The 57,671-nt window shown below is 66.9% G+C and carries 29 protein-coding genes (2 of these 29 running past the window's edge); 12 read left to right on the top strand and 17 right to left on the bottom strand.

The features are described from left to right. From R4P95_RS29505 to R4P95_RS29480, 6 genes are all read right to left on the bottom strand, one after another. Positions 1 to 569 carry the 5' portion of a sulfite exporter TauE/SafE family protein gene (locus R4P95_RS29505; RefSeq protein WP_317747207.1) on the bottom strand. Its footprint begins 163 nt before the window's first position, so only the first 569 of its 732 coding nucleotides appear in the window; it begins with the start codon at positions 567 to 569; its stop codon lies beyond the left edge, outside the window. Positions 570 to 609: 40 nt separating this feature from the next. Beyond that, complete coding sequence (locus tag R4P95_RS29500; RefSeq protein WP_317747208.1) at positions 610 to 1,638, bottom strand: phosphotransacetylase; 1,029 nt, start codon at positions 1,636 to 1,638, stop codon at positions 610 to 612. A 132-nt stretch (positions 1,639 to 1,770) separates the two neighbouring features. Then, positions 1,771 to 2,676 carry an alpha/beta hydrolase gene (locus R4P95_RS29495; RefSeq protein WP_213576319.1) on the bottom strand — a complete coding sequence of 302 codons (906 nt, stop codon included), beginning with the start codon at positions 2,674 to 2,676 and terminating at the stop codon, positions 1,771 to 1,773. Positions 2,677 to 2,721: 45 nt separating this feature from the next. Continuing rightward, positions 2,722 to 4,338 carry an NAD(P)/FAD-dependent oxidoreductase gene (locus R4P95_RS29490; RefSeq protein WP_317747313.1) on the bottom strand — a complete coding sequence of 539 codons (1,617 nt, stop codon included), beginning with the start codon at positions 4,336 to 4,338 and terminating at the stop codon, positions 2,722 to 2,724. Positions 4,339 to 4,455: 117 nt separating this feature from the next. Then, positions 4,456 to 5,928 carry an aldehyde dehydrogenase family protein gene (locus R4P95_RS29485; RefSeq protein WP_317747314.1) on the bottom strand — a complete coding sequence of 491 codons (1,473 nt, stop codon included), beginning with the start codon at positions 5,926 to 5,928 and terminating at the stop codon, positions 4,456 to 4,458. Between the two features lie 856 nt (positions 5,929 to 6,784). After that, complete coding sequence (locus R4P95_RS29480; RefSeq protein WP_317747316.1) at positions 6,785 to 7,069, bottom strand: YciI family protein; 285 nt, start codon at positions 7,067 to 7,069, stop codon at positions 6,785 to 6,787. Between the two features lie 278 nt (positions 7,070 to 7,347). Here R4P95_RS29480 and R4P95_RS29475 point away from each other — a divergent pair, with 278 nt between their 5' ends. Together R4P95_RS29475 and R4P95_RS29470 are read left to right on the top strand one after the other, a co-directional pair. Continuing rightward, positions 7,348 to 7,695: a hypothetical protein gene (locus R4P95_RS29475; RefSeq protein ID WP_317747317.1), complete on the top strand. Its 348-nt coding sequence runs from the start codon at positions 7,348 to 7,350 to the stop codon at positions 7,693 to 7,695. Then, a complete protein-coding gene (locus tag R4P95_RS29470; RefSeq protein ID WP_317747318.1) occupies positions 7,688 to 8,338 on the top strand; it encodes a Dabb family protein in 651 nt (216 codons plus the stop codon). The genes R4P95_RS29475 and R4P95_RS29470 overlap by 8 nt, the downstream gene beginning before the upstream one ends. Before the next feature lie 68 nt (positions 8,339 to 8,406). Here the strand turns inward: R4P95_RS29470 and R4P95_RS29465 are convergent, their stop codons facing one another. From R4P95_RS29465 to R4P95_RS29455, 3 genes are all read right to left on the bottom strand, one after another. Next, complete coding sequence (locus R4P95_RS29465) at positions 8,407 to 9,345, bottom strand: alpha/beta hydrolase (protein ID WP_317747319.1); 939 nt, start codon at positions 9,343 to 9,345, stop codon at positions 8,407 to 8,409. Positions 9,346 to 9,492: 147 nt separating this feature from the next. After that, on the bottom strand, positions 9,493 to 10,179 hold the full coding sequence (locus R4P95_RS29460) for a DNA alkylation repair protein (RefSeq protein WP_317747320.1): 687 nt from the start codon (positions 10,177 to 10,179) through the stop codon (positions 9,493 to 9,495). Between the two features lie 121 nt (positions 10,180 to 10,300). Then, complete coding sequence (locus R4P95_RS29455; protein ID WP_317747321.1) at positions 10,301 to 36,985, bottom strand: non-ribosomal peptide synthase/polyketide synthase; 26,685 nt, start codon at positions 36,983 to 36,985, stop codon at positions 10,301 to 10,303. 247 nt (positions 36,986 to 37,232) lie between these two features. On the opposite strand from R4P95_RS29455, the gene R4P95_RS29450 reads away from it, so the two are divergent. From R4P95_RS29450 to R4P95_RS29440, 3 genes are all read left to right on the top strand, one after another. After that, positions 37,233 to 37,931 (top strand): TetR family transcriptional regulator, encoded by a 699-nt coding sequence (locus R4P95_RS29450; RefSeq protein WP_213576311.1) that lies wholly within the window; start codon positions 37,233 to 37,235, stop codon positions 37,929 to 37,931. A 162-nt stretch (positions 37,932 to 38,093) separates the two neighbouring features. Beyond that, on the top strand, positions 38,094 to 39,254 hold the full coding sequence (locus R4P95_RS29445; protein WP_109333462.1) for an acyl-CoA dehydrogenase: 1,161 nt from the start codon (positions 38,094 to 38,096) through the stop codon (positions 39,252 to 39,254). A gap of 75 nt (positions 39,255 to 39,329) precedes the next feature. Further along, a complete protein-coding gene (locus R4P95_RS29440; protein WP_109333464.1) occupies positions 39,330 to 40,178 on the top strand; it encodes a 3-hydroxybutyryl-CoA dehydrogenase in 849 nt (282 codons plus the stop codon). Here the strand turns inward: R4P95_RS29440 and ubiG are convergent. Next, positions 40,175 to 40,999, bottom strand: a complete 825-nt coding sequence (ubiG, locus tag R4P95_RS29435; RefSeq protein ID WP_317747322.1) for a bifunctional 2-polyprenyl-6-hydroxyphenol methylase/3-demethylubiquinol 3-O-methyltransferase UbiG — start codon at positions 40,997 to 40,999, stop codon at positions 40,175 to 40,177. The two genes, R4P95_RS29440 and ubiG, sit on opposite strands and share 4 nt — an antisense overlap. Here ubiG and R4P95_RS29430 point away from each other — a divergent pair. From R4P95_RS29430 to R4P95_RS29415, 4 genes are all read left to right on the top strand, one after another. Next, positions 40,992 to 42,365 carry a hypothetical protein gene (locus tag R4P95_RS29430; protein ID WP_317747323.1) on the top strand — a complete coding sequence of 458 codons (1,374 nt, stop codon included), beginning with the start codon at positions 40,992 to 40,994 and terminating at the stop codon, positions 42,363 to 42,365. The two genes, ubiG and R4P95_RS29430, sit on opposite strands and share 8 nt — an antisense overlap. 14 nt (positions 42,366 to 42,379) lie before the next feature. Beyond that, complete coding sequence (locus tag R4P95_RS29425) at positions 42,380 to 43,639, top strand: serine hydrolase domain-containing protein (protein ID WP_317747324.1); 1,260 nt, start codon at positions 42,380 to 42,382, stop codon at positions 43,637 to 43,639. A 1-nt stretch (position 43,640) separates the two neighbouring features. Continuing rightward, positions 43,641 to 45,110: an MFS transporter gene (locus tag R4P95_RS29420; RefSeq protein WP_317747325.1), complete on the top strand. Its 1,470-nt coding sequence runs from the start codon at positions 43,641 to 43,643 to the stop codon at positions 45,108 to 45,110. A 65-nt stretch (positions 45,111 to 45,175) separates the two neighbouring features. Next, the gene (locus R4P95_RS29415; protein WP_317747326.1) at positions 45,176 to 45,619 is read left to right on the top strand and encodes an RNA-binding S4 domain-containing protein; all 444 of its coding nucleotides are present in this window, start codon (positions 45,176 to 45,178) and stop codon (positions 45,617 to 45,619) included. Here R4P95_RS29415 and R4P95_RS29410 read toward each other — a convergent pair. The 4 genes from R4P95_RS29410 to R4P95_RS29395 all read right to left on the bottom strand — a co-directional run bounded on the left by R4P95_RS29410 (position 45,590) and on the right by R4P95_RS29395 (position 50,494). Continuing rightward, positions 45,590 to 46,504, bottom strand: a complete 915-nt coding sequence (locus tag R4P95_RS29410; protein ID WP_213576305.1) for a diacylglycerol kinase — start codon at positions 46,502 to 46,504, stop codon at positions 45,590 to 45,592. The two genes, R4P95_RS29415 and R4P95_RS29410, sit on opposite strands and share 30 nt — an antisense overlap. Next, positions 46,501 to 48,081 carry an FAD-binding oxidoreductase gene (locus R4P95_RS29405; protein WP_317747361.1) on the bottom strand — a complete coding sequence of 527 codons (1,581 nt, stop codon included), beginning with the start codon at positions 48,079 to 48,081 and terminating at the stop codon, positions 46,501 to 46,503. Before R4P95_RS29405 ends, R4P95_RS29410 begins: the two co-directional genes overlap by 4 nt. Positions 48,082 to 48,170: 89 nt before the next feature. Continuing rightward, positions 48,171 to 49,439, bottom strand: coding sequence for an MFS transporter (locus tag R4P95_RS29400; RefSeq protein WP_317747327.1), 1,269 nt, complete (start codon positions 49,437 to 49,439; stop codon positions 48,171 to 48,173). A 44-nt stretch (positions 49,440 to 49,483) separates the two neighbouring features. Further along, positions 49,484 to 50,494, bottom strand: a complete 1,011-nt coding sequence (locus R4P95_RS29395) for an aldo/keto reductase (protein WP_397517772.1) — start codon at positions 50,492 to 50,494, stop codon at positions 49,484 to 49,486. Positions 50,495 to 50,619: 125 nt separating this feature from the next. Between R4P95_RS29395 and ilvD the strand changes: the two genes are divergently transcribed. After that, positions 50,620 to 52,314, top strand: coding sequence for a dihydroxy-acid dehydratase (gene ilvD, locus R4P95_RS29390; protein WP_317747329.1), 1,695 nt, complete (start codon positions 50,620 to 50,622; stop codon positions 52,312 to 52,314). A gap of 68 nt (positions 52,315 to 52,382) precedes the next feature. Here the strand turns inward: ilvD and R4P95_RS29385 are convergent, their stop codons facing one another. Together R4P95_RS29385 and R4P95_RS29380 are read right to left on the bottom strand one after the other, a co-directional pair. After that, positions 52,383 to 53,036 carry a S1 family peptidase gene (locus R4P95_RS29385; protein ID WP_213576302.1) on the bottom strand — a complete coding sequence of 218 codons (654 nt, stop codon included), beginning with the start codon at positions 53,034 to 53,036 and terminating at the stop codon, positions 52,383 to 52,385. Between the two features lie 170 nt (positions 53,037 to 53,206). Beyond that, positions 53,207 to 53,917, bottom strand: a complete 711-nt coding sequence (locus tag R4P95_RS29380) for a DUF6319 family protein (protein ID WP_213576301.1) — start codon at positions 53,915 to 53,917, stop codon at positions 53,207 to 53,209. Positions 53,918 to 54,068: 151 nt separating this feature from the next. Here R4P95_RS29380 and R4P95_RS29375 point away from each other — a divergent pair, with 151 nt between their 5' ends. Next, a complete protein-coding gene (locus tag R4P95_RS29375; RefSeq protein ID WP_213576300.1) occupies positions 54,069 to 55,118 on the top strand; it encodes an adenylate/guanylate cyclase domain-containing protein in 1,050 nt (349 codons plus the stop codon). 211 nt (positions 55,119 to 55,329) lie between these two features. Here R4P95_RS29375 and R4P95_RS29370 read toward each other — a convergent pair whose 3' ends face one another. Further along, positions 55,330 to 56,016, bottom strand: coding sequence for a TetR/AcrR family transcriptional regulator (locus R4P95_RS29370; protein WP_317747330.1), 687 nt, complete (start codon positions 56,014 to 56,016; stop codon positions 55,330 to 55,332). Between the two features lie 168 nt (positions 56,017 to 56,184). On the opposite strand from R4P95_RS29370, the gene R4P95_RS29365 reads away from it, so the two are divergent. Continuing rightward, positions 56,185 to 57,671: the 5' portion of an MFS transporter gene (locus R4P95_RS29365; RefSeq protein WP_213577654.1), read on the top strand. 34 nt of this gene lie beyond the right edge of the window; the window shows 1,487 of its 1,521 coding nt (coding positions 1-1,487); the start codon lies at positions 56,185 to 56,187; its stop codon lies beyond the right edge, outside the window.

The raw sequence follows: 57,671 nt of genomic DNA, 5'->3' as shown, positions 1-57,671 counted from the left end.
GTTACCTCGTCGCGAAACCAGAGAACTGCCAACGCCATGACATTGGCGACGATGAAGTAGCCCGCGAGGTCGGCGATGAAGCACAGTGGCGGCAGCCGCGCCCGCATGAGCAGCAGCACGGGGGGTGGTCCGTTGAGAGATGTTGTGGTTCCGAGGTATCCGCCGACGGCCCCGGTGAGCGCCAGCGCCGGGGTCGACGGCGTCCGTGGTGTCTCCGTCCGCACTGGAAGAGCCATGGCGACCCCGCACATCATGACCAGCGCTCCCGCAGCCGGTTTCAAGAACTGCTCCGGCAGCATGCTCAGCGTGACGGCACCCAACCAGGCCCCTGGCAGGCTGCCGGCTCCCAGCAACGCCACTCTGCCCCAATTGATCTGGCTCCGTAGCTGATATGCCGCGCTGAGGCGGGTGACCAGTCCCGCGACGAGGTTCACGAACACCACCTCGGCGACGTCGAATCCGGCCATCAACATGACCGGGGTCGCGATGAGGGCCGTTCCGAATCCGGTGGCGCCACCGATGACCGAGGCAATACCGATACAGAGGGCACCCAGTATCAGCATCGCCATGGTGAATCCCTTCGTTCGGAGGCCTCGGTGACGAGGTCGATCAGGTGGCCAGCGATTGGATCGCACTCACCAGAGACATCAACTCGATGTCGCTGCTGCTGCATCCGCGGGACAGATCGTTCCACGGCGCCGACAGTCCCTGCAGAATCGGTCCCAGCGCTGTTGCGCCACCGAGCCGCTGCGCGATCTTGTATCCGATGTTCCCGGCGTCGAGATTCGGAAATACCAGTACATTCGCGCGGCCCGCGACCCTCGAATCCGGAGCCTTCGACGCCGCGATTTCGGCGACGAGGGCGGCATCGAACTGAAGATCTCCGTCGACGTGCAGGTCCGGGTCGCGCAACCGCACCCGCTGCACCGCCTCGCGGACCTTCTCCACCCGCGGGTGGCTGGCACTGCCCTGCGTGCTGAACGAGAGCATTGCCGCGACGGGTGGCTGCTCGGTGAGCTGGAAGTGGGTGGCGCTTGCGGCCAGGGCTATATCCACCAGTTCGTCGACGGTGGGGTCGGGCACGACGGCGCAGTCGGAGAACGTCAGCTGCCTGCCGTCCGGTAGCAGCATCAGGAACGAACTCGACAGGATACTCGAGCCCGGTGCGAGACCGACGATGCGCAATCCGGCTCGCAGCACGTCGGACGTCGGCCTGCTCGCACCCGCGACGCAGGCATCGACCACTCCCGCGCGTAACGCCGCCGCGGCGAGGCACACCGGGTCGGACAGCGCCGACTCGATCCGATCGGGGTATTTGGCGAATCCCGATTCGACGGCGTCGCGGAGCGCGGGGTCGGCGGCCGCCTCGGCGAGGTCGATGACGAGTTCCTCGGCGAGGGGGATACCCGCAGCCTCGGCGATACGCCGGATAACATCCCGCCGCCCGAACAACCTGGGGGAGACGACGCACTTGTGGTGCAGGTGGTGGGCGCCGCGGATTGCGCGTTCGTCTTCTCCGTCCGCGAGACCGACGACGCGATTCGCCCCTCGCAGGGTGGCGATCCAGTGGTCGATCAGCGACGAATCCTGTACTTGTGCAGTGTCAATGAGTGGTACAGCGGTGACGCTCGGGGCCATGGCCTCGCTCTCCCATCACTACGAAGGGGGTGGCGGGGGGGGGGCGCGCCCCCCCCCCCCCCCCGCCGCGAACACCTTCACCCCTTGTCGCCGAGAACCTTCGCCTTCACACGCATGCTGCGTATTTGAGGTTCAGGCGAGGCCCAACTTGGGACGCAGCCACTGGGCGATCCGGCTCAGCGCTTGGTCCGCCTCGGGTGCCCGACCCGCATTGAAGTGGAATACGTGCTGTTGCTCATCGACCACGTCGAGCACCACCTCGCCGCTCACCTTCTCGATCAATTCGGCCAACCGACGTGAGTCATCCAGTAGCGTCTCATAGCCTCCGACCGATACATATACCGGAGGGAAGTCGGTGTAGTCGCTGAGCAGTGGGTTCGCCCGCGGGTCCGTTGCATCTGCGGGTTCGGAGAGAAACATTCCCCGCATCGTTTCCAGAACCGCCCTCTTCGCCAAAACGTCGACCGCGTCGTTCGATTCGACCGTCATCCCCTTGATCTCCATATCGAGCCATGGTGAAAGCGCGACGACGGCGGCAGGAGTGGGAAGGTCCAGACCCGCGAGCTCGAACGTTGTCGAGATCGCGAGATTGGCGCCCGCCGAGTCGCCGACGGTCGCCGTGTACTCCGCCTTGTAACCCTGCGTGCGGAGCCACTTGTGGACGGCCATGCAATCTTCGAGTTGGGCTGGGTGCTTGTGCTCCGGCGCGAGCCGGAAGTCCACGATCAGGGCGCGAACACCCGCCAATTTAGCCAGGTGTGCTGCAAGCTTGCGGTGTGAGAAGCGTGAACCCGTCGCGAAGCCGCCACCGTGGGTAAAGACGATCACGCGGTCTTCTGCGGCCCCCAGAGGCTTGGCCCACATTGCCGGCACACCGTTGGCTGTCACTTCCTCATAGGTGACGTCGGTAGGCTCGATGGTCGGAAGATGCCACTCTTCGAACATATCTCGCTGACTGGCGAGGTCCATTCCTTCGGACCGGGTAAGCCACGACGCGTACAGGTCGTTGAGGAACAGGGATTCTTTGCTCACGGACATGTGTTGCTCACTTTCATCACTACTCGAGGGAGGGAGATTGACTGTTCAGGAAAGCGCGAAGCCCTTGTATCCCGCACACACGGTCTCGTCCCACTTGGCCAGGTAGAGGGGAAGACCACCGGGGTAGTTCAGCAACTGCCGCGGCTTACCCGGGACGTTGGCACCCATGTACCAGGAGTCGGCTCTGTCGTAGAGCGCCTCGGCCGTCAGCTCGGCGACGTGATCGGACCAGGCAGCATCCGCATCCGCCTCGGATTCGATACGGCTCAATCCGTTGTCCCGCATGTAGTCGATGGTGTTGATGACGAGGTCACCTTGGATCTCGGCGCAGCTGGGCCCGTTGCAGAAGCCCGACGGGCTGAGTGGTCCGTAGAGGAACAGCAGGTTGGGGAATCCTGCCGTCGCGACCCCGAGGTTTGCCTGCACGCCGTTCGACCACTTGTCCCGGAGCAACGTACCGTCGGTGCCGCGAATGTCGATGGCGGTCAGGCCACCGGTGACGGCATCGAAGCCGGTTGCATAAACGATGATGTCGAACTCGTGCTCTTCCGAAGCGGTCTTCAGCCCGGTGGGCGTGATCGTCTCGATCGGGTCCTCGTGCAGATCGACGAGACGCACGTTGTCCTGGTTGAAGATGTCGTAGTAGGTCTGCTCGAGCGAGGGGCGCTTCACGCCGAAGGGGTACGCCTTCTTCATCGGCGCCAGCTTCTCGGCGATCACCGGGTCCTTGATCCGGGCACGCGTCCGGTCACGCCAGAACTCGTAGGCCGTGTCATTTGCGGCATCGTCGACGAAGACGTCTTGGTACGTTCCGAGCCAGAACTCGAAACCGTGCTCCCACAGTCGCTCATAGGTGGCGGTTCGCTCTTCGTCGCTCACCTCGAGGGCTGACTTGGGAATGAAGTCGAAGTCGAAGCCGGAGAATGACGCCGGACGACGACTGAATCGGTCCGCCAGATCGGACCTGATTTTCGAGTTGTCCTCGTCGGAGAGCCGACGCTGACGCATCGGGAGCGCCTGAACGGGGGTGCGCTGGAAGATGGTCAGCTGTGCGGCTTCCTGCGACGCCTCCTGAGCGACCTGCACGCCGCTGGCGCCGGTACCGATGATGGCGACTCGCTTTCCTGCGAAATCGATTCCGCCTTCGGGCCACAGACCGGTGTGGTGGTTGATCCCTGCGAAGCTGTCCATTCCCGGGAGATTCGGGAAGATCGGCTTTGCTGCGAATCCGGTGCACAGAACGAAGTACTGGCAGACGAAAAGGTTTCCGTTTTCCGCGGTCACGGTCCACTTGTTCGCGGTCTCGTCGAACTCGGCGGACGCGACCCGGGTGTTGTAGTAGATGTCCTTGCTCAGGTCGAGCTTCGCATCGACGTACTTGAAGTAGCGGCGCAGTTCGTCACCTCCGGGGTAGAGCTCGGAGAACCCGAAGTCATCCCATAGGTCGGGGCGCGTGAACTGGTAGATGGGACCTTCGCTGTCTACTCGGGCACCCGGGTAGCGATTCCAGTGCCAGATTCCGCCCAGGTCCTCACCCGCCTCGACTACTTTCACCGAGTACCCTCGACTCCGCAGATTCTCGAGCTGGTACAACCCGGCGAATCCTGCTCCTACGACGAGAACGTCAAGTACTTCGGTCACGGCTGGTGCGGTAGTGCTCATTGTTGTCTCCTCTTGTTACCGAGTGTTGCTTGGGGTTTGATGCTGGGTTTTGCTGATTGGGCTGTGTGTCGCAGACTGTGTTGAGCTGGCTTATGGGAATCCCGTCCGGCGTGGCTTCTAGGTCCAGCGGACATACGCGGTCTTGGTGGTTGTGAAGAAGGTACGTGCAGCCTTCCCCTGTTCTCTGCTCATGCTGCTCGAGCTCTTGAGCCCACCGAACGGCACATGTGGCTCGACACTGCTGGTCTCGCGATTGATGTGCACCAACCCCGATTGTGTGCGCCGGATGAAGGTCATCGCGGTCGCGATGTCTCTGGTGAACACTCCGGAGGACAGGCCGTAGTCCGTGTCGTTCGCGGCCTTCAGCGCATCGTCGAAACCATCGACTTCCTGCACGGTCACGACCGGTCCGAAGATCTCCTCCCGGACGAGCCTGCTCTTCTCCGACACTCCCGTCAGGATGGTGGGTGCGATATAGCAAGTGTCGGAATCAAACTCCCGCCTCGTGAGAAACTGGACGTTCTCGTCGCGGGCGAGTTGCAGGTAGCCGGCCACCGTGTCACGTTGCTCCACCGAGGCCAGTGGGCCGATATCGGTGGCCGCGTCGTACGGATTACCGACGACGAGCGCGTCAGCGTGCTTCACCAGCAGTTCTCGTAGTCTGGGAGCGACGGCGCGGTCGACGTAAACCCGGCTCGTCGCGGTGCAGCGCTGTCCCGTGTGGAGCATCGCGCTCTTCACGATCTGTAGCGCTGCATCCTCGACATCGGCGTCGGCGAGAACAATGGACGGGTTCTTGCCACCCAGCTCCAGCTGGACCTTGATGTTGCGATCGGCGACGGCCTGACGGAGTCGCGACCCGACTGCACCGGAACCGGTGAAGGTCAAGGCTGCGAGTCGGGGGTTCCCGGTGAGTGCCGCCGAGAGCTTTCTACCACTGCCTGTCACCAGATTCACGACCCCCGCGGGCAACCCGGCTTCTGCGAGAATCCTCGTCAGGAACACTGCGGATCCGCAGGCCGGTTCGGCGGGCTTCCACACAACTGCGTTCCCGAAACCTATTGCCGCCGCGATCTTCCACGCCGGAAGCGCGAAAGGGAAGTTCCACGGTGTGACTACACAGACGACGCCGAGCGGCTGCTCTACCGTCATCAGCATCGTGCGTGAGTCGGCACTGGGGTATGTCTCTCCACTGGGTTGCAGTATCTCACCGGCGTAGTAGCGGAGGATGGCGACACTGCGCAGAACCTCGGCGCGTGCGTCACGGATCGCCTTCCCCATGTCTGCGGTGATAGTGAGGGCAGCTTCGTGAACGCGACTTTCCAAAAGATCAGCGGCAGAACGGAGATAGTTCGACCGCTCAATTGCTGTCGTCTCGCACCACGCTGGTTGAGCACCGCCTGCGGCCGCGTACGCAGCCTCGACATTACTGGGAGTCGCTGAAGCGTAGATTCCCGTCACACGGCGGAGATCGGAAGGATCTACACGCTCGAAAGTGTCGGTGGCGGTGCTCCATCGACCTGCGATATACAGCGTTGTCCCGTCAGCGATCGATGACGGCGACGTTGGGCTGTCCAAGTTCACGGACATCTTTGTTCCCCGATCTGTGTAGGCGCAGAGGTGGTTTAAGTCGCCCCTCGGCGCGGAGGTGTTGTGTCTCATCACCCGCACGCGCAAAGCGGCGGGTGTGCCGGTATGAGATCTTCTCGGCAATCTTGTAGTGCGTACTGTCACCGCGGGCGGGTCGATATCGGACTTTCCGGTCTCAGTGCAGTCGAGCGGCGGTAGTCGAAGTGATTGGGGAACCACTCTTTTGCGGCGATACCCAGTGGCTGCCAAAAGCCCTCGGACGCCTCACAAAACGATTCAGCAATGACCACTCGAGTGACTTGGAACACGCTGTAGGACAAGCATGACACCCGGCCTCCTAAAACACAATAGAGGAATATTTTACGTATATAGGCAATCTTCGAATGCATGTGGCGGGAAGATGCGCGACAAAGCCCGGCCGATCGAGTAGCTCGAGCAATCGCTGAGTTCCCCAGTGATTTCGGTGAATGGCCGAATCGCGCTCCGGACAGATGCGAGCCAATTCGACTTGCCTTCAAGGACTTCGAAACCCAGCACTCGAGAGCAGGTATGACCGTCACTCCCGATCGCCCGACGCCATTGTTCAGCGAGAAGGGCGCGTGAGTTGGCAGCCGCGACTGTGGCTGGAACTAATACAATTTCACAGGAAGAGAAGACATTATTCCCTTATCACCACCGGCAAGGTTGCCGGGCCACGCAAATCGCTAGGAAGGCACGTGGCGGAGGTGAGGTTCAGAATGAGAGAACCGCAGCAAGTTCGTCTGAACCAACACCGCCGACCAAGTACTTACCGCGGCAAACCACCAAGTAGCTTCAACAGCGAGCCACTAGGGACTGAGGTGTGCCGCATTCGCCGTTAGACGCCGACGAGAGGGCCTATGACTGGATTCCATTGGTAGATGCGCTCTCCTACGACGACGCCCTGCGTGACGTAAGGATCCTCCGCAAGCAGAGAACGCAAGGCGTCTTCGCTGTCCGCTTTGAATACCAGTAAGGCTCCGGCGCCGTCGACCCAGGCGCCGGCCTCCTGCAGCACGCCTCGGGCAGCGGCATCCTTGACGAAAATCAGATGTTCGGCATGCGCAGCCTCTTTGACCGACGCATCGGTGGTATACGACCAGATCACAGCGAACAAGGCCATGGTTGCTCCTCAAACGGGGGAATGAAACGGCTCCGAATATGCGCATGAACTGCACACTCGAAAAGGGTAGAAGTACGGATGAGGTGACTCGTGTCCTATTTCGCGACACTGACTGCTCCATGAGTGGAGGTATGAAACGGAATCGGATCTGACCAGCGTGTCGCAACCGTCCGTCGAGGTCCTCGATGACGTCCGCGCCCGTCTCACCGGAGCCGCACCTCTCCCGCCAAGAGGGAGATCCTCTGCTCCAGCGGCTCGAGTGCCGTTACGTTCAGACCATGGTAGGCGAGAAGGTATACGTGGTCGATCGTGTGGTCACAAAACCCGGACGTGCCCGGGAGTTCGTCGACGCGTACGTCACCGAGTACGTACCGGGGGGACGGACACGCGGAATGACCCTGGATCGAATTCTCGTCAGCCCCCCGATCTGGTGGGCGGACGAGCCCAACACCATCACGATCACGTGGGTGGTCGACGGGGTCGACGCCTGGTGGGACATGACCCGGCGGGGCCGCCCCGACCCGGAGCTCGGCCGGTGGTGGTCGCGGATGGACCCGATGATCCTCGACCGAACCCGTTCCATGGCGGCAGCGGCCGAGAACGTCGACGGTGTGTGCGATGTATAACGTCACGAGGGTCGTCCACTTCACCGAGGCAGCCGATGCCACTGCGCGGGACGAGTACGCGAACAATGCGCGTCAGGCCATCCTTGCCGCCGGCGTGAAACGGTTACTCATCGCCCCGACTTTGCCCGGGGTCATCAACGGCGGCGACCTGATCGTGCACCTGCAGCTCGCCGACACCGCCGCCTGGCGGAAACGCGCGGACGACATCGACTCCGCACTTTCGCAGCCGATTGCCGACCGAGTCGACGGGGTCGAGTACGCCCCCGGACTCGGCGGTCGGGTGCCCGGACAGCATTCGAGCCGCCTGTACCGCGCACTGCTGCTCCGTGTGGAGTCGGGTACACCGGACTCCGTCGTCCAACGGTTCGAGCGGGAACTACTCCGCATGCCCGACCATATTTCATCGATCACGGCGTGGCAGCTCAGCAGAGTCGACGCGGCCCTCGGTCCGCAGCGGTGGACTCACGTGTTCGAGCAGGAGTTCACCGACCATGGTGCCGTGATGGGGCAATACCTGAATCATCCGATCCACTGGAGCGTCGTGGACCGGTGGTTCGACCCCGAGTGCACCGACATCATCGTCCGAGACCGGGTGTGCCATACCTTCTGTGAACTCGACGACCTCGTCATCCCTCACCGGTAGCTCCCCGAAAAGTGCTGTGGTGCGGCCGGACCGGTAACCGGCCGACCGCACCACAGGTAGCGCGGGTGCTATGCGTTGCCGAGTACGTCGCGCATCATTTCCCAGATCTGTTCGCGTGCCGGCGCGGTGAGCGAGAGCGAAGGGAAGGTCAGGAATCCGTGGAACAGTCCGTCGAACCGGTGGTGCCGGACTCGGACACCGTCCGCGGTGAGGCGCGCCGCGTACGCACCACCCGATGAGCACGGCGGATCGAGTTCGGCGGTAATCACGACCGCCGGAGGCAGACCGGCCAGTGTCTCGGCCCGGGTGGGAACGAGACGCACATCCTCGGTCCCGTTCGGCGCATACTGCTGCCAGTACCACTTCATCGCCTCGGTGGTGTTGTAGTACCCGGTCCCGTAGAGGCGGTACGACTCGGTGTCGAAGTCGTCGTCGATCACCGGATACAGCAGCACCTGCGCGGCGACGGCCGGGCCGCCCCGGTCGCGGGCCGCAATCGCGACCGTCGCGGCGAGGTTACCTCCGGCGCTGTCGCCCGCCAGTGCGATCCGGGTGGGGTCGCCGCCGTACTCGGCGGCGTTCTTCGAGGTCCACTCCAGGGCAGCGTAGACGTCGTCGTGCGCGGCAGGGCCGGCATGCTCGGGGGCCAACCGGTAGTCGACCGACACCACAACCACGCCGGCACCTTGCGCCATGGAGCGGCACAATTCGTCGTGACTGTCGAGGTCACAGAACACGAATCCGCCACCGTGGGCGAACACCACCACAGGCAGTTCCGGATCGTCGCAATGCGGCCGGAAAATTCGTAGCGCGAGGTTGCCGTCGGCAGTCTCGATCGTGAGATCGGTGACCTCACGCATGTCCGGTAGGTGCTGCAAGGGTGCGCGCCGATCGCGGATCAACTCACGCAGTTCCGTGGGCGGCACGGCCGTGATGTCCGGAAACCCTGCATCGAGGGTGGCGAGCATCGCTGCAACTTCGGGATGCAGGGTGGGTCGAACTGCCATGGTGTGGTCTCCTGGTCGGTCGGCGCGTTCCTGCGGTCACGGTAGGCGCGCCGCCGGATCGGCCGGAACCAGGATTCCCGATCAGCGGTCGCCCATCAGCCAACCGGTTCTGCTTCGCGAATCTTCATGTCGTCATTGCTCGTCGGCTTACTTGTTCTGTTGTCGGTTCACCATCTCGGTGATCCAGACCGGCGCGAAGGGTGAGGTGCAGTTCGGGGGCGTCGGGTAATCCTCGAGCACGCGCAGCCGCTCGCCGATGTCGATGGCGCGCGCTCGTTGCTCCGCGTGCTCAATTCCGATTTGCGCCAAGCAGGAATTCATCGCCCACTGCAGGCGATCCGGGGCATCCTTCATCTGCGCTTCGATGATGTCGAGCAGTCCTGTGAGGTCGAGGCCCTCGGGTTTCTTCGCCACGCGATCGGTGGTCAGCGCCCAGCCGGCACTCGCGACCACCGGATCCGGATCGGCGAACCAGGCCAGGCGTAGCTCCTCGGCGTGCGGGTTCTTCTTCACGACGTAGTTGACGAGCCAGTCGTGCACCTTGGGTGTGCGCGCCTGACGCAGCATGGCATCCAATTCGTCATGTTCGAACGCCTTCGGGCGGCAGATCAGGATCGCCAGCAGTCTCGCCGCGCTGTCATCGGTGTCCCAGAGCTCGCGGGCGAGTTCCTGCTGGGTCTTCAGCCGCTTGGCAAGTGCGCGCAGTTTGCCGAGGTTCACGCCGTGGTCGTCACCGTGCTTGACGTTCACCTCGCGTGCCCTCGGGTCCTCGAGCTCTGCCAGCTCGGCCAACACCTCGGCCACCGTTGTGGGGTTCGCCGTCGTCTGAGCCATGTCTCTTTCCTGTCCGTCGCGTGGGAAACAGGTTACGACGAGGGGTCGACATGTTGCTGACCTGCAGTATCGACGGCTGTGGTGTTGCCGAGGTTGGTGGCGGCCCAGGTGGCGAGCAGGGTCATGGCGGCGGCCGACGATCTTCGAGGTATCGCGTCAGCACGGGTCCGATGACGGCGAGGGACTGCGGCTCGATCATGTCGTTGTGGCCGCAGTCCACCGGGTGCTCGTCGATGTTCCCGGTGACGAGGGGTTGCCATTCCTGCGCCGACCGCGGTCGCGTGGTGGTGTCGTCGGCGGCGGTCGCCGGAAAGATGAGCAGGCTGCCGTCGTACACCTGCGGCACGAAGCGGTGGACCAGGTTCCGGGAGTTCTCGTACCCGGCGTTGATCCGCTCGAGATGCTCGGCTCGCACCCCGGAGTCGGTTCCCCAGGATTCGTTGAGCAGCCGGGCCGCTTCTTCGTAGGTGAGGTCGCCCTCGATGTCGACGACGAGACCGAGTCCGCGTAGGAGATCGCGCATGTCGAGCTTCCCGAACAGTGGGTCCTCACCGTTGTCGGGGTAGCTGTCCATCACGGCCAGCACCCCGACCTCGTCACCGGCGTGTTGTAGTTCGACGGCCATGGCGTGGGCGATCACGCCGCCGAGCGACCAGCCGAGCAGGTCGTACGGGCCCTCGGGCTGGACTGCCTTCATTTCCTCGACGTAGCGGTGCGCAAGTTGCTCGAGAGACGAGTATTCGCCGTCACCGCTGATCGTGGGCAATTGCAGTCCGTAGACGGGGCGGTCGGCGGGCAGGTGACGGACGAGGCCGGCGTACCCCCAGGAGAGTCCGATGCCGGGGTGCACGCAGAACAGCGGGCGTCCTGTGCCCTCGCTGCGCAGCGGAATCAGTACCGCCAGCACATCCTCCACTCCTCCCGCGGCAGTCGGCAGGGCGAGTCGGCGGGCAATCCCGGACGGTGTCGGGTCGAGGAACATCCACTGCAACGGGATCTTTCGGTCCAGTCTTTGCTGAAGTTCCCCGGCCACCTTGGTGGCGAGCAGTGAGTTGCCGCTCCGCTCGAAGAAGTTGTCGTCCGCACCTATTCCGTCGACGCCGAGGATCTCGGCGAAGACGTCGACGACCAACGCCTCGAGATCGTTCGCGGGCAGCCGGAAGCGGTGCCCGGAGAGGAACTCCGGCGCCGGAAGGGCGGCACGGTCCAACTTTCCCACCGGGGTCAGCGGAATTTGATCGAGCACGACAATGGCGGCGGGCACCATGTGGGCGGGTAGCCGCTCACCGACGAAGCGGATCAGTTCGGCGGTGTCGACGTTCCCGCCGCCCGCCGGGCGCACATAGGACACGAGCAGTGACTCGCCACTCGGCCCGGACCGGCCGATCGTCACGGCATACCCGACCGCGGGGTGATCGGTGAGAGCGGCGTCGATCTCTCCGGGCTCGATGCGGAAACCGCGGATCTTCACCTGGAAGTCACTGCGGCTCACATACTCGAGCGTTCCGTCCCGCCGCCACCGCACCACGTCCCCGGTGCGATACATCCGCTCCCCCGGAGCACCCCACGGGGCGGCCACGAAACGCGACGCCGTCAACGCAGGCCGACGATGATAGCCCGCGGCCAATGCCCGACCCGACACGTAGAGCTCGCCCACCACACCCACCGGAACCGGCCGCATCCGGGAGTCGAGGACCACCTCCGACACACCCCGGGTGGGAGCTCCGAGGGTGATCGGCTCACCCGGCACCAGAGCGGCACTGATGTTCGACATGATCGTGGTTTCGGTGGGCCCGTAGGCATTGAACATCCGGCGGCCCGGTGCCCAGCGGGCGACGAGTTCCGGTGGGCACGCTTCCCCGGCGACGACCAGCGTGCGCAAGGATTCGAAGCCGACGGGGCCCATCGACGCCAGCGCCGTGGGAGTGACGAACCCGTGGGACACTCGTTCGCTGCCGAGAAGTTCGGCCAGTTCTGTGCCGCCGTAGATCGTGGGCGGCGCGATCACCAGGGTGGCACCCGCACAGAATGCCATGACCAATTCGAATACCGACGCATCGAAGCTCGGCGAGGCGAAGTGCAGTACCCGGGAGTGATCGGTGACGGCGAGCACGTCGCGTTCCTCGGCCGCCAGATTCGCCAGGCCACGGTGGGTGACCGTCACACCCTTCGGTGTTCCGGTGGAGCCCGACGTGTAGATCAAGTAGGCGGAATGCCATTCGTGCAGCGGCGCAGTGCGATCAGCATCGGTGACCGGGTCGGGCGACTGTACGGCTATCCGGTTCTCTTCATCCGGATCGTCGAGCACGAGCCAGGTCACCAGGTCGGGCAGGCGACCTCGATGTGCGCGGACCGTGATGCCGGACACCGCGGCGGAGTCTGCGAGCATGTGCTCGATCCGCTCGAGGGGATACCCCGGATCGACGGGCAGGAACGCCGCGCCGGTCCGGGCGACGGACCACACCGACAGCACCGACTCGACCGACCGCGACACGCTCAGGGCCACCGAAGTTCCCGGTCCGACACCCAGCTCGATCAGTCTGCGCGCCAGGCGGTTCGAGGCCTCGTCGAGTTCGCGGTACGACATCGACCGACCCTCATAACGGATCGCTGCCGCGGCCGGGTCGTGCTCGGCTGCCGCAGTCAGCAGGTCCGGCAGCAACAGAGCGGGCGCATCGAGCGGTCCCCGGGCCGGCGTCAGTTCCGCGACCTCGTCGGCGCGAAGTATCTCGATGTCGCCGACGGGGATTCCCGGCTCCGCCGTAACGGCGGTGAGGATACGCACGAACCGCTCCGCGAAGCCCTGTACCGTGCTTGCGTCGAACAGGTCGGTGGCGAAGTCGATGGCACCGTCCATCCCCTCCGCCGCGCCGTCCGCGTCGAATTTCTCGGCGAGAATTACCTCGAGGTCGACCTTCACGACGTCGAGGGCAGGGTCGAGGCCCTCCACCCGCAGTCCCGGCAACGCCAGCGCGGGGCGCTCGTTGTTCTGGAACTCCAGGGAAACCTGGAAGATCGGTGAATGAGCGGTAGAGCGCACCGGTCCCACCGCGTCCACCACGCGCTCGAAGGGAACGTCGGCATGCGCGAACGCAGCGAGGTCCGCGTCCCGCACCTGCGCGAGGAGACCCGAGAAGGGTTGCCCCGGTTCGACGGTACTGCGCAGGGCGAGCGTGCCGACGAACATCCCCACCAGATCGTCGAGTGCCGCTTCCCCACGTCCGGCGATGGGGGTGCCGATCACGACGTCCCCGGTACCGCCGAGGCGGCCGAGTAGCACGGCCAGCGCGGCGTGGACGATCATGAACTCCGTCGAGTGATGCAGCCGCGCCGCTGCCCGGATGCGCTCATGCAGTTGGGCATCCACCACGAACCGCACCCGGTCGCCGATGAACGACTGCTGAGCGGGCCGGTGATGATCGGTCGGAAGTTCGAGAAGTTCGGGGACCCCGGACAGGTTCGACTCCCAGAAGGCGAGTTGCCGCGACAGCAACGACTCGGGATCGTCCTCGGAGCCCAGCAGTCGCCGCTGCCACAGCGTGTAATCGGCGTACTGGACCGGGAGCGGCGTCCAGGCCGGTGGCACGCCCCGGACGCGGGATTCGTAGGCGATCATCACGTCGCGCACCAGCGGCGCCATCGAGAATCCGTCCGCCGAGATGTGGTGGACCACCACGGCGAGTGTGGAAGTGGCGCCGCCGAGAGTGAACAGGGCGATGCGCAGCGGCGGGAAGGTGGTGACGTCGAAGCCGGTCGACACGAGCCGCGTCAGTTCCTGTCCCAGCGCGGCCTCGTCGGTGAGGGCGATCGGGGTGAGATCGGGAACCGCCGGTTCGAGTATTTCCTGCACGGGTTCACCGTCCCTGAGCGGGAAGCGGGTGCGCAGCGATTCGTGTCTGGTCACGACGTCGGTGAGTGCGGAAGTCAGTGCGTCGACGTCGAGTTCGCCGGTGAGCCGCACCAGCATCGGAATGTTGTATGCCGGCGACGACGTATCGAACTGGTTGATGAACCACATGCGCTGCTGGGCGTAGGACAGCGGGATGCGGTCGGGGCGCGGCCCCGCGGTGAGGGCGGGGCGACCCGACGGGCCGGCGCCCGCGTGTTCGATGCGCGCGGCCAACGCGGCGACCGTCGGCGCCTCGAACAGCACCCGGACTCCGACATCGGCGCCAAGGGCACCGCGGAGACGGGCCACGGCGCGGGTGGCGCTGAGGGAGTTGCCGCCGAGGTCGAAGAAGTTGTCGTCCGCACCTACCCGGTCGATGCCCAGGACCTCGGCGAACGTGTCGGCCACCGTTTCCTCGACCGGATTCGCGGGTGCGCGGTATTCGCTTGCGGCAAGTCCGAAATCGGGTATCGGCAGGGCCCTGCGGTCGAGCTTGCCGACCGCGGTGAGCGGAATCTTCTCCAGCACCGTGATCGACGACGGCACCATGTGGCCGGGCAGACGTTCGGCGAGGTGCCGGCCGATCTCGGCAGTGTCGAGTTGGCGGCCGGGTATCGGCACCACGTACGACGCGAGGAGCGTGTCGCCCGCGGGACCGCGATGCGCGACGGTGACCGCGAACCGGACGTTCGGCTCGTCCGCGAGGGTGGCGTCGATCTCGCCGAGCTCGATGCGGAATCCACGAACCTTCACCTGGAAGTCGCGACGGCCCACGTACTCGATGGTCCGGTCGGCCGTCCAGCGCACGATATCGCCGGTGCGATACATGCGTTCGCCGGATCCTGCGGGGTCGGCCACGAAACGTTCGGCGGTGAGCCCGGGACGGCGGTGGTAACCGCGAGCCAGACCCGCCCCGGCCACGTACAGCTCTCCCGGGACACCCACGGGCACCGGCTGCAAGCGGGCGTCCAGTACCAGCTCGGTGACCCCGCGGATCGGTCCGCCGATCGTGATGCGCTCACCGGCGACCAGGGGCTCGCTGATGTTCGACATGATCGTGGTCTCGGTGGGCCCGTAACCGTTGTACAGCCGGCGGCCGGGCGCCCACCGGGACACGAGGTCGGGTGGGCAGGCTTCCCCGCCGACGGTGACGTCGGTGAAGTGGTCCAGTCCAGCCGGATCGAGGGACGCGAGCGCCGAGGTGGTGACGAATGCGTGGGTGACACGTCTACGTGTGATGAGGTCGGCGAGTTCGTCACCGCCGAATGTGGTGGGTGGCGCGATTACCATCGTCGCTCCGGCTCCGAACGCCAGCAGGTATTCGAACGCGGCCCCGTCGAAACTCGGTGTCGAGAAGTGCAGTGTCCGGGATCCCGGGCCGGCCGCGTACCGGGCGAGTTGTTCGCGCGCGAAGTTGTCGAGGCCGCGATGTGACACCACGACACCCTTGGGCAGGCCGGTGGAACCCGATGTGTAGACGAGGTAGGCGGCGGTGTCGAGGGTGACGGGAGCCGCGCGTTCGGTGTCGGTCACCGGCACCGCGGACGCGGCAGCGCACTCGTCGACGAACGACGGTTCGTCGAGAACGAGCCAGGTGGTGTCGCCGGGCAGCCGGGGCCGATGTTCCGCGGTCGTCAGGCCTAGGGCGCATCCGGAATCGGTGAGCATGTGCGCGATGCGCTCGTCGGGATAATTCGGGTCGACCGGGACGAAGACGGCCCCGGCCTTGGCCACCGCCCATAGGCACAGCATCGACTCGACCGAGCGCGGAATGCCGACGGCCACAGATATTTCGGGGCCGGTGCCGCGGGAGAGGAGGACGCGCGCGAGGCGGTTCGACAGTTCGTCGAGCTCCCGGTAGGACACGTCACGCTCGCCGGACGAGAGCGCCACCGCATCGGGATCCTGCGCTGCCGCGTCCGCGAATAGTTGTGCGAGCGTTCGGGCGGAGACGCCCGACGCGCCGCGCACCGGCACCAACGTGTCGCGCTCGTGATCGGTGAGCAGCGACAGTCCCGCGAGCGGTACGTCGGGTCCGCCGCAGGCTTCGAGCACCCGCACCACCCGGTCCGCGATGCTCTCGACCGCGCGCGCGTCGAAGAGGTCGGGCAGGTATTCGAACTTCAGGTGCAGCCTGGCCTCGGCCGAGGCGACGAGACTCAATGGGTAGTGGGCGGCGTCGGCAGCCTCCACGCCGATTACCCGCAGGCCCGCGATATCGGTGTCTTCCGACATCCCGGCGCGGTCCACCGGATACGACTCGAACACCGTCAGCGTGTCGAACCCCACGCCCGCCCCCGCGACTTCCTGTATCTGCGCGAGACCGGTGTAGTGGTGATCGAGCATGGCCGCCTGTTCGGCCTGCACCCGCTCGAGCAGCGCGCCCAACGTGTCGTCGGGGCGCAACGTCACCCGCACCGGGACGGTGTTGATGAACAGGCCGATCATCGTCTCGATGCCGGACAGCTCCGGCGGCCGCCCGGACACGGTCGCGCCGAACACGACGTCGTCCCGTCCGGTGAGCATCCCGAGCACGATTGCCCAGGCGGTCTGCACGATGCTGTTGAGGGTCAACCCCCGCGAACGCGCGAACTCGCGCAACCGGTCGGTCCGGTCCTCGTCGAGGTCGAACACCCACTCCCGCGACACGGTGGACAGGCGCCGGGCCCGGTCCCCGGGGACGAGCAACGTCGGTTCCTCCACGCCGGCAAGGGCATTTGCCCACGCCCGGGCCGATGCGTCGGGGTCACGTCCGGTCATCCACGCCAGGTAGTCGCGATAGTCGCGCACCCGCGGCAACGGTGACAGGTCGGCGTCCGTGGCATACAGCGTGAGCAGTTCCCGGATCAGCAACGGCATCGACCAGCCGTCGAGGAGGATGTGATGGTTCGTCGACACCAGCCGGTATCGACCGCCCGGCATGGTCACGAGCAGGAACCGGATCAGCGGGGCCGTCGCCATGTCGAACGGGGTGGTCCGGTCGGCCGCGAGCAGCCGCTCGAGTTCGACGACGGCCCCCTCGTCACCGAACGTACTCAGATCGATCTCCCGCCACGGCACCGTCACTCCGCGTTCCACGACCTGGACGGCCCGCCCTTCGGTGTCGTGGACGAAGGCGGTGCGCACATTGGGGTGCCGCTCGAGGAGTGCGGCGGCCGCCCGGTGCAGCCGGGACGCGTCCACGTGGCCGCCGAGTTCGAGGCTCAGTTGGACGAGGTAGGCATCCACCGACTCGTCGGCGAGTTCCGCATGGAACAACATGCCCGCCTGCAACGGCGACAGCGGCCACACGTCGACCATCGACGGGTAACGCCGCTCCAGGTCGTCGATCGCACCCTGATCGAGAGGGACCAGGTTCAAATCGGACGGGGTGAAACCGCCGCCACCGGACTTCACCTGCGTGGTCAGGGCGGCGAGGGCCGACACCCACAGCTGCGCCAGCTCACCGACATCCGCGGTGGTGAGCACCCCGAGCGGGAACGCCCACGTGGCGGCCAGTTCGGGGCCCGCGCCGGAGTCGGTGGTTCTGGCGTTCACGTCGACGGCAGCAGGCACGGGCAGACCCGTGTGTGCGGCCTCGGCCAGTCCGGCCTCGGAAATCGGCATCCAATCGCCGTCCTCGGAGGCGGCGGCACCGAGCCTGCCGAGGTAGTTGAAGCTCAGCTGCGGTGAAGGCAGAGCCGACAGCGGGAGCGCCGTCTCGGGATTGAGATACCGCAGAAGGCCGAAACCGATGCCGTGGTCGGGGATGGCGTGCAGTTGCTCCTTCACGGTCTTGAGGGCGACCGCCGCCGCCGGGCCCCCAGCGAAGGCGTCGTCCACGTCCACCCCGGTGAGGTCGAGCCGGACGGGGAAGATGCTGGTGAACCAGCCCACCGTCCGGGCGAGATCCGCCCCCGGTACCACCTGCTCCTCACGTCCGTGTCCTTCGAGAGTGACGAGGGCGCCCTCGGATTCGATTCCGCGTGCCCGCCGCCATCGCACCAGCGCCAGGGTCAGGGCCGTCAGCAAGCCGTCCCCCACGCTGCCGTGGAAAGCCTGCGGGACGGTGGTCAGCAGCGCCTCGGTCACGTCCACCGGCACCCGGACCTCGACCTCGGCGGTCCGGATGTCGGATGCGGTGAGGGTTCGGGAGCCGAGGAGGGGGTCCGGTGCGCCGAGCATCCCTCGCCACAACGCGAGTTCCTCGGTGCGGCTGGGTTCCAGCGCTGCGTCGGCAAGTCCGTGCGCCCACCGGCGCATCGACGTTCCGACGGGGGGCAGGGCCGGCGACACCCCCGACTGGACCTGGGCGCACGCCGTGGCGAGGTCGGGGATCAGGATCCGCCACGACACCCCGTCGACGACGACGTGATGGGCGACGATCAACAGCCGTCCGGCGGTCCGGGGGGTGGCCGCGCTCTCGAACAACACCACCTGAACCATCACGCCCGACTCCGGGTCGAGCCGGTCGGTGGCCGCGTCGAGTTCCCGCGCAGCGATGTCACCGAACGTCTCGTGTCCTCGGTCGGTGTCCGGGACGTCGAGGGGCACCGTGCGCACGACCGCGGTGGCCCGCATCCAGCCGGTCGGCTGCACCGCCATCGACCAACCGTGCTCCGCCCGTTCGCTTCGGGACAGCCGAGCCCGCAGTATGTCGTGACGGTCGAGGACCGCCTGCAGGGCCGCCGTCAGCGTGGCTGCGTCCAGGTCGGCGGGGGTGGTGAACAGTGCGGCCTGCGAGTACCGGCGGAAGTCTCCTCCCCTGCCCAGCATCCACTGCACGATCGGCGTGAGGGGAACCTCGCCGACACCTCCCCCGGGCAACTCGTCGAGGGTGACCGCCTGCTCTCCCGCCGTGGCGATCTCGGCGAGGGCGGCCACGGTTTTGCGCTCGAACACGTCCCGCGGGGTGATGCCCACCCCGGACGCCTTCGCCCGGGTGACGAGCTGGATCGACATGATGGAGTCGCCGCCGACGGCGAAGAACGAGTCGTCGACGCCGACCGACTCGAGGCCCAGCACCTCGGCGAACAGATCTGCGAGTATGCGTTCCGTCTCGGTTGCCGGAACACGCCCGATCGACACCTGCCGCCCGAAGTCGGGATCGGGCAGCGCACGCCGGTCGAGCTTTCCGTTCACCGTGAGCGGCAGGCTCTCGAGCACCACCACGGCGGCAGGAACCATGTGCGCGGCCAGCCTGCGGCCCAGCGTTTCGATGATCCACGATGTGTCCAGCGACCGGCCTGCCTCGGGTACGACGTATCCCACCAATCGTTCACGGCGCGACAACACGACCGACTGCGCCACCCCTTCGCAGGCGAGGAGCGCGGATTCCACCTCACCGAGCTCGATCCGGAAGCCCTTCACCTGAACCTGGAAGTCGTTGCGGCCGAGGTACTCCAGCTGCCCGTCCGCATTCCACCGACCCAGGTCGCCCGACCGGTACATCCGGGAACCCGGCACGTACGGATCTGCGACGAACCGGGTGGAGGTGAGGGCGAACCGGCCGAGGTATCCACGCGAGACCTGCGCGCCCGACACGTAGAGCTCCCCCACCACTCCCGGCGCCACAGGGTGGAGTCGCCCGTCGAGCACGTACACGCGCAGTCCCGGAAGTGCCCGCCCGATGACGGACGCCGAGGCCCCGGCGGCCAGCGCCTCGGTCATCGGCAGGTGACTGACATGCACCGTCGTCTCCGTGATGCCGTACATGTTGACCAACGTCGGCGCCGAGTCCTCGTGCCGGCTGTACCAGCGGATCAGTTGCGCCAGGTCGAGGGCTTCACCGCCGAAGATGACGTAACGCAATGCCAACTCGGTGCTGCCGGCCACCCGGTCCTCCTCCGCCAGTTGGTAGAAGGCGGTAGGTGTCTGGTTCAGCACGGTCACCCGCTCATCGCGGAGTAATCGCAGGAACGTGTCGGGTGTCCTCGTGGTGAAGTAGTCGACCACCACGAGCCGTCCGCCGTGGAGGAGTGCCCCCCACAGCTCCCAGACGGAGAAATCGAACGCAGCAGAGTGGAACATGGTCCACACGTCGGAGGCGTCGAACTCGAAGAGCGCCCGAGTGTGTGCAAAGAGGGTGCCGACGTTGCGGTGTGATACCTGAACGCCTTTCGGTTGCCCCGTCGACCCCGACGTGTAGATGACGTACGCGACGGTATCCGGGTGCAGGGGTCCGGTCCGTTCCGCGTCGGACACCGGCTGGGCCGACACACCACCCAGTTCGGCCACAACGTCGGGGCTGTCCACAGCGATGGTCGGAAAGCCCTGCGCGCGTACCGATTCAGCTTCTGCCTCGGTGGTCAGCACGCACACCGGCCGTGCGTCGGCGAACAGGAAAGCCAGCCGCTCGGCCGGGTACGTGACGTCAACCGGAACATATCCTGCGCCCGACTTCACCACCGCAAGCAACGCCACCACGAGATCGAGGGATCGTGCTGCGGCCACCGCTACCAGCGATTCGGGGCCTGCGCCTCGGGCGATCAGGAGCCGTGCGAGGCGGTTCGACCTCGCGTCGAGTTCTCGGTACGTGAGCGAAGCGCCCTCGTACACGACGGCTGTCGCTGCGAGGTTCCGTTCCGCGGCACGGGCGAAGAGCTCCGGCAGCGTCGCCACCGGCTCGGACGCGGCAGGGGCGGCGACCGGCAGGAGGCGGTCGCGTTCGCCGGGGTCGAGGATGTCGATGTCCCCGACGGGCGTGTACGCGTCGGAGGTCACCGATTCGAGTAGACGCACGAAGCGCTCCCCGAGACGGAGGACGGATGCGCGATCGAGCACGTCGGTGGCGTATCGGAGACCCGCGCCGATTCCGGCGGGGGCGCCGTCCTCGTCGACGTGTTCGGCGAGGCTCAGTTCGAGGTCGAACTTCGCGACGCCGAGATCGACCTCGAGCGAGTCGACGACGAGGCCGGGCAGCTCGAGGCGGGTGCCAGTGGCGTTGCGGAACTCGATGAGTACCTGGAACAGCGGGGCGTGAGCGGTCGACCGCTCGGGGGCGAGCTGATCGACCAACCGCTCGAACGGGATGTCGGCGTGCTCGAATGCACCGAGGTCCACCGACCGCACCGCGGTCAGCACCTCGGAGAAAGATGCCCCGCCGTCCACCGGAGTCCGGAGAACCAGGGTGTTGACGAACATGCCCACGACGTCGTCGAGTACCGCCTGCCCCCGGCCGGCGACCGGTGTGCCGATCGGAACGTCGTCCGTTCCCGACAACCTCGACAGCAACACGGCAAGGGCCGCATGAACCACCATGAACAGCGTCGAATTATGCTCGGAGGCCATCTCGTTCAGCGCTGTGTGCAGCTGCGCGGGCACGGTGAACTCCACGACGTCGCCGCGGTACGAGCGCTGGGCCGGGCGCGGCCGGTCCAGCGGGATCTGCAGCACCTCCGGTATCCCGGACAGAGTGCGGATCCAGTACCCGAGTTGTCTCGACACGACGGAATCGGGGTCCTCCTCGGTGCCGAGAACGCTCCGTTGCCACGCGCTGAAGTCGGCGTACTGCACCGGCAGCGGAGTCCACGCGGGTGTCTCCCCCATGGTTCTGGCGGTGTACGCGAGCATGATGTCGCGGGCCAGCGGCATCATCGAGAACCCGTCGGCCGCGATGTGATGGACCACGATGGCGAGGACGTGTGACTCGGCGTCGATCTCGAAAAGAGTTGCCCGGAAGGGCACGTCGACGGTCACGTCGAAGCCGGTGGCGGCCAGGGCGGCGATCGCGTCCCGCAGATCACGGTCACCGGACACTGTCACCGGATGCAGGGATGGGGTTGCCCGCCCCGGATCGACGATGACCTGGTGCGGCCCGTCGATCGAACCGGGAAACACGGTGCGCAGGGATTCGTGCCGCTCCACGACGTCGCCGACCGACGCGAGCAGGGCAGCACGGTCGAGTACACCGGTCAGTCGCAGTGCGATCGGAATGTTGTACGCGGGCGAAGACGTGTCGAACTGGTTGATGAACCACATGCGCTGTTGCGCCAGCGACAACGGTATCCGCTCGGGACGCGGCCGGGCAGTGAGAGCCTCCGAGGGAACACTCGCGGTGGCCGCCGACTCGATCCGCACGGCGAGGTCTCCCACTACCGGTGCGTCGAACAGGGCGGCCACCCCGATCCCGGCGTCGAGTGCTGCGTTGATGCGTGCGACCGCGCGAGTGGCGCTGAGTGAATCGCCACCCAGTTCGAAGAAGCTGTCGTCGACCCCGACCCGCGCGATTCCGAGGACCTCCGAGAAGACCCGTGCGACAGCTTCTTCGACCGGTGTGGCAGGCGCCCGGAAACCCGTGGACGTCGACGCGAAGTCGGGTGCCGGCAACGCTTTCCGGTCTAGTTTGCCGACGGGTGTCAGAGGGATCTCGTCGAGTACGACGACGGCGGCGGGAACCATGTACTTGGGCAGGATGCGGCCCGCGAACGCGAGTACCTCCGGCGCCACCACTTCCTCGCCGTCGTGCGGCAGGACATACGACACCAGCGCCATGTCGCCGAGCGGGCCGGGCCTGCCCACGGTGGCGGCGAAGTCCAGATTCGGGTGGGTGGTGAGGACGGAGTCGATCTCTCCGAGCTCGACCCGCTGTCCGCGAATCTTGACCTGGAAGTCGCTGCGCCCGAGATACTCCAGGGTGTGGTCATGGCGCCACCGCACGACATCACCGGTACGGTACATCCGGCCGGAACCGTGGGGATTGGCAACGAACCGTTCGGCGGTGAGCGACGGACGACGGTGGTACCCGCGGGCCAGGGCCGGTCCCGAAATGTACAGTTCGCCCGGCACCCCGGCCGGCACCGGCTGCAGCCGCGGGTCGAGAACGGACAGGGTGATGCCGCGCACCGGGCTGCCGATCGTGACCGGCTCACCCGGGATCATCGGCCGGCTCAACGTGGTGAGAATTGTGGCCTCGGTGGGTCCGTACCCGTTGAACATGGCCCGGCCCACACCCCAGTTGGCCACCAGTTCGTCACCGACCGCATCGCCGGCCACCACGAGCACCTCGAGATGCTCGATGCCGTCGCGGTCCACTGTGGCGAGTACCGCCGGAGTGATGCAGGCGTGGGTGACGCGTTCGCGCCGCAGCAGCGCCGCGAGTTCCGCACCGCCGTAGATTCCGGGTGGCGCGATGACCAGCGTCGCCCCGGCGGCGCACGACTGGATCAGCTCGAGGATGGCCACATCGAAACTGGGAGAACAGATGTGGAGGCAGCGCGCCTCACGGGAGATGACGTAGTGCGCGCTCTGCTCGGCGAGAAGATTCGCCAGTCCGCGGTGGGTGACGACGACACCTTTCGGTCGGCCGGTCGAGCCGGACGTATAGATCGCGTACGCGGCGTGGTCGACGAGCAGCAGCGAACGGCGATCGACATCGGTGACGCGAGCGCAGGACGCGGCGGCCAGAGTGTCGTCGACACCCGGGTCGTCGAGCACCAGCCACGGCACCGAATCGGGTAGGCGGTGCCGGTACGCGGAGGTCGTCACCCCGAGCGCCGCACCGGAGTCGGCGAGCATGTGCTCGATGCGGTCGGCGGGATAGTTCGGGTCCACCGGCACGAACGCAGCACCAGCCTTGGTGACCGACCACACCGACAGCACCGACTCCGGTGAGCGCGGAAGGCCGAGTGCCACGAACGTTTCCGGTCCGGCGCCCCGCCCGATCAGCACGCGAGCCAGGGCGTTGGATCGCTCGTCGAGTTCGCGGTAACTCGTCTCCCGTCCCTCGAAGAGGAGAGCGGCGGCGCCGGGACGCTCTCCGGCCGACTGGGTGAGCAACTCGGGCAGCGTGCGTGGTGCACCGGACGGTGCGCCGGACACGGCGGTGTATTCCTGCAGTTCCGCCTCCGACAGCAGGGTGAGCCGGGCGAGCGGAATGTCGATGTCCGACAGCATGATCTGCAGGACCCGGGCGACCCGGGCCGCCACCGACTCGGCGAACTCGCTGTCGATCACGGCCGGCTGGTATCGCAGTCGCAGGTGCAGTCCCGTGTCCACGTGCGCGATCAGGGTGAGGGGATAGTGGGTGGCGTCGATCCCCTCGACCCCCGCGAGCCGCATGCCGTCGATGTCCGTGTTCTCCGACAGCCCCATCCGGTCCACCGGGTACGACTCGAACACGGTCAACGTGTCGAAGACGGCACCGTCTCCTGCGGCGCGCTGGATTTCTGTCAGGCCCACGTAGTGGTGGTCGAGGAGGGCGGACTGTTCGGCCTGGAACCGTTCGAGGATTTCGGCGAGTGTCTCCTCGCGGCGCAGGCGCAGCCGGACGGGCACGGTGTTGATGAACAGGCCGACCATCGACTCGATCCCGGCGATCGCGGGCGGACGTCCGGACACCGTGGCTCCGAACGTGACGTCCTCGCGGGTGCTCAGCGTCGCGAGTACCAGCCCCCAGGCGACCTGCACAAGCGTGTTGGTCGTGAGACCGCGCGCGCGGGCGAGTGCCTCGAGCACCCGGGTCTTCTCGTCTCCCACGTCCAGGCGCACGTCCTCCGGGTCGGCGAAGCTCGGCTCGCCGCGCGCGGCGGGTGCCACGATGGTCGGCTCGTCCGCGCCGGCGAGTGCGGACACCCAGGCGCCGGTGGACCGTTCGGAATCCTGTGTCGCAATCCAATGCAGGTAGTCACGGTAGGAGGTGACCGCCGGGAGCGCGGTGGTGTCGCCCGCGGTGGCGTACAGGACGAGCAGGTCCTTGATCACCAAGGGCGTCGACCAGCCGTCGAGAAGGATGTGGTGGTGCGTGAGCACCAGTCGGTAACGCCCGGGTGCGGTGTGCAGCAGCGTGAATCGCAGCAGCGGAGCCGCGGCCATGTCGAACGGGAGTGCGCGGTCCATGGCCATCGCCGCCGCAACTTCGGCGGTGATCCGGGAGTTCGGCTGCCCGGACAGGTCGATGTGTGACCACGGCGCCGTGACGGATGCGAGGACTACCTGCACCGGTCCCGTGCTGGTCTCGGCGAATGCCACTCGCAGGTTGGAATGCCGGTCGAGCAGGCCTTGCGCGGCACGGCGTAGGCGGGCGGCGTCGACGACGCCGTGCAGGTCGAGCACCAACTGGACCATGTAGGCGTCGACGTGTTCCTCGGACAACTGGGCATGGAACAGCAGGCCCGCCTGCAACGGCGACAGCGGCCAGATGTCCGCGAGTGCGGGATAGGTGTTCTCCAGGCGGTCGATGTCCGCCTGCCCGACGGACACCAGATCGAGATCGGAGGGCGTCAGGCCGCCGGCGTCGGGCCGGTTCGCGTGTTCGGCCAGCAGGGTGAGGGTGCGAATCCAGAGGTCGGCGAGCTCTTCCACGTCCGTACTGCGGAGCACACCGGTCGGGAACGTCCACGTTGCCGTGAGGACGGGGTCGCCGTCCCGGACGGTCGTCGCGGCGTTGACATCCACGACCCACGCCACCGGCATGTCGGGGTTCTGTGTTCCCCCGAGATCGGAGCTGCCCTCGACGGGAAGCCAGGGCACGTCACCCGCGCTGGTCGCCACCCGGCCGAGGTAGTTGAAGCTCACCTGCGGCGGCGGGAACCGGCGGAGCATCTCCCCGGTCTCCGGGTACAGGTACCGGAGCAGCCCGAACCCGATCCCGTGGTCGGGAATCGCGAGGAGTTGTTCCTTGACCGTCTTGATCGCGGTTCCGGCAGCGGCACCGCCCGCGAGGACGGCATCGACATCGATACCGGTGAGGTCGAGACGTGCGGGAAACAGGCTGGTGAACCAGCCGACGGTCCGGGACAGGTCGGCACCGGGGACGACATGGTCCTCACGACCGTGGCCTTCGAGATTGATCAGGGCATCGGTCGTGTCGACACCGCGCTGCCGACGCCAACGGATCATGGCCAGCGCCAGCGCGGTGAGAAGGCCGTCACCGACGGTGCCGTGGAACGCCGCGGGAAGAGTGGTGAGCAGGGCGCCCGTCACCCTCGGCGGAACCTCGACGGTGATACTGCCCTGTGCAGTGTCGACGTCGATCGCCGGATCCAGCGGCCGGGAGCCGAGGAGTGGGTCGGCGCCGTCGAGCATCGCTCGCCACAGCTCGACTTCGTCGCGTCGTCGTTCCGCGGCGTCCACCAGTCCGTGCGCCCATCTCCGCATCGACGTGCCGATGCCCGGCAACGCCGCGGTGAAGCCTTCGGCGATGCGTGCGTGCGCCGCAGCCAGATCGGTGATCAGGATGCGCCACGACACCCCGTCGACCACCAGGTGATGGGCGACCAGCAGCAGACGTCCGAGTCCGTCGGGGCCGTCGAACCACAGCACCTGCACCATGCTGGCGGTGGCCGGATCCAGCCGGTCCGCCGCCGCGTCGAGTTCGGCGGCCGCGATCGCGGCGAACTTCTCGCCGTCGAGTGAGGTGACGGGTACCCGGTGGATCACCGCTTCCGGGGACACGGCCCCCGAAGGCAGCACCGTCATCCCCCACTGGCCGCCCAGGCCTTCCTGCCCGTCGTCCCGGGTGAGTCGTGCACGCAGCATGTCGTGCCGATTCAGCACCGCGCCGACGGCACCGACGAGATCCTCGTGGGTGAGCCCGGGGGGCGCCGTCACCAGCACCGCCTGGGAGAAGCGGTTCAGTTTGCCCCCGCTGCGGTCGAGCATCCACGCGACGACTGGGGTCGGCGGTACCGCGCCGACACCGCCACCGGGAAGTTCCTCGAGGACAACGGAATCTGGCCGCTCGCGGTGGGCCGCCTCAGCAAGGCCCGCCACGGTGCGGCGCTCGAAGACATCACGCGGCGAGAGGATCAGACCCGCCGCCTTCGCCCGCGCCACCAACTGGATGGACATGATGCTGTCGCCGCCCAGCGCGAAGAACGAGTCCTCCACCCCCACCGACTCCAGTCCCAGCACGTCCCGGAACAACGCGGCAAGCAGTTCCTCCGTCCCCGTGCCGGGCGCCCGGCCGCCGGTGACGACAGCACCGAAATCCGGTTCCGGCAATGCCTTCCGGTCGAGCTTTCCGTGAACGGTCAGCGGCAGCGCCTCGATCACCACGATCGCGGCAGGCACCATGTACGACGCCAGGCGCGCACCGGCGAAGTCGAGGAGAGCCCCCGTGTCGAGGACGGCCCCGGGCACCGGAACCACGTACCCGACCAGGCGATCGGCCGACCCTGCACTGTGCCGCACGTCCGCGACGGCGGCCGCCACATCCTCGTGTGCGAGCAACGCCGAGGCCACCTCGCCCAGTTCGATCCGGAAGCCGCGGATCTTCACCTGGAAGTCGGTGCGCCCCAGATACTCCAGTTGCCCGTCCTTCATCCACCGCACGAGGTCACCGGTCCGGTACATTCTGCTGCCGGCCGGCCCGAACGGGTTGGCGACGAAACGTTCGGCGGTGAGGGCGTAGCGGCGGTGATACCCGCGCGCGAGCGCCGGACCGGCAAGATACAACTCGCCCGCGATTCCCACCGGCACCGGCTGCAACCGCGCGTCGAGGACGGCCTCACCGAAGCCGAGAGTGGGTGCCCCGATGGTCACCGGCTCACCCGGCACCATCGGGGAACTGATACTCGACACCACCGTCGACTCGGTCGGCCCGTACGCGTCGAACATGTTCCGGCCCGGCGCCCAGCGTGCCACCAGCTCGGGTGGGCAGGCCTCGCCGCCCGTGACCACACAGACCAGGTCGTCGAGCCCGGCAGGATCGACAGAGGCCAGCGCCGCAGGCGTCACGAAACAGTGGGTGACCCGCTCGCGACGCAGCAGGTCCGACAATTCCTCGCCGCCGAATACGGACGGCGACGCGATCACCATCGTGGCGCCCGGCCCCACCGCGAGCATCAGCTCGAGGATCGAGGCGTCGAAGCTCGGGGAGGCGAAGTGCAGCGCTCGTGCCGTCGACGTCGTGGCGAACGTGCGCTGTTGCGCAGCAGCGAAATTCGCCAGACCGCGGTGTGTGGTCACTACTCCCTTCGGTCTGCCGGTCGAACCCGATGTGTAGATCAGATACGCTGGGTGATCGACCTGCAGGGCCGACGTCCGGTCGGTATCCGACACCACCGTCGCCGGGAGAAGCGCCAGCTCCGCCTTCATCCCGGGATCGTCGAGCGCCAGCCACGGAAGCGCACCCGGAAGAGACGGCCGGAGCTCGGCCGTCGTGAGGCCCGCCACGGCGCCGGAGTCGTCGAGCATGTACTCGATGCGCTCTGCAGGATGGTTCGGGTCGACCGGCACGAAGGCGGCGCCGGACTTCGCCACCGCCCACACCGCCGCTACCGACTCGATCGACCTCGACAATGCAAGCGCAACCACATGTTCCGGACCCACCCCGCGTGCGATCAAGAGCCGCGCGAGCCGGTTCGACCGGTCGTCGAGGTCACGGTAGGTCACGCGCTGCCCCTCGAAGGACAGCGCCTCGGCGGCCGGGTCCACGGCGGCGGCGTCGATCAACAGTTCGGGCAACGTGCGCGCGGGCACGCCGGGGCCACCGGTCACCGAGGTCAGGGCGGCCCGCTCCGGTGGGGCGAGCACGTCGACGTCGCCGACCCGGACGTCGGGATCGGCCGCGACTGCGGTCAGGATCCGGACCAGACGCTCCGCGAAGCCGGCCACGGTGCCTTCGTCGAAGATGTCGGTGGCGTACCCGAGCGCGGCGGTGATACCGGCGGGAGCGCCGTCACTGTCGGTGTTCTCGCGCATGCTTACCTGCAGGTCGAAGTTGATCGTGTCGAAGGGGAGGTCCAGCGCTTCGACGTGCAATCCCGGCAGTTCCAGTACGGGCCGCTCGGTGTTCTGGAATTCGAGCATCACCTGGAACAGCGGCGAATACTCCGTCGACCGCGAGGGTCGCAGGCTTTCGACAACCCGCTCGAACGGGACGTCCGCATGGGTGAACGCACCCAGGTCGGTCTCGCGTACCCCGGTGAGGAGTTCGGCGAACGTGCGGGCTGCATCGACGCGGGTGCGGAGCACGAGGGTATTCACGAACATTCCCACCACGTCGTCGAGCGCGGCCTCGCCTCGTCCCGCGATCGGGGTGCCGACGGCGATGTCGTCCGAGGCGCTCAGTCGCGACAGCAACACCGCCAAGGCCGCGTGCAGGGCCATGAAGACGGTGGAGCCGTGGGTGCGCGCGACCTGCACGATGTCCTGGTGGAGTTCGGGAGGAATTCTGAACTCGACCCGGCCGCCCTGCAGAGAACGGGCAGGCGGACGCGGCCGGTCCGTGGGAAGTTCCAGCACGTCCGGAAGGTCGGCGAGCGTGGTGGTCCAGTAGCCGAGTTGACGTGCGAGCGGCGACGACGGATCGTTCTCGGGACCGAGCCAGTCCCGCTGCCACAGGGTGTAATCGGCGTACTGAACCGGCAGGGGGCGCCAATCCGGCGCAGTCTCATGGTGTCTGGCGGTGTACGCGGCCAGAACGTCGCGGGCCAGCGGCACCATGGAGAAGCCGTCGGCGGCGATATGGTGTACCACGACGGCGAGCACGTGTTCGGCAACGCCCCGCTCGAACAGCCGGGCTCGTAGCGGGGTTTCCACGGTCACATCGAACCCCGTCGACAGTAACCGGTCGACCTGCTCACGGAGGTTGTCCAGGCCGGTGGTGGGCTCCGGATGAAGAATCGGCACCGCCTCGGCGGCGGGCAGTATCACCTGCCGCGGCCCCCGATCGGTCAGAGGAAAGACGGTGCGGAGCGACTCGTGCCGCTCGACGACGTCGGTGATCGCCGCCTGCAGGGCAGGTACATCGAGCGTGCCGGCGAGCCGCAGGGCGATAGCAACGTTGTAGGCCGCAGACGCGGTGTCGAATTGGTTGATGAACCACATCCGCTGCTGCGCAAGCGACACAGGGACCTCGCGCGCCGGATCCCTCGGGGCCAGCGTCGGCCGCGCCCGGTCCACCGCGATCCCCGCCTCGGCACGGGCGGCGAGCCCGGCCACTGTGGGAGCGTCGAACACGTCGCGCACGCCGAGACGGTCCCCGACTGCGGCATTGATGCGCGCCACCAGCCGGGTGGCGGTCAGCGAGTTCCCGCCCAGGTCGAAGAAGTTGTCGTGCGCGCCCACCCGCGCGATGCCGAGAAGGTCGGCGAACACCGCGGCGACGATCTCCTCCACCGGGTTGCGGGGAGCGACGAACCCGACCGTCGCCGTGCCGAAGTCCGGTTCCGGCAGCGCTTTACGATCCAGCTTGCCGTTCACGGTCAGAGGCAGCGCGTCGAGAACCACCACTGCCGACGGCACCATGTACGTGGGTACCGACGCCCCGACCGCATCGAGTACCGCTGCCGGGTCGACGGCGGCGCCCGCCTCGGGAACGACGTACCCCACCAACCGATCGCCGTCACGGTCGTCGATGCGGACCACCACCACCGCTTGCGCCACCCCGGCACACGCGGCGAGGGCCGCCTCCACTTCGCCGAGTTCGACCCGGAAGCCGCGAAGCTGTACCTGGAAGTCGCTGCGGCCCACGTACTCGAGCCGACCGTGGGGGCCCCACCGCACGATGTCGCCGGAACGATACATGCGCGCACCCACCCGGTCGCGGGCGAAGGGGTCGGCAACGAAACGGTGTGCCGTCAGCTCGGATCGGCCCACGTACCCGCGGGACACCTGTTCGCCGGACACGTACAACTCGCCGACCACACCGGGCGGCACCGGATGGAGCCGGCCGTCGAGGACATACACCCGCAACCCCGGAAGCCCGCCGCCGATTACCGACCCGGACGCGGCGGACACCAGCGCGCGATCGAGCGCGAGGAAGCTGACGTGCACCGTGGTCTCGGTGATGCCGTACATGTTGACGAGTACCGGTGCACGGTCGTCGTGCCGGGAGTACCACCGGCCGAGTTGACCGATGTCGAGCGCTTCACCACCGAAGATCACGTATCGCAACGACAGAGCCGACCCGTCGGCGTCCTCGACCACGCTCGCCGCACGATCCGCCTCCATCAGCTGGTAAAAGGCAGTCGGCGTCTGGTTCAACACCGTCACCCGCTCCCGCTGCAGCAGTTCGAGGAAGGTATCGGGCGACCGTGCGGTGAAGTAGTCGACCACGACCAGCCGGCCACCGTGGACTAGTGCCCCCCACAGTTCCCACACGGAGAAGTCGAAGGCGTACGAATGGAAGAGGGTCCACACATCGGACGAGTCGAACCCGAACAGGTCCCGGGTGTTGGCGAGCAACGCGACCACACAGCGGTGCGATACCTGAACACCTTTCGGGCGTCCGGTCGATCCCGACGTGAAGATGACGTAGGCGACGGCGTCTGCCCGCAGCGGACGCAACCGGTCCGAGTCGGTGACGGGCAAGCCCGAGAAGCTGTTCAGGGCGCGGTGCGTCGCCGGATCGTCGATCACCACCAGCGCAGTGCCGTCCGGCGCCAGGGCCCCGAACTCCGCACTCACCACAGCACACACCGGGTGCGCATCCTCGAACATCGCGGCCACCCGCTCGGCAGGATAGCTGACGTCGACCGGGACGTAGCCGCCGCCGGCCCCGAGCACCGCCAGCAACGCAACAAGCAGGTTCGGTGTCCTGTCCACCATCACCGCGACCAGCGATTCGGTACCGACACCACGCGCAATCAGCAATCGGGCCAACCGATTTGCGCGTTCCTCGAGTTCGGCGTAGGTAATCCTGTCTTCGCCACACACCACCGCGACGGCATCCGGGGTCCGCGCCGCCGCGCGTGCGAACAATTCCACGAGGGTGAGCGAGCCGGCGCGGACGCCCTCGTGATTCCACTGGTCCAGCACGAGGCCGCGCTCGACCGCGCCCATGACATCGATGTCCCCGACCGTCGTGGCCGGATCCGTCACGACCGCCCGCAGTACGCGGAGGAGCCGTTCCCCGAATCTGAGCACCGACGCGCGGTCGAAGACATCGGTGGCGTACAGAAAGCCCGCCGACATGCCTGCCGCAGAACCCTTGTCGTCGTACTGCTCCGCCAGAGAGAGTTGCAGGTCGAATTTGGCGACACCCGGGTCGACGTCCACCGCTTCGACGGTCAGGCCGGGCAGCTCGAGGTGCGCTCGCACCGTGTTCTGGAACTCCAGCAAAACCTGGAACAGCGGTGAATACGACGTCGAACGCACCGGAGCTAGCTCGTCGACGACGCTCTCGAAGGGCACATCGGTATGCCCGAACGCAGCGAGGTCCGTGTCACGGGCCTGGGCGAGCACGTCGATGAAGGAGGCGTCCGGCCGGACCCGGGTCCGGAGCACCAGCGTGTTGACGAACATCCCCACCAGGTCGTCCAGCGCCGCCTCACCGCGCCCCGCGATCGGTGTGCCCACGGCCACGTCGCCCGATCCCGACATGCGTGACAGCAACACGGCGAAGGCCGCGTGCATCACCATGAACAGCGTCGCATTGTGCTCGCGCGCAAGCAGAAGCAGTTGCCGGTGCAGACCGGCGTCGATGGGGAACGACGCGCATCGACCCTGAAGTGACCGTGCGGCGGGCCGGTTCCGGTCGAGCGGCAGATCGGTGACCTCGGGCAGTTCCGCCAATGTATCCCGCCAATACCCGAGTTGCCGGGACATGAGACTGCCGGAATCCTCGGGGCTACCGAGAAGCGCACGCTGCCACACGCTGTAGTCGGCGTACTGCACCGGCAACGGTTCCCAGTTGGGCCGGGCACCCGCCCTCCGGGCGGAATACGCCACCATGAGATCGCGGGCCAGCGGTGCGAGCGACGCGCCGTCGGCCGAGATGTGGTGCACCACCATGACGAGCACGTGTTCGTCCGGGCCGATCCACAGCAGCGCGGCGCGCAGCGGCACGGCCCGGCTGACGTCGAACCCCACGGCGAGAAGCGTTTCGATCCGCTCGTTCAGTGATTCGTCGCCGTCGACCCGCGGGGTGAGGTCGGGAACAACCTGTGCTGCGTCGACGATCTCCTGATACGGGCCGTCCGCCGACGCGGGGTACTTGGTGCGCAGCGCTTCGTGCCGCTCGATCACGTCACCGACCGCGTCCCTCAAGGTGTCCGAGTCGAGCGGACCGAGGAGCCGCACCGCCATCGGAATGTTGTAAGCCACCGAACCCGTGTCGAACTGATTGAGGAACCACATCCGCTGCTGCGCCAGTGACAGCGGAATCCGGTCGGGCCGCTCACCCCGAACGAGAGGCCGGCGATCCGCGAGTTCCATTCCCGCACGCCGGATATGCGCGGCCAGCAGTTCGGCGGTGGGTGCATCGAACAGGGCACGCACGCCCACGTCCGATCCCAAAGCGGCATTGATTCGCGCGATCACCCGCGTCGCAACCAGCGAGTTGCCGCCGAGGTCGAAGAAACTGTCGTCGACGCTGATCCGCTCGACACCGAGAATCTCCGTGAAGACCTCGACGATCGACTCCTCCACCGGATCGGCAGGCGCCCGGAACTCCGCGGCGGCGGACAAGAACTTCGGTTCCGGCAATGCTGCCCGGTCCACCTTCCCGACCGGGTTCAACGGGATGTCGTCCAGTACCATGATGACCGCGGGCACCATGTACGCCGGCAACCGATTCCGCACCTGCCGCAACAGTTCGGCGGTCTGGATCGGCCTGCCGGCCGCCGGCACGACGTAGGACACCAGCACGGTGTCCCCGGACGGGCCCGGCCGCCCGATCGTGACCGCGAACCGCACGTCCTGATGCGCCTGCAGTAAGGCATCGATCTCGCCGAGCTCGATCCGGAATCCTCGAACCTTCACCTGGAAGTCGCTGCGCCGCAGATATTCCAGCGTGTAGTCGGGTCGCCATCGCACTACGTCGCCGGTGCGGTACATCCGCCCGGGGCCGTACGGGTCGGCGACGAACCGCACAGCGGTGAGCGCGGGCCGTCCGTGATAACCCCTGGCCACGCCGGCACCGGCGATGTACAACTCGCCCGGCGCGCCGACGGGTACCGGATGCAGCCGAGCGTCCAGGACCACCTGCTGGGTGCCGCGGATCGGCCCACCCAGGGTGATCGGGCCGCCGGGTGTCATCGGCGCACTGATGTTCGCCATCACGGTGGTCTCGGTGGGGCCGTACGCGTTGTGCAACCGGCGGCCCGGCGCCCACCGGGCCACCAGTTCGGGCGGGCAGGCCTCCCCGCCCACGACGACGTCGAGGAAGTCGCCGAGCGAATCCGGCGGAATCGTACTGAGCGCCGCCGTGGTGATGAAGCCGTGGGTGACACGCTCCGATCGCAGTACATCGGCGATCTCCGTGCCCCCGTAGGTGGTCGGCGGCACGATCACCATCGTCGCCCCCACCCCGAATGCCTGCAGGTACTCGAACACGGACGCGTCGAAACTGGGCGTCGAGAAGTGCAGCGTGCGAGACGATCTCGTGGCGCCGAACCGCTCCCGTTGGTCGACCGCGAAGGAGTCCAGACCACGGTGCGTGATGACCACGCCTTTGGGCCGCCCCGTGGAGCCCGACGTGTAGATCAGGTACGCGGCGCTGTCGAGCGACACCGGCCCATTGAGGTCTGCCTCGGTCAGCGGCGCGTCGGACCGGGCGGCGCACTCGGACCGGAAATCGGGATCGTCGAGCGCCAGCCACGGGATCGAGTCGGGCAACCGCTCACGCAGTGCTTCTTCCGTCAGACCGACCACCGCACCGGAGTCGTCGAGCATGTAGTTGATTCGGTCGGCGGGATAGTTCGGGTCCACCGGCACGAACGCCGCACCCGTCTTGGTGACCGCCCATACCGAGGCCACCGACCGGAACGACCGCGGCAATGCCGTCGCCACGAACGACTCCGGGCCCACCCCACGATCGATCAGCATTCGCGCGACCCGGGTCGACCAGCTGTCCAATTCCCGATAGGACACCTCCTCGCCCTGCTGGTACAGAGCCGTCGCCGCCGGATCGAGCGCCGCAGCGTCTGCCAACAGGGTGGGCAGGGTTCGCTCGGACCGGCCGGGTATGCCGCGCACCGGAGTCAGCGCGGCACGTTCCTGGTCGGACAGGATGGCGATGTCGCCGATCGGAACGTCCGGGTCCGCGGCCACCGCGTCGAGGATGCGGCCGAAGCGTTCGGCCGCGATGCGAATGGTGTGAGGGTCGAACAGGTCCGCGGCAAAGCCGAATTCGACGGTGACGCCTGCCGGTTCACCCGACTCGTCGATCGCCTCGGTGACCGACGCGCACAGATCGAGGCCGGCGACGGGCGCACTGCGCGCGCTGTCTTCCCGGGTGTCGAGGAGCACCTGGAAGATCGGCGCGTACGCATCCGACACCGAGATGTCGAGTTCCCGCACCAGACGCTGGAACGGGACCTCGGTGTGTGCCGTCGCCTCGGCGGCGACGTCCCGGACCTGATGCAGGAAGTCCCGGAACGACGCCTCGCCCGCGTACCGGGTCCGGACCACGACGACATCGGTGCGCTCGCTCACGTCCACCGGGATTCCCACGGCGAGGTCCTCGCTGCCGGTGACCCGGCCGAGCAGAACCGACAGAGCCGCGAGGAACACCGTGCGGGTGGTGGTGCCCGCGGCCGCGGCGAGTCCGGCGACACGTCGGTGCAGCGCACCCGTCAGCATCACGGACACTCGATCACTCGCCTGCGACAGCTGCGCGGGCCGTGGCCGGTCACTGGGCAACGGCAGCAGGTCGGGCAGCCCACCCAGCTGCCTGCGCCAGTACTCCACTTCCGCCGCGTCGCGCAGCAGGCGCTCACCGGTGCGGGCACTGATTCGGTGAACACTGTCCACCCGCGACTGCGGATCGGCGGTGGCGAGTTCCTCGAGCAGCTCCAGGAACTGACGATGATGCTCCCGCAGCTCGGTTCGCTCGTAACGGCTGGGGTTGGCCCGGAAGTCGACGAAGATCTTGGTCGGGGTCCCGCTCTGGTACACGTTGATCAGCAGGTCTTCCACCGGCCCGGACGTGACGATGTGGAAATCCCCCGTGAGGGGGCCCAACGCCACCTCCTGACGGAACAGCATGACGTTCACCATGGGCCCGTACAGCTCCGCCGCCTTGTCACCGGCATCGCGGCGGATGTCGTCGAGACTGCACCGCTGATGCCGCAACGCGCCCACCAATTCGCGCTGCACCCGTTCGACGAGCTCGCCGACGGTGTCCTCCCCGCGGACACTGACCGGCAACGGCGCCACGTTGACCAGCATCCCGCCGGAATTGCGCAGCACCGCTGTGGTCCGCGCCGACACCGGGATGGTCACCAGCACATCGGTCCGGCCGGTACGCCGCGACAAATAGCAGGCGGCAGCCGCGATGAGGATGGCCGCCGACAGGCTGTCGCGGGAATCGAGCACCGCCACCACGGCCTCGGACAGCGAGGCGCTCTCGACCGTGCTGGTGGCCGACACGTGTCCCGTCGTGCGAGCCAGGGTGGTCCCCTCGACCCCGGCCACCCGCTGCGCCCAGTACTCCCGGTCGCTGACGAATCGGTCGGACGTGCGGTACCGGTTGTCGAGGTCGTACAGCTGCCGCAGACTCACCGCGCGGTTCGCATCCGGCGCCCGACCGGCAACCGACGCGGAGTAGCGGTGCGCGATGCGGCGCAGCATCGTCATGGCACCGTATCCGTCGAGCGCCACGTGGTGAATCCGGCTGTACCAGAGGAAGTGCGTGTCACCGATCTGCAGGATGGACGTCTCCACCAGGCGATCGGTGCTCAGGTCTATCGGGGTGACGTAGTCACGTTCCATCCAGTCGTGCGCCGCCGCCTCCGGATTGTCTTCGCCACGGAAGTCGAGGTAGGCGATCGACGTGTCGGTCGCATGGTCGACGTACTGCAGCGGCTGACCGTCGATGTCGTCGACCTTGAGCAACGGCGACTCGAACTCGCGAGCCGCCTCGACCGTCTCCCGCCGGAGCAGGTCGACGTCGAGGGCGCCCGCGAATTCGACGTACTGGGCGATGAAGATCGGGACCCCGGGTTCGAGTTGCTGAGCGAACCAGGTGGCCCGTTGCGCTGCCGACAGGGGAAACGGTTCCGCGTGACCCGGACCCGAACTGACCGTTTTCTGCGATTTGGCGGGTGCCACTGTCTTTCCCTTCGGAAACGGATCCCCGACAGGATCAGCGCGCGCGGTGAGTCTGCCGAGACAGAGGGAGGCGGGAGCCGGCGCTCTTCTCCCGTCTCCGGAATGGGTACCTCACGTAGTCCAGGGCACACTCGAACTCGACCTCGCCCCGCCCTCACCAGGACGGACACACTATTTACGAGTATCCGCCCCGCGGAGCACCGGCGTCCAGGAAACGGCAGGTTCGGCACCGATGGATACTGAGGCCATGCCCGAGCGACTCGACACCCCAGGGATCGATGCGGCGGACTTCCGGGTCCATGTCGTCACCCAGGCCATTCGTCTCTTCGCCGAGAACGGCTACGAGGCCACGACCGTCGAGCAGATCGCGACGGCCGCGGGCGTGTCCCGCCGCACCTTCTTCCGTCAGTTCCGCTCCAAGGAAGACGTGATCTTCGCCGACCACGAATCGTTGCTCCAGCAGGCGGGCGACTACCTGACGTCGGAATCCGACGACCCGTGGGCGGCGGTCTGCAGCACCGCCTGCCTGGTGTTCGACCGGTTTCAGGAGAACCGGGAACTGTCCGAGCGCCGGTACCGGGTGGTGCAGCGCGTCCCGGCGCTGCGCGACCGTGAGATCGTGACCGGCGTGCGGTACGAGCGACTGTTCGTCGACTACCTCCGGAACGTGGTCCCTACCGAGCCGGTGTTGAAGGTGATCGGGTTCGCGGCCGCCGTCACCGCGTGCCACAACCATCTCCTGCGGAACATGATCAAGGGTGACCCGGCGGCCACCGCCGATGCGCTGGAGCGCGCCCTGCTCGACGTTCGGCGGACGTTCGGGGTCGCCGCGGGCGCACCGTCGCGGGAACAGAATGCGGTTGTTGTCGTGTCGTATCCGCCGGGGACCCCGGTGGACACAATTACGGATGGCATCGCGGCGCAGTTGTCGCAGCGTCATCCCTGAGGCGCCCGTCACTCTTGACTGGCACTCAGTGCCGTGGTTGACTGCACGGTACTAGCAGTACTATGCCCGACGACGAACATTGTGGCACGCGTGGCCGAAGGTAGGCCTGGCACGGAGTGCCGCTCGAGTTCGATGCCGTTGCAATCGACAAGGAGCGCCAACATGGCCGGAAATCCGGACTTCGATCTGTTCAAGCTCGCAGAAGAGCACGACGAACTGCGGTCCGCGATCCGCGCGCTCTCCGAGAAGGAGATCGCGCCATACGCGAAGGAAGTGGACGAGGACTCGCGGTTCCCCGAGGAAGCGCTCACCGCTCTCGTGAACTCGGGATTCAACGCCATTCACGTTCCGGAGCAGTACGACGGCCAGGGCGCCGACTCGGTCGCCACCTGCATCGTGATCGAAGAGGTCGCCCGCGTCTGCGGCTCCTCCTCCCTGATCCCTGCAGTGAACAAACTGGGCACCATGGGCCTGATCCTCAACGGCTCCGAGGAACTCAAGCAGCAGGTGCTGCCGCAGCTGGCTTCCGGTGAGGCGATGGCCTCGTACGCACTCTCCGAGCGCGAAGCCGGATCGGACGCGGCGAGCATGCGCACCCGCGCGAAGCAGGAGGGTGACGACTGGATCCTCAACGGGTCCAAGTGCTGGATCACCAACGGCGGCAAGTCGAGCTGGTACACCGTCATGGCCGTCACCGACGCCGACAAGGGTGCCAACGGCATCTCCGCGTTCATGGTGCACAAGGACGACGAGGGCTTCGTCGTCGGCCCCAAGGAGAAGAAGCTCGGCATCAAGGGCTCACCCACCGCGGAGCTGTACTTCGAGAACTGCAAGATCCCCGGAGACCGCATCATCGGCGAGCCCGGCACCGGCTTCAAGACGGCGCTGCAGACCCTCGACCACACCCGGCCGACCATCGGCGCGCAGGCCGTCGGCCTCGCGCAAGGCGCTCTCGACGCGGCGATCGCGTACACCAAGGACCGCAAACAGTTCGGCAAGTCGATCAGCGACTTCCAGGCCGTGCAGTTCATGCTCGCCGACATGGCGATGAAGGTCGAGGCCGCGCGCCTCATGGTGTACACCTCCGCCGCCCGCGCGGAGCGTGGCGAGAAGAACCTCGGTTTCATCTCCGCCGCCGCCAAGTGCTTTGCGTCGGACGTCGCCATGGAGGTCACCACGGACGCAGTCCAGCTGTTCGGTGGAGCCGGCTACACCACGGACTTCCCTGTCGAACGCATGATGCGGGATGCGAAGATCACCCAGATTTACGAAGGCACCAACCAGATCCAGCGCGTCGTCATGTCGCGTGCCCTGTTGAAGTAGGCGGCTACGCCGCCCGTGAGTGGTTAGCGAGTCTCTGGACTCGCTAACCACTCACGGGCATGACTAAGGAGAATCGTGGAACTAGTAGGAGTGATCGGCGGTGGCACCATGGGCGCCGGCATCGCCGAGGTATGTATCAAGGCCGGTAGCTCGGTGCTGATCCTCGAAACCAAGCAGGAGTACGCCGAGGCCGCGCAGGGCCGGATCGAGAAATCGCTGGCCCGAGCGGTGAAGGCGGGCAAGCTCGACCAGGACGCCGCGGACGCCGCCCTCGCCCGCGTGCGCGTCACCCTCGACATCGACGACTTCGCGGACCGCGACCTCGTGATCGAGGCCGCACCGGAGATCGAGTCGCTCAAGGTCGACATCTTCCAGAAGCTCGACAAGATCGTGAAGCCGTCCGGCATCCTGGCGTCGAACACGTCGTCCATTCCGCTGATCAAGATGGCCAACGCCACTCAGCGCCCCGGACAGGTCGTCGGTATCCACTTCTTCAACCCGGTTCCGGTGATGCCGCTGGTCGAGATCGTGGTCAGCCTGGTCACCTCCGAGGAGACCGTCACCGTAGTCACCGACTACGTCAAGAACACCCTGCGCAAGAAGACGGTGCGTGCCGGCGATCGCGCGGGATTCATCGTCAATGCGCTCCTCATCCCGTATCTCACGTCGGCGGTCCGCATGCTCGAGTCGGGCTACGCCACCGCCGAGGATATCGACGAGGCGATGAAGGGCGGCTGCGGCTACCCGATGGGTCCGCTGACCCTCATCGACACCGTCGGCCTCGACATCACGCTGGCCGCGGCGGAGTCGCTGTATGCCGAGTTCGCCGAGCCCCACTACGCCCCGCCGACGCTGCTCAAGCGCAAGGTCGATGCGGGACACCTGGGCAAGAAGAGCGGCAAGGGTTTCTACGACTACAGCTAGTTCCGCGTCTGCGGGAGCCCGTCGCGACGTCGCGGCGGGCTTTCGCCGTTCTTGACCGCGTACCCCATGTAGGAGATGGCGGTGCTGCGCACCTGCCCGAAGTCGAGTCGCCGGCTCAGCTCCCCGTAGCTCAGTGTTCGCCCGCCTGCCCGGGCGAGGTCGAGGAGGCGCAGTGGATTTTTCGACCGCGGCCCGAGTCCGACGACCTCTCCGAGTCGCAGCCCGTGCCGCTCCATCACGGATTCCAGTTCCTGCGGCCGCACGCACATGGACCAGTCGTGGATGGGTGTATCGAACATTCTGGTCATACGCCATTCCTGCATGATCTTGATGGCAACCAGTTTGCTGACGAAGGTCCGGTTGATGGTGTCGAACAAATACAGACCATCCGGCTTCAGCGCCCTGGCCGTCTCGGCGATCACGCCGTCGAGATCGGAGACGTGTTCGAGGACATCGCAGCAGTAGACGACGTCGAACGAGGCGTCGGGCACCGGCAATTTCTCCCCGGCACCGATGCGGTACTCGATATCCAGGGCGGCGTCGGTGGCGTGCCTGCGCGCCGTAGCGATCGACACCTCCGACGGGTCGACCCCGACCACCCGGAAACCGATGTGGGTGAACTCCTCGGCGAGGAATCCGCCGCCGGAGCCGACGTCGAGCGCGCAGAGGCCGCGATAGTCGGACCCCAGATGCTCGGTGAGCACCGTGCGGAAGTATGCGAAACGTCCTGGCGTGAGGCTGCCGTGCAGCAAGTTCAGTGGGTTGTCCTCCTCCCACCACGACTCGCCTCGACGGTTGTAGACGTCGTTGTCGATGACCACGGACCACCTTCCCGACCCAGGACGCACGAAGACACGGTCCACCCTTCCCCTGCGCGTCGATCTCTTCAACCCGGCGGGTGTGCGCGATGCTCGTTCCATGACAATCCGGGCCGCACACGTCGGCATGGTGCTGGGTGGGTTCGCCGTCGGCGTGGCGTCGACCTCGCCGATGCCCACCGAATACGCGTTCGTGATCGTGGGCTCCCACGACGGGACGCTGTACACCAGCGGCGTCGTCGGCGCAGTCCTCGGCGCGCTCGTCGCCGTGGTGGTGGCTGCACGCCTGCGCGCCCGACTCGGCCTGGCGATGTCGGCAGTGTCCGGCCTGACGCTTCTGGCGATCGGCCCGGTGGTCGGGTCTTCACCGGTCGTGCTGTACACCAACGGGATCGGTGTGGGACTTCTGCTGGGCGGATTGGCGGGTCTGTCCGGCGCGAGCGACCGCGCCCGACTCCAGACCGCCCTCGCGGCGGGCGTGGTCGGCGGGTTGCTCCTGGCAGGACCACTCGACCAGTACCGGCACTCCACCGCTGTGCCCACGAGGTATGCGGACTACCTACTCGAGCCGCCGCACAACACGGATCTGCTTGCCCTGGCGTTCCTCGCCGTGACCGCGATCGTGGTCATGGTCGCGCTGCAGTCCGGCGACTTCGACGCGTCGTCGGAGTCCTCGCCCGACCGCCCCACCAGGCCGCTGGTGGTCGGATTGGTCCTGTCGGTGCTCGGACTGCTCCTGTACTGGCAGCTCGTCCGGGCGATCGATGCGCTGGGTACCGGCCCCGCAGTGCAGGATCGGTGGATACTCGGGGTCGCTCTGGTTCCGGTCGTCATCGCCGCGGCAGTGTGGTTGGAGAACCGCACCGGAACAGTGCTTCTCGCGGCGACGGCGTTCATCGCGGCGAGTGAGGGCGCGCAGACGGCCTGGTTCACGGATTCGTGGCTGTGGTTACTCGTTCCCGCCGCACTCGTGGCGTTCGGCGCGGCACTCGGCCGGATACTGCCCCAACCCTTGTTCGGCATCGCGGCGCTCGCCCTCGTGGCGGTGTCGGCGGTCTTCGACACGGCGCCCTGGGACAATCTGCACACCGGTGCCGTGGTGCTTCTGCTGCCGACCGCCGCCGCGTTCACCCTGACGGCGAGCCTGCCGTCGAGCGCCCCCGTGGTGACCACGTCGCTGGCTGGACCGGCGGCGTTCGCGATTCCCTTGACAGCCGATTTCGGTTGGACCGCCTATGCGCCCCTGAAGGGAGGCGATTCCGCGTTCGAACCGAGCGCGTGGGACGGAATGTCGACCGTGGCTCCGGTGGTCGCGGTGGTGGCGTGCGGGCTGGCGATCGCCTATCTCCAGCGCCGACCTGCCCGATAGTGCCAAGCTGGTTCATGGCACTTCATCGGCGGGCTTTCCTGTTGGCGTGCGTCCTCGCTCTGGGAGCTGCGTGCACGACCACCGATCCGGCGTCGGGCCCGGCCACCTCGGCGAGCGCAGCCGCGTCCGGAACGGAATCCGCAGATCCGGCGCAGGCGGCCGGGGTGATGACGATCGTGCGCGACGCGATGGCGCAAGCCCACCTACGGGCGGTGATCGTTCGTGTCACGGTGGACGGCAAGGAAATCGTCACCGAGGCCGTCGGCGAGTCCATGACGGGAGTGCCGGCCACCACCGACATGCACTTCCGCAACGGCGCGGTAGCCATCTCGTACGTGTCCACGCTGCTGCTCCAACTCGTCGACGAGAAAAAGGTGAGCCTCGACGACAAGGTGTCGACGTGGCTGCCCGACATTCCCCATACCGACCGCGTGACGCTCCGTCAGCTCGCCCAGATGACCTCGGGCTACGTCGATTACGTGCTCGGCAACACCGACTTCGACAAGGCAATCTACGCCGACCCCTTCCATAATTGGACCCCCGAAGAACTCCTGGCCTACTCCACCTCCAAGCCACTGCTCTACGAGCCCGGAACCAACTGGAACTACGCCCACACCAATTACGTCATTCTCGGGTTGGCGCTCGAGAAGATCACCGGTCAGCCGATGACGACGCTCATGCAGGACAAGGTGCTCGGACCACTCGGCCTGGACAACACCACGGATCCGGGGACGGCGGCGATCACCGAACCGGTCCTGCACGCGTTCTCGTCCGAGCGACGGGAGGCACTACAGATTCCACCCGGCACCTCGTTCTACGAGGAATCGACATTCTGGAACCCGTCGTGGACGATCACCCACGGCGCCATCCAGACCTCGAACATCTACGACCTCCACGACACTGCGATAGCAATCGGCACAGGCACACTCCTCTCCCGCGAGTCGTACGAGGCCATGACCTCGACGGACCTGCGGGGCAAGACGACCACCCTGCCCGGCTGTCCCACATGCTTCCCGCAATCGGACGACTACACCTACGGGCTCGGGCAGCCCATCGTCGGCAACTGGTTGATGCAGAATCCCCTCTTCAGCGGATACGCGGCGGCCGAGGCGTACTTGCCGTCGAAGAAGATAGCGATCGCCGTGGCCGTCACCTACGACCAAGCCGCGTTCGACGACACCGGTGCGTACAAGAACGAGGCCGATATTCTGTTCCGGAAAATCGGCGCGTATCTCGCTCCCGACGACGCTCCGGGCATTCCGGCCGGAGCCTGACATGGCGGCGGCTCTCCGATTGAACACACGACAGGGCCGTTGGGTTGTCGTCGCCACCGTCCTCGGCTCCGGCCTTGCCCTTCTGGACGGCACGGTGGTGAATATCGCGTTGCCGCACATCGGCGAGGATCTCGGGTCGGGTGTCGAGGGTTTGCAGTGGACCCTCAGTGGTTACACCCTGGCGTTGGCGTCCCTGATTCTGCTGGGTGGGGCTCTCGGCGACCGCTGGGGCCGTAGACGTGTCTTCGTCTGGGGGACAGTATGGTTCACCGTGGCGTCGGTGCTGTGCGGCCTCGCGCCCGACATCACCTTCCTGGTGGTCGCCCGCATTCTTCAGGGAATCGGAGCCGCGCTGCTGACTCCGGGAAGTCTCGCCTTGATTTCGGCGTCCCTGCACGAGGACGACCGCGGTGCGGCGATCGGACTGTGGTCCGGACTCGGCGGGGTAGCCGGGGCGATCGGGCCGTTGCTCGGCGGGTGGCTGGTGGAAGTGGCGGGGTGGCGATCCGTTTTCTTCCTGAACGTTCCCCTGGCCGCCGTGGTCATCTGGGCGTCTATTCGCCACATACCCGAAAGCCGCGACCCTCATCCGCCGGATCATCTGGATGTCCTCGGGTCGGCGTTCGCGGTGCTCGGGCTGGGCGCCCTCACCTACGGGCTGATCGAAATGAATCCGATCGCCGGTGTGGGCGGGGCCGTGGCGCTCACCGCATTCGTCGTGGTGGAACGCCGATCCCCCGATGCCCTCGTGCCGCCCGCGCTTTTCAGGTCCCGCATGTTCGTGGCAGCGAACCTGGTGACTTTCGCCGTATACGCGGCTATCGGTGGGGTCTTCTTCCTGTTGGTGATGCAGCTTCAGCTAGTGGCGGGTTATTCGCCGGTCGCCGCCGGCCTTGCCACCATGCCGATCACCCTCGCAATGCTGGCCCTCTCCTCCCGCGCCGGTCGCTATTCGCAGAAGCACGGTCCCCGACTGCCGATGACGGTCGGCCCCGCGCTCGCGGCCATTGGCCTACTCCTCATGACACGGATCGGGTCCGAGGCGTCGTACTGGTCCGACGTCCTGCCCGGCGTGATCGTGTTCGGACTCGGACTGTCGGCCATCGTCGCCCCGCTGACCACCGCGGTTCTCGGGTCGGTTCCCGTCGAACAGGCCGGTATCGCGTCCGGGGTCAACAACGCCGTGGCGCGCACCAGCCAGCTACTCGCCGTGGCCGCGCTGCCGGGCCTCGCCGGGATCGACGCTGCCAGCCTGGCCGAACCCGACAGCTTCTCGCAGGGCTTCCGGATCGCGATGTACCTGTGCGTCGCCATGCTCGTCGTCGGCGTGATCATCGCAGCCGCCCTCATCCGCACGCCGGCGGCGCCGGCACAGGTTCCCCCAGATTCCGTTGCCTGCCAACCACATTGCGACGTCACCGGCCCCGCGGTACAACCGACCACTATCCGGTCCGGTACTGGTCCGGAATGACCCGCGGTCCGGCCTTGCCCTGCGCTCGCAGGTACCAGTTGTGGAATGAGGGCCTCCGCTTATCGATGTCCGACCTCTCGTATCCTGTTCGCGTGGTGATTTCCGGTACCGACCCCGCGAGCGTGCGCGTCGACAGCTGGACCTGGGCGGTCCGGCTGTTCAAGACGCGCTCGGCGGCAGCTGCGGCGTGCCGGTCGGGGCACGTGCGGGTCAACGGCTCCCCGGCCAAGCCTGCGCAGCCGGTAAAGGTGGGCGACGAGGTCCGTATTCGCGCCGCCGGAATCGAGCGCATCGTGGAAGTGACCCGCCCCATCGCCAAGCGAGTCGGTGCTGTCATCGCCGCGGAGTGCTACACCGACAACACACCGCCACCTCCTCCTCTCGAGGTTCTCGCCTCTCTTCCCCGACGCGACCGCGGGGCCGGCCGGCCGACCAAACGCGAACGTCGGGAGATGGATCGGCTCCGTGGGATGACGGACTCAGACCGGGGTGTGGCTGAGGATGTGTAGCGCGCCGGGCACGGCCTCGATCGTTACCGGGAGCGGACCGACGCGGTCACCGTCCGCGTAGGCCGTGATGCCGTCGCACCGCAACCGCACCGTCCGCGAACGGTAGGTCTGCACTTCGGGAAGATCGACATGGGTGCCCTTGTAGACCCTGGGGAACAACCGGACCAGTCGCGCCCGTGATCCGTATCCCACCACGGTGACGTCGAGAAGGCCGTCGGCCTTGTTCGCTCGGGGGCAGATCTGCATTCCACCGCCATAGGATCGGCCGTTGCCCACCGCAACCAACGTGGCGTCCACCTGCACGGTGGCATCGTCCAGTTCGATCGAATAGTCCAGGGGACGAAGCCGCGTGAGCTCCGCCAGCATGGCCAGGTTGTACCGCATCGGCCCCTTGGGCCACGTCATCCGATTGGCCCGATCGGTGACGAGCGAATCGAAACCGCTCGCCACCACCGTGCCCGCCCAGACGACCGCCCCATCCGTGAGCGTGATCCGGGCGAGATCCGACTCCTGGACCTCACCGTCCGCGATCACATCGGCCGCCGCGACCGGATCGCCGACGGGAACCCCGAACTCGCGCGCATGATCGTTTCCGGTGCCTGCGGGGATCAGTCCGATCGGTGTTCCCGACCGGGCCGCGGCCTGCAAGCCGATGCTGATCGCACCGTCCCCACCGACGACGACCAGTGCATCGGTGCCGTCATCGATGGCCCGGCGGGCGAGCGTGCGCGCATGCTCGGCGTCGGTCCCGATGATCTCGGTGACCGTCACACCGCGTTCACGCAGCCGCGCCACGCCCTTACGTCCGGCAACCGGGGCGTGGCCGTGCCCGGCCAGCGGGTTGATCAGGACCGTGACCCGCTCGACGGTCTTCGTCGTGCTCACGGAATCAACTTTCCGGGGTTGAGGATTCCGGCCGGGTCCACGGTATCCTTGATGGCCCGCAGGATGGTGACCCCGAGGTCGCCGATCTCCTTCCGCATCCACGGGCGGTGGTCGACGCCGACCGCGTGGTGATGCGTGATGGTCCCGCCGGCGGCGACGATCGCGTCACCCGCAGCGGTTTTCGCTTGTCGCCACTGTTCGAGTGGGTCCGCCGCCTGAGCGCAGACCACGGTGAAGTACAACGAGGCCCCCGTCGGATACGTGTGGGAGATGTGGCACAGGACGAGCGGTGGAGTGCCCTGCTCGGACAGCGCCGAGGTGAGCGCCGCCGTGACCGCAGCACGGAGCGCGGCGAGATTGCCCCAGTGCGTGGAGGTTTCGAGGGTTTCGCAGAGTGCACCGGCGTCGAGCAGGGAGTCGCGTAGATACGGTGCATCGAAACGTCCGTGCTCCCAGCTGTTCCCGGGATCCGCCCCCAATGACGTGCCACCGTGCGCCCGCAGCACCGCGCGAGCCTCGGCCACCCGCTCGGCGGTGTGCGCGGCGGTGCCTTCGAACGTGGTGATCGCCAGGCAGCCACCGGCGACGGCCTCGTCACCGATCTTGTCCGTGGTCGCCAGATTCACACCGGTTTCGGCCTCGTCCGACAGTCGCAGCACGGTGGGAACAGCGCCCTCCTGCCGCAGGGCGCGCAGGGCGGCGGCGCCCGTGTCGAAGTCGGGGAAGTTCCAGCCCTCACGGACGGTCGACTCGGGAACGGCATGCACCCGCACGCGCACCCGGGTGATCACGCCGAGAGTTCCCTCCGAGCCAACGAACAACTCCCCCAGGTCCGGTCCCGCAGCGGACGCCGGCGCCCGACCCGTGTCGAGAATCCCGGCAGGAGTGACGACGCGCAGCCCCTCCACCATGTCCTCGAACCGCCCGTAGCCGGCGGACGCCTGCCCCGAGGACCGGGTCGCCGCGAAGCCGCCGATGGTGGCGAACCGGAAGCTCTGCGGGAAGTGCCCCAGCGACAAGCCGTGCACCCCCAACAGCTCTTCGGCATGCGGTCCCGTCACACCGGCGCCCAGTGTCGCGACACCGGACTCGGCATCGAGGTCGAGTAGGGTGTCGAACCTCCGCAGATCGAGCGACACGACGGCGGCGTATCGGTCGCGCACCGGATCGAGACCGCCCACGACGCTCGTGCCGCCCCCGAACGGCACCACGGCGACCGCGTTGTCCGTGCAGTAGCGCAGCACTTCACCCACCTCGTCGTCGGTTCCCGGGGTGATCACTGCGTCTGGCGCATCCTGTGGTTCCGAGCTGCGACGACGCAGCAGGTCGAGAGTGCTTTTTCCGCCGGCACGCAGAAGGCGATCGGTGTGCGCGGTACTGCAGAACCGCTCCCCGACGATGGTCGCCAGGGCAGCCTGGTCCTTCTCGGACAGGGCGCTCGGCGCGAGGACGACGTCGTCCGGGTCCCGCTCCGGAGCCTCGGTGATCGACACCCCCAGCGCCTGCTGCAGCAGCGCTTTGATCCCGTCGGAGAGAACCTTCCGCTTCTCCGGCGCACCCCAGGCATCCCACTGCATCGGGGGTGCCGTCATGACGGCCTGATCATCCGATCGCTCATTGCTCATGCGTTATAGTGTTACACATCATGTAAGAGTGTAACTAGGCTTCAGCGTCGACCGCGCTCCCGCCACACCTGCCGGATGGGTCGCAACACCAGTCCCATCTGCCTGCGGGTCTTGCCGCGGGTCACCAGCACACCGATGATCGCGACCGCCCAGACCGGGTACTGCACCAGCCAGGCCACGCGGAACGCCGCGAACGAGTACCCGCCCATCGCGTCGAGGATCAGCCCCATCGCCTGAATGACCAGCAACGAAGCGAGGAAGCCGCCGATGTTGACCATCCCCTGTGCGGTACCCATGCTCGTGCTCGGGTTGAACATGCGGGCGTAGTCGAACCCGATCATCGAACCGGGACCGCCCACCGAGACCACCACCACGAGCAGGACCAGCATCCACATCGGCGCGGGCTCCGAAAGAGCGAGGACCGCCGTCCACATCGCGGCGTTGCTGATCATGATCGACAACACGAGGTATGACCGGCGCATGGGGAAACGTCCACTGAGGACGCCGATGATCGGTCCCGCGACGATCGCCGAGATCACCGACAGGGTGAGCAGCGAGCCCGCCTCCGCCGCTGATAGACCCTGCGCAGACCGCAGGTACGGCACCCCCCACAGCAGCGCGAACGTGGTCATCGAGAACTGCGTGCCCATGTGCGTGAAGAAACCGAGCCGAGTGCCGGGACGCGCCCACACGGTTCTGATCTGCCGCCCCACCTCCCGCAGTCCCGCGGGCGCGGCCACTACCTCGAGGCCGGGCGGCGAATTCCGGATCACCGAGACGGCCAGCACGAACGACAGCAACCCCAGTGAGGCGGCGCTGCCGTAGGCGAAGTTCCATCCGGGACCGTTGAGCAACAGCATCAACGGCAATGCCGACAGGATCTGGCCGATCTGCCCGAAGATGCCGGTCAGCTGGGACACCAGCGGGACGCGTCGCGGCGCAAACCATTGCGGCACCAGACGCAGCACCGAAATGAACGTCATCGCGTCACCGATCCCGACGAGCACCCGCGCGGCGATGGCGATCGGCAGCGATTCGGTGACCGCGAGAAGCATCTGCGCCGACGCCATGATGAGGGCGCCGGACGCGATCATGCGCCGCGAACCGTACCGGTCGAGGAGTACTCCCGCCGGAATCTGCATTCCCGCGTACACCACGATCTGCAGTACGACGAAGCCGGAGAGCACGCTCGGACTGATCGAAAACCGTTCGGTCGCAGCGAGACCCGAAACACCGAACGAGGTGCGGTGGAGGACGGCGACGATATAGGCGATGACCCCGACACCCCACACCAACCACACTCTGCCCATCGCAGATCAAACTACTCCCCGGCGACCGTTACCCGCCGGTTGCGCTACTCCCGCCCGAAGGACACCCACTGGGGATCGGCCGAGCGGTGGCCGACGGTGAGATCGGCGAGCAGGTCGAGACGGGCGATCTGGTCGTCGGTGAGCGTCAGCGCGAGCGCACCGGCATTCTCGGTGACGCGGGCAGCGAACCGGGTCCCGGGAATGGACACCGTCGGCAGCCCGAATGCGCGTCCTTTCGCGTCGAGCCACGCCAACGACACCTGGGCGGGGGTCGCCTCGAGTTCGGCGGCCACCTCGCGAATCACATCGAGCACCTTCGAGTTCGCGGTCAGTGCGTCGTCACCGAAGCGCGGGAAGCGCCGGCGCAGGTCGTGCTCGCCCAGGGCGGTCGGGTCGTAGGTGCCGGTGAGGAAGCCGCGCCCGACCGGCGAGTACGGGACGAATCCGATGCCGAGCTCTGCCGCTGCAGGGACGACGTGCCGTTCCACGTCGCGGCTCCAGATGCTCCACTCGCTCTGGATCGCGGCGATAGGGTGCACTCCCGACGCTCGCCGCAGTTCGTCCCCGGTGGCCTCGGACAGTCCGATGTGCCGGACCTTGCCTGCGGCGACCTGTTCGGCGATAGCCCCGACGGTCTCCTCGATCGGCACGGTCGGGTCGACGCGGTGCAGGTAGTAGAGGTCGACGTGGTCGACACCGAGCCGGGCCAGCGAAGCCTCGAGCGCCTGCGCCACGTACTCGGGCTTGCCGTTGATGCCGCGCTGACCGTTGGCGATGTTGCCCACGAGACCGAACTTGGTGGCCAGTTGCACTTCGTCGCGGCGCTCCCTCAGGACCTCGCCCACCGCCACCTCACTGGCACCTCCGCCGTACACGTCGGCCGTATCGATGAACGTCACACCGATGTCGATTGCATGGTGCAGGGTCGCGAGGGCTTCACCGGGATCCACGGGTCCGTACACCGGGGCGACGGACATGGCGCCGTATCCCTGCGCACTCACGGTCAGCCCGTCGGACAGTTGCACGGTGGGGAGGGAGTTACTCATGCCGACCATCTTTACCGACTGCGTTGCACCGTGCACCCTCTGGGATCGGGCTGATCGATATGCGGGTCGGGTAGCTCCGGCCTGCCACCGGATTCGGGCGACCGGGCTGTCGGCGCACGCCTAGGCTGTGACTCATGACAATCTCGGATCCGAAACCCCGCAGCCGCGACGTCACCGACGGACTGGAGAAGACCGCAGCCCGCGGAATGCTCCGCGCGGTGGGCATGGGCGACGACGACTGGGGGAAATCGCAGATCGGCGTCGCATCGTCGTGGAACGAAATCACCCCCTGCAATCTCTCGCTCGACCGCCTCGCGAAGTCGGTGAAGGACGGGGTTCATTCCGGCGGTGGATACCCGCTCGAGTTCGGCACCATCTCCGTCTCCGACGGGATCTCCATGGGGCACGAAGGCATGCACTTCTCCTTGGTGTCGCGCGAGGTGATCGCCGACAGCGTCGAAACGGTCATGCAGGCCGAGCGCCTCGACGGTTCGGTCCTCCTCGCCGGGTGCGACAAATCGCTGCCCGGGATGCTGATGGCCGCCGCACGGCTCGACCTGGCCAGCGTCTTCCTCTACGCCGGTTCCATCCTGCCCGGTATCGCGAAACTGTCCGACGGCAGCGAACGACAGGTCACCATCATCGACGCGTTCGAAGCAGTCGGCGCCTGCTCCCGCGGACTGATGAGTCGGGAGGATGTCGACACCATCGAGCGCGCCATCTGTCCCGGCGAAGGTGCTTGCGGCGGAATGTATACCGCCAACACCATGGCCAGTGCCGCGGAAGCACTGGGTATGTCCCTTCCCGGCAGCGCCGCTCCCCCGGCGACGGACCGCCGCCGCGACGGCTTCGCCCGGCGCAGCGGCGAAGCGGTGGTCGAACTGCTTCGCCGGGGCATCACCACCAGCGACATCCTCACCAGAGAGGCATTCGAGAACGCGATCGCCGTCGTCATGGCGTTCGGTGGATCCACCAACGCCGTCCTGCACCTCCTCGCCATCGCTCACGAAGCCGGGGTCGAACTGACCCTCGACGACTTCAGTCGGGTCGGAGCGCGTGTCCCGCACCTGGCGGATGTCAAACCGTTCGGCTCGCACGTCATGACGGATGTCGACCACATCGGTGGTGTTCCCGTCGTCATGAAGGCACTCCTCGACGCCGGACTCCTCCACGGCGACTGCCTGACGGTCACCGGCAAGACCATGGCGGAGAACCTCGCGGACATCGCGCCTCCGGACCCGGACGGCAAGGTGCTCCGCGCGATGAGTTCACCGATCCACCCGACCGGTGGCATCACGATCCTGAAGGGGTCACTCGCACCCGGGGGTGCCGTGGTGAAGTCGGCGGGTTTCGACTCCGACGTGTTCACCGGCACTGCCCGCGTCTTCGACCGCGAGCGAGCCGCCATGGACGCCCTCGAGGACGGCACCATCACCAGTGGTGACGTGGTCGTCATCCGCTACGAGGGACCCAAGGGCGGTCCCGGAATGCGGGAGATGCTGGCCATCACCGCCGCGATCAAGGGCGCCGGCCTCGGCAAGGACGTGCTGCTCCTCACCGACGGCCGCTTCTCCGGCGGCACCACCGGCCTGTGCGTCGGCCACGTCGCACCCGAGGCAGTCGACGCCGGGCCCATCGCCTTCGTTCGCGACGGCGATCAGATTCGGCTCGATGTGGGCACCGGAACGCTGGACCTGCTCGTCGATGAAGACGAACTCACCGCTCGGAAGAACGGGTGGGAGCCGCTCCCGCCGCGCTATACGCGTGGCGTTCTGGCCAAGTACACCAAGCTGGTCGGCTCCGCTTCCGGCGGCGCTGTCTGCGGCTAGGCGCTCCGCGCCCGTGAGTGGTTGACGAGTCCAGAGACTCGTTAACCACTCACGAGCGCCAAAGGCGCCTAAATGGGCCGGAAGCCTGCGCCCGGACCGCCGCTCGCATTCATGTCGCCGACGATCACCGACATGTTGGTTCCGATCTCCGGGCCGATGCACGGGGCAGCCAGATACGCATTCACCATGGCAACGAGGGTGGTACCGACGACCAGCGGTGCACCGGAATCGCCCTCCACCACGCACGCCTGCGTCCACGTCTCCTGGGTTTGCATCAGGTCGCCGTACACGATTCCGCAGGTGTTGCCGGTGGTTCGTCCTTCCTTGCATGCGACCTGCGGGAAGCTGGCCGGGGCACCGATCTGGGTGATGGTGACATTGCCGACCCGGTTGACCGGCACCACCTTCCCCCGATCGAACTGGATCACCGCATAGTCGAGCGCCGGGTTCGACTTCACGAACGTGCCCACCACTCCGGTGTCCAACGCAGCTTCGGAGACCACGGTGGAACCGACATCACCACAATGGCCCGCCGTCACACCGACCAGGCGACCGCCGCTGTCATTCCCGATCGTGGTGAGCGTGCACACCAACTCGTCATTCACCACGATCCCCGACCCACCCCCGAGGACCGCCGGGGGCACGGCCGTCGCGATACCACTGCCTAGAAAACCCAGAATTCCCACCGTGGCTGCAACAACCGCCGCGAATCGTTTCAACATCGTTCGAACCTTCCCGGAAAATGAGCCCCGACGGCCGCGTGTCTCCCCATAAGAATCCCACCCCGCCCATTGCGCGCGTGGGGGAATGCGACGGAGAATCGCGGCCGCCAGCCAGCTCACTCCCCGGCGCCGAGCGCCACAGCTCACTCCCCGGCGCCGAGCGCCACAGCTCACTCCCCGGCGCCGAGCGCCTCCAGCGCCTTCCGGGCGTCCTCGAGTTGCCTGCTCAGCTCCTCGACCCGCGCCGCGGCGAGGTTGCGCGCCGCAACGATGATCGACTCGACGGCCTCGATCGCCGTCTCCTCGCCCAGTTCGCGCACGGCCCGCTCCACGGCCTCCGGCGAGACGGGGACGGCCTTACCCGGACGTTTGGCCCCGTGCGCGACGGTGACACTCCAGTCGTTGTCCGCTCCGGCGTGGATGGTGACGCTCACGCCGGCGGGGGCTTTCTTCGTTGTCCGTTTCGCGGGCGTCGCGGCGGGTTTCGGTGCGGCAGCGACGGGCTCGGTCGCCGACACGGTGCTCGGCGCCGGAGCCTTGGCGGCGGCGGGCGGACCGGGCTCGATCTCCTGGTGGACAACGGGCTTTGCGGGTGCGATCGCGGCTGCGGTCTTCGGAGCCGGAAGGCGTTTCATCATGAGCTCCTCCGCTTCGAACGGAAGCTCGTCGTCGACACCCTTGGGCCGAATCATCACCGTATTACCCTGCACCGAAAGAGCTCTCGCCGACGCGCCTGCTTCGAGACGAAGACTCGGCATCGCCTCGCGGAGATACACGGTGGCGCGTCTGCCCTCCGCGATCGCGGCAGCGAGGGTCTCGAGATTCTCCGCTGTCAGGTGATCCGGTGTGGCGGCTGCACCGGAACGTCTACGGGGCGGCATGGCGCTGTCCTTTCTGGGGTGATCTCGCGAACGGGCTCGTGAGCCCAGCAACTCTCGCACACACCACCGACGTTTCCGCACCGGGCAGGCCCGCACAATGGCAGATTGAGAGCAGATCGAAGGCAAGGGATGAGCGCGCGAGAGGACAGCAGTGGTCGCGGACACCAATGACGACGAGACGGAGACGGTTCCGGAGGTCGAGCCGAGCCTGCTCCGCGACATCCAGGCCGACCTGGAGGAGTCGCTGCTCGGTGGCCCTCGGCGATACACCCGGCTGGAGATCGCCGAGTTCGCGGGAGTATCGGTCGAACGGGCCGACCGACTGTGGGTGTCCATGGGTTACGCAGTGGACACCGACCCTCAAGGGGTGATGTTCACCGAGGGAGACATCGAAGCCCTGCGCACCATCGCGTCTCTCGTCGATCGAGGGATCATCTCGCCGGACCGCGAAGTGGCGGCTGCCCGTGCGCTCGGCCAATCGATGTCCAGGCTGGCCGAGTGGCAGGTGTCGCTGATCAGCACCCACATCATCGAACAGCTCGCCGGCTCCACCGATAGTGACCCGGAAGCGATCCGGCGGCAGGTGCGCGAACTGACCGCCGACATCCTCCCCGCGGTCGAGTCACTGCAGGCTTACGTGTGGCGACGGCACATCGCGTCCACGACGGGCCGCAACGTCGGCAACCCGGGCGAGGAAGTGGCGAGCCGCACTTTGGTCGTCGGCTTCGCGGATATCGTCGGGTACACCTCGCTCACCCGCCAATTGGGCGCGCGGGATCTCGCCGACCTGCTGGAACGGTTCGAGTCGGCTTCGGCGTCCGTGATCAGCGGACACCACGGCTGGGTGGTGAAAACCGTGGGCGACGAGGTGATGTTCGCGGTCGAGTCGCCGGCCGACGCCGCCGCCATCGCCTTCACTCTTCAGGAACAGGTACTCCCCGACGAGGGCGACCCGAATCTCCGGGTGGGCCTCGCGATGGGACCCGCTCTCGTACGATTCGGGGATCTCTACGGCTCCGTCGTCAACACCGCGGCGAGACTGACAAGTTCGGCACGTCCCGGCACGGTGCTGATCGACGACGAGCTCGCCGGCGCACTGGCCGACACCCCCGGCTGCTATCTCAAGCAGCTACGACCACGACGGGTCCGGGGCATACGGCGGCTCGAGCAGTACGTGCTGCGACGAGACCGCGAAGGCTAATTCTCTGGTGTCAGCTTCCGAAGGGCAGGGTTCCCGGCGGAATGGAGTATCCACTGCTTCCTGCGGCTACCCCGCCCCACGCACCGAGGATCCAGTTGAGTGCTTCAGTGATCATCGAGAAAGCCCTTCCCACATCATCTTGTCGACACGACCGGCAATTGGGTGCCGGGCGCAGGTGCCACGGTAACGAGGCGGTCCCGAGCTGTCGACGTCACAGAGCCTGAGCTGGCGGAACCTCGGCAATCACCGGCGACGGCCGCGACGCGACCTGCGCGGCCCGCGCGGTCTCGATCTGCGCGGCCCGCGCGGCCAGGAAGTCGTCGACTATCCGTTCGCATGCCTCCCGACCCAGCGGGGTCAGCGTCGCGAGGCGGGTGAAGACGAGTGGGCCGACCAGTTGCGCGAGCGCGAGGTCGTAGTCGAACTCACCGAGCTGCTCGGCGGCCTCCGGCGTCCCGAAGATCCGGTCGAACGCCGCCCGGTACTGTTCCACGATCGTCTGCCTCAGCGTGCGCAGTTCCGGCTTGTCGGACTCCAGCGCAGCGGCACTGGAATAGTCCTCCAGCGCGGGGCCCATTCCCAGCCAGCACATCGCGGTGACGTGCATCGGCGCGCTCTCGATCAGGGTGGCCTGCCTGACCATCAACTCGACCAGCTGGTCCCGGAGATCGCCCTCCTCGGACACGGTCGGAGCGGGTGGAATGAGTCGTCCGAATGCAGCGGCCACCAATTCTGTGCCGTTGCCGAAATGCCGGTACAGCGTGGCACGCGCCACTTTCGCCAGTGCGGTCACGGCATCGATGGTGACGGCTTCCGTACCGCCCTTGGCGAGCAAGGTCGTCGCTGCGTCGAGAAGCCTCGCGCGGGAACGCTGCTTGCGGGGATCCTGCTCGGTCATCTGCGCCGCCGTTCTCGCCGTGGTCACCACTTGTGAACTAACAGTCTACCAACGATACTGACAGTCTCATTTCCTATCGGGAGGACCACCGTGCATCCTCGCAACGAGGCACCACAGGCACAGGCCGACCAACCGGACACGACTGGATGGACGTTCCGGCAGATATGGATGCTGGTGGTTTCCTGCTGCGCCGTCGCGCTCGTCGTCGCAGCGATGGCGGCGCTGAACACGGCATTGCCGGACCTGGCACGCGACACCGGGGCCACCCAGAGTCAGCTCACCTGGATCGTTGACGGCTATACCCTGACGCTCGCGGCCCTACTCCTGCCCGCAGGCGCGCTCGGGGATCGGTACGGCCGCCGTGAACTCCTCATGGTGGGACTGCTCGTTTTCGGCGCCGCCACCGCGGTGCCCCTCATCAACGACGCGCCCGAGTGGATCATCGGATCGCGAGTCGCTGCCGGAGTGGGGGCAGCCTTTGTGATGCCCGCGACGCTGTCGCTGCTCACAGCGGGTTTTCCGCCGTCGCAGCGCGGGCGGGCCGTGGGCATCTGGTCCGGCGTGGCCGGTTCGGGTGCCATCGCCGGAATGCTGGTGTCCGGCGCACTTCTCGAAAAGTGGTCGTGGATGGCGATCTTCGTCAGCCTCGCGGTGGTGTCCGGGCTCATCCTGCTCGTCAGCTTCACCATTCCCTCGTCCAGGGACGCGAGCCATTCTCCGCTCGACCTGCCCGGCACCGCATTGATCGTGACCGCCGTAGGCATGTTCGTCTTCGGCACCATCGAGGCCCCGCATCGGGGCTGGCTGGATCCTGTCGTCCTGATTCTGCTCGTCGGCGGACTCGTCGCCGCCGGCGTCTTCGCCTGGGTGGAACTCCGCCGACAACATCCCCTTCTCGACGTGCGGTTGTTCGGCAATCGCGCCTTCGGGTCGGGGTCGATGTCACTGCTCCTGCAGTTTCTCGCCACCCTCGGGCTCTTCTTCCTGGCGATCCAGTACCTGCAGTTGGTGCTGGACTACTCGCCCCTGCAGTCCGCGCTGGCGCTCGCTCCCATTGCGGTGCCGGTCGTCGTGATGTCTGCCGTCATGCCGCTGGTCGTCCCGCACGTCGGGCTCCGGCCACTCCTGGCGGCCGGCACCGCCATCCTCGGCGCGGGAATCTTCCTGCTGGTTCGCCTGGATGCGGATTCGAGCTATCTGGACGTGTCCTTCCCCCTCATCGTCGCCGCCTTGGGCATCGGGCTGTGCACCGCACCTGCCACCGCTGCGATCGTCCAAAACACTCCAGACGCCAAGCAGGGCGTCGCCTCTGCAGTCAACGACGCCGCCCGGGAGATCGGGTCGGCCATCGGAGTGGCCCTGGCAGGCAGCATCCTCGCCACCGGCTACAGCCGGAACGTCCAGCCGGCGGTCGACGCACTTCCCGAACAAGCGAAGGAACCGGTCTCCGGCTCACTGGCTGCGGCACTGCACGTCGCGGAATTGGCCGGCCCACAGGGAGAGCAGCTGGCGACGTTCGCGCGCGACGCATTCCTGAAGGGAATGGACGAGGCCTCAGTCGTCCTGGCCGGAGTGTTGTTCGCCTCCGCGCTCCTCCTCGGGGTCTGGGCGCCCGGTCGCCGACACCCGTCGGTTCGCGTCGATGCAGCCGAGCG

The sequence above is a fragment of the Rhodococcus sp. IEGM 27 genome (assembly GCF_033142305.1).
Taxonomy (GTDB): Bacteria; Actinomycetota; Actinomycetes; order Mycobacteriales; family Mycobacteriaceae; genus Rhodococcus_F; species Rhodococcus_F oxybenzonivorans.
Note: the sequence above shows the minus strand (reverse complement) of the source record. Positions and strands in the feature narration are given on the sequence as shown.

Coding starts and splice junctions, on each gene's coding strand:
- R4P95_RS29500 (WP_317747208.1), bottom strand. CDS start 1,638: ATGGCCCCGAGCGTCACCGCTGTACCACTCATTGACACTGCACAAGTA.
- R4P95_RS29495 (WP_213576319.1), bottom strand. CDS start 2,676: ATGTCCGTGAGCAAAGAATCCCTGTTCCTCAACGACCTGTACGCGTCG.
- R4P95_RS29490 (WP_317747313.1), bottom strand. CDS start 4,338: ATGAGCACTACCGCACCAGCCGTGACCGAAGTACTTGACGTTCTCGTC.
- R4P95_RS29485 (WP_317747314.1), bottom strand. CDS start 5,928: ATGTCCGTGAACTTGGACAGCCCAACGTCGCCGTCATCGATCGCTGAC.
- R4P95_RS29480 (WP_317747316.1), bottom strand. CDS start 7,069: ATGGCCTTGTTCGCTGTGATCTGGTCGTATACCACCGATGCGTCGGTC.
- R4P95_RS29475 (WP_317747317.1), top strand. CDS start 7,348: ATGGTAGGCGAGAAGGTATACGTGGTCGATCGTGTGGTCACAAAACCC.
- R4P95_RS29470 (WP_317747318.1), top strand. CDS start 7,688: ATGTATAACGTCACGAGGGTCGTCCACTTCACCGAGGCAGCCGATGCC.
- R4P95_RS29465 (WP_317747319.1), bottom strand. CDS start 9,345: ATGGCAGTTCGACCCACCCTGCATCCCGAAGTTGCAGCGATGCTCGCC.
- R4P95_RS29460 (WP_317747320.1), bottom strand. CDS start 10,179: ATGGCTCAGACGACGGCGAACCCCACAACGGTGGCCGAGGTGTTGGCC.
- R4P95_RS29450 (WP_213576311.1), top strand. CDS start 37,233: ATGCCCGAGCGACTCGACACCCCAGGGATCGATGCGGCGGACTTCCGG.
- R4P95_RS29445 (WP_109333462.1), top strand. CDS start 38,094: ATGGCCGGAAATCCGGACTTCGATCTGTTCAAGCTCGCAGAAGAGCAC.
- R4P95_RS29430 (WP_317747323.1), top strand. CDS start 40,992: ATGACCACGGACCACCTTCCCGACCCAGGACGCACGAAGACACGGTCC.
- R4P95_RS29425 (WP_317747324.1), top strand. CDS start 42,380: ATGGCACTTCATCGGCGGGCTTTCCTGTTGGCGTGCGTCCTCGCTCTG.
- R4P95_RS29420 (WP_317747325.1), top strand. CDS start 43,641: ATGGCGGCGGCTCTCCGATTGAACACACGACAGGGCCGTTGGGTTGTC.
- R4P95_RS29415 (WP_317747326.1), top strand. CDS start 45,176: ATGTCCGACCTCTCGTATCCTGTTCGCGTGGTGATTTCCGGTACCGAC.
- R4P95_RS29405 (WP_317747361.1), bottom strand. CDS start 48,081: ATGCAGTGGGATGCCTGGGGTGCGCCGGAGAAGCGGAAGGTTCTCTCC.
- R4P95_RS29400 (WP_317747327.1), bottom strand. CDS start 49,439: ATGGGCAGAGTGTGGTTGGTGTGGGGTGTCGGGGTCATCGCCTATATC.
- R4P95_RS29395 (WP_397517772.1), bottom strand. CDS start 50,494: ATGGTCGGCATGAGTAACTCCCTCCCCACCGTGCAACTGTCCGACGGG.
- ilvD (WP_317747329.1), top strand. CDS start 50,620: ATGACAATCTCGGATCCGAAACCCCGCAGCCGCGACGTCACCGACGGA.
- R4P95_RS29385 (WP_213576302.1), bottom strand. CDS start 53,036: ATGTTGAAACGATTCGCGGCGGTTGTTGCAGCCACGGTGGGAATTCTG.
- R4P95_RS29380 (WP_213576301.1), bottom strand. CDS start 53,917: ATGCCGCCCCGTAGACGTTCCGGTGCAGCCGCCACACCGGATCACCTG.
- R4P95_RS29370 (WP_317747330.1), bottom strand. CDS start 56,016: ATGACCGAGCAGGATCCCCGCAAGCAGCGTTCCCGCGCGAGGCTTCTC.